55 protein-coding genes and 1 pseudogene (2 of these 56 only partly in view) are annotated in these 56069 nt (G+C 70.3%); 25 read left to right on the top strand and 31 right to left on the bottom strand.

Going from position 1 to position 56069, the window contains the following annotated elements:
* The 6 genes in view from QSK31_RS18375 to QSK31_RS18350 are tightly spaced (at most 9 nt apart) and all read left to right on the top strand, a layout consistent with a single transcriptional unit that may run on beyond the window.
* Nucleotides 1-817: the 3' portion of an O-antigen ligase family protein gene (locus QSK31_RS18375; RefSeq protein WP_285685339.1), read on the top strand. It extends 554 nt beyond the left edge of the window; only the last 817 of its 1371 coding nucleotides appear in the window; its start codon lies beyond the left edge, outside the window; the stop codon is at nt 815-817.
* On the top strand, nt 814-2022 hold the full coding sequence (locus tag QSK31_RS18370) for a hypothetical protein (RefSeq protein ID WP_285685338.1): 1209 nt from the start codon (nt 814-816) through the stop codon (nt 2020-2022). Before QSK31_RS18375 ends, QSK31_RS18370 begins: the two co-directional genes overlap by 4 nt.
* A 3-nt stretch (nt 2023-2025) precedes the next feature.
* Nucleotides 2026-2904, top strand: coding sequence for a sulfotransferase (locus QSK31_RS18365; RefSeq protein WP_285685410.1), 879 nt, complete (start codon nt 2026-2028; stop codon nt 2902-2904).
* Entirely contained in the window at nt 2901-4442 is a 1542-nt protein-coding gene (locus QSK31_RS18360) for a lipopolysaccharide biosynthesis protein (RefSeq protein WP_285685337.1), read from the top strand. The genes QSK31_RS18365 and QSK31_RS18360 overlap by 4 nt, the downstream gene beginning before the upstream one ends.
* A gap of 9 nt (nt 4443-4451) precedes the next feature.
* Nucleotides 4452-5183, top strand: coding sequence for a class I SAM-dependent methyltransferase (locus QSK31_RS18355; RefSeq protein ID WP_285685336.1), 732 nt, complete (start codon nt 4452-4454; stop codon nt 5181-5183).
* The gene (locus QSK31_RS18350; protein ID WP_285685335.1) at nt 5180-6223 is read left to right on the top strand and encodes a glycoside hydrolase family 26 protein; all 1044 of its coding nucleotides are present in this window, start codon (nt 5180-5182) and stop codon (nt 6221-6223) included. Before QSK31_RS18355 ends, QSK31_RS18350 begins: the two co-directional genes overlap by 4 nt.
* On the opposite strand, the gene QSK31_RS18345 is transcribed toward QSK31_RS18350, so the two are convergent.
* On the bottom strand, nt 6194-6976 hold the full coding sequence (locus QSK31_RS18345; protein ID WP_285685334.1) for a WecB/TagA/CpsF family glycosyltransferase: 783 nt from the start codon (nt 6974-6976) through the stop codon (nt 6194-6196). The two genes, QSK31_RS18350 and QSK31_RS18345, sit on opposite strands and share 30 nt — an antisense overlap.
* 62 nt (nt 6977-7038) lie before the next feature.
* Between QSK31_RS18345 and QSK31_RS18340 the strand changes: the two genes are divergently transcribed.
* From QSK31_RS18340 to galT, 4 genes are all read left to right on the top strand, one after another.
* Nucleotides 7039-7968 (top strand): sulfotransferase, encoded by a 930-nt coding sequence (locus QSK31_RS18340; RefSeq protein WP_285685333.1) that lies wholly within the window; start codon nt 7039-7041, stop codon nt 7966-7968.
* Nucleotides 7968-8882, top strand: coding sequence for a glycosyltransferase family 2 protein (locus tag QSK31_RS18335; RefSeq protein WP_285685331.1), 915 nt, complete (start codon nt 7968-7970; stop codon nt 8880-8882). The genes QSK31_RS18340 and QSK31_RS18335 overlap by 1 nt, the downstream gene beginning before the upstream one ends.
* 91 nt (nt 8883-8973) lie before the next feature.
* Nucleotides 8974-9750, top strand: coding sequence for a DeoR/GlpR family DNA-binding transcription regulator (locus tag QSK31_RS18330; protein ID WP_285685409.1), 777 nt, complete (start codon nt 8974-8976; stop codon nt 9748-9750).
* Nucleotides 9747-10835, top strand: coding sequence for a galactose-1-phosphate uridylyltransferase (galT, locus tag QSK31_RS18325; protein WP_285685330.1), 1089 nt, complete (start codon nt 9747-9749; stop codon nt 10833-10835). The genes QSK31_RS18330 and galT overlap by 4 nt, the downstream gene beginning before the upstream one ends.
* Before the next feature lie 95 nt (nt 10836-10930).
* On the opposite strand, the gene QSK31_RS18320 is transcribed toward galT, so the two are convergent.
* Genes QSK31_RS18320 through QSK31_RS18310 form a run of 3 tightly spaced genes read right to left on the bottom strand, consistent with a single transcriptional unit; the run spans nt 10931 to nt 12993 of the window.
* Complete coding sequence (locus tag QSK31_RS18320) at nt 10931-11470, bottom strand: DM13 domain-containing protein (RefSeq protein ID WP_285685329.1); 540 nt, start codon at nt 11468-11470, stop codon at nt 10931-10933.
* Nucleotides 11471-11527: 57 nt separating this feature from the next.
* Nucleotides 11528-12172 (bottom strand): class F sortase, encoded by a 645-nt coding sequence (locus tag QSK31_RS18315; RefSeq protein ID WP_285685328.1) that lies wholly within the window; start codon nt 12170-12172, stop codon nt 11528-11530.
* On the bottom strand, nt 12169-12993 hold the full coding sequence (locus tag QSK31_RS18310; RefSeq protein WP_285685327.1) for a DUF4397 domain-containing protein: 825 nt from the start codon (nt 12991-12993) through the stop codon (nt 12169-12171). The genes QSK31_RS18315 and QSK31_RS18310 overlap by 4 nt, the downstream gene beginning before the upstream one ends.
* A gap of 143 nt (nt 12994-13136) precedes the next feature.
* On the opposite strand from QSK31_RS18310, the gene QSK31_RS18305 reads away from it, so the two are divergent.
* Nucleotides 13137-13715, top strand: a complete 579-nt coding sequence (locus QSK31_RS18305) for an RNA polymerase sigma factor (RefSeq protein ID WP_285685326.1) — start codon at nt 13137-13139, stop codon at nt 13713-13715.
* Entirely contained in the window at nt 13669-14376 is a 708-nt protein-coding gene (locus QSK31_RS18300; protein ID WP_285685325.1) for an anti-sigma factor, read from the top strand. The genes QSK31_RS18305 and QSK31_RS18300 overlap by 47 nt, the downstream gene beginning before the upstream one ends.
* A gap of 196 nt (nt 14377-14572) precedes the next feature.
* Here the strand turns inward: QSK31_RS18300 and QSK31_RS18295 are convergent, their stop codons facing one another.
* Nucleotides 14573-15010 carry an ATP-binding protein gene (locus QSK31_RS18295; protein WP_285685324.1) on the bottom strand — a complete coding sequence of 146 codons (438 nt, stop codon included), beginning with the start codon at nt 15008-15010 and terminating at the stop codon, nt 14573-14575.
* Between the two features lie 108 nt (nt 15011-15118).
* On the opposite strand from QSK31_RS18295, the gene QSK31_RS18290 reads away from it, so the two are divergent.
* On the top strand, nt 15119-16105 hold the full coding sequence (locus QSK31_RS18290) for an SEC-C domain-containing protein (protein WP_285685323.1): 987 nt from the start codon (nt 15119-15121) through the stop codon (nt 16103-16105).
* Nucleotides 16106-16511: 406 nt separating this feature from the next.
* Here QSK31_RS18290 and QSK31_RS18285 read toward each other — a convergent pair whose 3' ends face one another.
* Nucleotides 16512-17021 carry a GrpB family protein gene (locus tag QSK31_RS18285; protein ID WP_285685322.1) on the bottom strand — a complete coding sequence of 170 codons (510 nt, stop codon included), beginning with the start codon at nt 17019-17021 and terminating at the stop codon, nt 16512-16514.
* Nucleotides 17022-17196: 175 nt separating this feature from the next.
* On the opposite strand from QSK31_RS18285, the gene QSK31_RS18280 reads away from it, so the two are divergent.
* Nucleotides 17197-17421, top strand: a complete 225-nt coding sequence (locus tag QSK31_RS18280) for a hypothetical protein (protein ID WP_285685321.1) — start codon at nt 17197-17199, stop codon at nt 17419-17421.
* A gap of 241 nt (nt 17422-17662) precedes the next feature.
* Here QSK31_RS18280 and QSK31_RS18275 read toward each other — a convergent pair whose 3' ends face one another.
* Complete coding sequence (locus tag QSK31_RS18275; RefSeq protein ID WP_285685320.1) at nt 17663-19183, bottom strand: alkaline phosphatase D family protein; 1521 nt, start codon at nt 19181-19183, stop codon at nt 17663-17665.
* 165 nt (nt 19184-19348) lie between these two features.
* Here QSK31_RS18275 and QSK31_RS18270 point away from each other — a divergent pair, with 165 nt between their 5' ends.
* Complete coding sequence (locus QSK31_RS18270; protein ID WP_285685318.1) at nt 19349-19729, top strand: VOC family protein; 381 nt, start codon at nt 19349-19351, stop codon at nt 19727-19729.
* 81 nt (nt 19730-19810) lie between these two features.
* On the opposite strand, the gene QSK31_RS18265 is transcribed toward QSK31_RS18270, so the two are convergent.
* The 8 genes from QSK31_RS18265 to purN form a co-directional block, all read right to left on the bottom strand.
* Complete coding sequence (locus QSK31_RS18265; RefSeq protein ID WP_285685317.1) at nt 19811-21985, bottom strand: RICIN domain-containing protein; 2175 nt, start codon at nt 21983-21985, stop codon at nt 19811-19813.
* A 137-nt stretch (nt 21986-22122) separates the two neighbouring features.
* Nucleotides 22123-22845 carry a carbon-nitrogen hydrolase family protein gene (locus tag QSK31_RS18260; RefSeq protein WP_285685316.1) on the bottom strand — a complete coding sequence of 241 codons (723 nt, stop codon included), beginning with the start codon at nt 22843-22845 and terminating at the stop codon, nt 22123-22125.
* A gap of 9 nt (nt 22846-22854) precedes the next feature.
* Nucleotides 22855-23565: a class I SAM-dependent methyltransferase gene (locus QSK31_RS18255; protein WP_285685315.1), complete on the bottom strand. Its 711-nt coding sequence runs from the start codon at nt 23563-23565 to the stop codon at nt 22855-22857.
* A gap of 364 nt (nt 23566-23929) precedes the next feature.
* Nucleotides 23930-25144 carry an NADP-dependent isocitrate dehydrogenase gene (locus QSK31_RS18250; protein WP_285685408.1) on the bottom strand — a complete coding sequence of 405 codons (1215 nt, stop codon included), beginning with the start codon at nt 25142-25144 and terminating at the stop codon, nt 23930-23932.
* Nucleotides 25145-25197: 53 nt separating this feature from the next.
* Nucleotides 25198-26148, bottom strand: a complete 951-nt coding sequence (mdh, locus tag QSK31_RS18245) for a malate dehydrogenase (RefSeq protein ID WP_285685314.1) — start codon at nt 26146-26148, stop codon at nt 25198-25200.
* A 47-nt stretch (nt 26149-26195) separates the two neighbouring features.
* On the bottom strand, nt 26196-26798 hold the full coding sequence (locus tag QSK31_RS18240; protein ID WP_285685313.1) for a pentapeptide repeat-containing protein: 603 nt from the start codon (nt 26796-26798) through the stop codon (nt 26196-26198).
* Between the two features lie 4 nt (nt 26799-26802).
* Nucleotides 26803-28434 (bottom strand): bifunctional phosphoribosylaminoimidazolecarboxamide formyltransferase/IMP cyclohydrolase, encoded by a 1632-nt coding sequence (purH, locus tag QSK31_RS18235; RefSeq protein WP_285685312.1) that lies wholly within the window; start codon nt 28432-28434, stop codon nt 26803-26805.
* A complete protein-coding gene (gene purN / locus QSK31_RS18230) occupies nt 28418-29047 on the bottom strand; it encodes a phosphoribosylglycinamide formyltransferase (protein ID WP_285685310.1) in 630 nt (209 codons plus the stop codon). Before purN ends, purH begins: the two co-directional genes overlap by 17 nt.
* A gap of 159 nt (nt 29048-29206) precedes the next feature.
* On the opposite strand from purN, the gene QSK31_RS18225 reads away from it, so the two are divergent.
* Nucleotides 29207-29473 carry a DUF4190 domain-containing protein gene (locus tag QSK31_RS18225; protein ID WP_285685309.1) on the top strand — a complete coding sequence of 89 codons (267 nt, stop codon included), beginning with the start codon at nt 29207-29209 and terminating at the stop codon, nt 29471-29473.
* A 60-nt stretch (nt 29474-29533) separates the two neighbouring features.
* Here QSK31_RS18225 and QSK31_RS18220 read toward each other — a convergent pair whose 3' ends face one another.
* From QSK31_RS18220 to icmB, 4 genes are all read right to left on the bottom strand, one after another.
* A complete protein-coding gene (locus QSK31_RS18220) occupies nt 29534-30907 on the bottom strand; it encodes a cell division protein PerM (protein WP_285685308.1) in 1374 nt (457 codons plus the stop codon).
* Nucleotides 30908-31016: 109 nt separating this feature from the next.
* A complete protein-coding gene (gene sucD / locus QSK31_RS18215; protein WP_285685307.1) occupies nt 31017-31898 on the bottom strand; it encodes a succinate--CoA ligase subunit alpha in 882 nt (293 codons plus the stop codon).
* A 4-nt stretch (nt 31899-31902) separates the two neighbouring features.
* Nucleotides 31903-33081, bottom strand: a complete 1179-nt coding sequence (sucC, locus tag QSK31_RS18210) for an ADP-forming succinate--CoA ligase subunit beta (RefSeq protein ID WP_285685306.1) — start codon at nt 33079-33081, stop codon at nt 31903-31905.
* 308 nt (nt 33082-33389) lie between these two features.
* A complete protein-coding gene (icmB, locus tag QSK31_RS18205) occupies nt 33390-33797 on the bottom strand; it encodes a coenzyme B12-dependent isobutyryl CoA mutase small subunit (protein ID WP_285685304.1) in 408 nt (135 codons plus the stop codon).
* Between the two features lie 412 nt (nt 33798-34209).
* Here icmB and QSK31_RS18200 point away from each other — a divergent pair, with 412 nt between their 5' ends.
* Both QSK31_RS18200 and QSK31_RS18195 read left to right on the top strand, forming a co-directional pair.
* The gene (locus QSK31_RS18200; RefSeq protein WP_285685303.1) at nt 34210-34935 is read left to right on the top strand and encodes a M23 family metallopeptidase; all 726 of its coding nucleotides are present in this window, start codon (nt 34210-34212) and stop codon (nt 34933-34935) included.
* A 398-nt stretch (nt 34936-35333) separates the two neighbouring features.
* Complete coding sequence (locus QSK31_RS18195) at nt 35334-36767, top strand: M23 family metallopeptidase (protein ID WP_285685302.1); 1434 nt, start codon at nt 35334-35336, stop codon at nt 36765-36767.
* Between the two features lie 489 nt (nt 36768-37256).
* Here the strand turns inward: QSK31_RS18195 and pcrA are convergent, their stop codons facing one another.
* Nucleotides 37257-39656, bottom strand: a complete 2400-nt coding sequence (pcrA, locus tag QSK31_RS18190) for a DNA helicase PcrA (protein WP_285685301.1) — start codon at nt 39654-39656, stop codon at nt 37257-37259.
* A 144-nt stretch (nt 39657-39800) separates the two neighbouring features.
* Here pcrA and QSK31_RS18185 point away from each other — a divergent pair, with 144 nt between their 5' ends.
* From QSK31_RS18185 to QSK31_RS18175, 3 genes are all read left to right on the top strand, one after another.
* A complete protein-coding gene (locus QSK31_RS18185; protein ID WP_285685300.1) occupies nt 39801-41600 on the top strand; it encodes a bifunctional metallophosphatase/5'-nucleotidase in 1800 nt (599 codons plus the stop codon).
* A gap of 223 nt (nt 41601-41823) precedes the next feature.
* Complete coding sequence (locus QSK31_RS18180; RefSeq protein ID WP_285685298.1) at nt 41824-42114, top strand: chorismate mutase; 291 nt, start codon at nt 41824-41826, stop codon at nt 42112-42114.
* Nucleotides 42115-42384: 270 nt separating this feature from the next.
* The gene (locus QSK31_RS18175; RefSeq protein WP_285685297.1) at nt 42385-42762 is read left to right on the top strand and encodes a hypothetical protein; all 378 of its coding nucleotides are present in this window, start codon (nt 42385-42387) and stop codon (nt 42760-42762) included.
* Here the strand turns inward: QSK31_RS18175 and QSK31_RS18170 are convergent.
* On the bottom strand, nt 42746-43363 hold the full coding sequence (locus QSK31_RS18170; protein ID WP_285685296.1) for a TetR family transcriptional regulator: 618 nt from the start codon (nt 43361-43363) through the stop codon (nt 42746-42748). The genes QSK31_RS18175 and QSK31_RS18170 overlap by 17 nt on opposite strands.
* A 69-nt stretch (nt 43364-43432) precedes the next feature.
* On the opposite strand from QSK31_RS18170, the gene QSK31_RS18165 reads away from it, so the two are divergent.
* The gene (locus QSK31_RS18165; RefSeq protein ID WP_285685295.1) at nt 43433-43888 is read left to right on the top strand and encodes a nitroreductase family deazaflavin-dependent oxidoreductase; all 456 of its coding nucleotides are present in this window, start codon (nt 43433-43435) and stop codon (nt 43886-43888) included.
* Between the two features lie 81 nt (nt 43889-43969).
* On the opposite strand, the gene QSK31_RS18160 is transcribed toward QSK31_RS18165, so the two are convergent.
* The 8 genes from QSK31_RS18160 to QSK31_RS18125 all read right to left on the bottom strand — a co-directional run bounded on the left by QSK31_RS18160 (nt 43970) and on the right by QSK31_RS18125 (nt 52066).
* Entirely contained in the window at nt 43970-44383 is a 414-nt protein-coding gene (locus tag QSK31_RS18160) for a hypothetical protein (protein WP_285685294.1), read from the bottom strand.
* 23 nt (nt 44384-44406) lie between these two features.
* Nucleotides 44407-45414 (bottom strand): ABC transporter ATP-binding protein, encoded by a 1008-nt coding sequence (locus QSK31_RS18155; RefSeq protein WP_285685293.1) that lies wholly within the window; start codon nt 45412-45414, stop codon nt 44407-44409.
* On the bottom strand, nt 45407-46441 hold the full coding sequence (locus QSK31_RS18150; RefSeq protein ID WP_285685292.1) for an ABC transporter ATP-binding protein: 1035 nt from the start codon (nt 46439-46441) through the stop codon (nt 45407-45409). Before QSK31_RS18150 ends, QSK31_RS18155 begins: the two co-directional genes overlap by 8 nt.
* A 77-nt stretch (nt 46442-46518) precedes the next feature.
* On the bottom strand, nt 46519-47427 hold the full coding sequence (locus tag QSK31_RS18145) for an ABC transporter permease (protein WP_285685290.1): 909 nt from the start codon (nt 47425-47427) through the stop codon (nt 46519-46521).
* Complete coding sequence (locus QSK31_RS18140) at nt 47420-48346, bottom strand: ABC transporter permease (RefSeq protein ID WP_285685289.1); 927 nt, start codon at nt 48344-48346, stop codon at nt 47420-47422. The genes QSK31_RS18145 and QSK31_RS18140 overlap by 8 nt, the downstream gene beginning before the upstream one ends.
* A 75-nt stretch (nt 48347-48421) precedes the next feature.
* Nucleotides 48422-50056 (bottom strand): peptide ABC transporter substrate-binding protein, encoded by a 1635-nt coding sequence (locus tag QSK31_RS18135; RefSeq protein ID WP_502872975.1) that lies wholly within the window; start codon nt 50054-50056, stop codon nt 48422-48424.
* 133 nt (nt 50057-50189) lie between these two features.
* Nucleotides 50190-50840, bottom strand: coding sequence for a response regulator (locus tag QSK31_RS18130; protein ID WP_285685288.1), 651 nt, complete (start codon nt 50838-50840; stop codon nt 50190-50192).
* Complete coding sequence (locus QSK31_RS18125) at nt 50837-52066, bottom strand: ATP-binding protein (protein ID WP_285685406.1); 1230 nt, start codon at nt 52064-52066, stop codon at nt 50837-50839. Before QSK31_RS18125 ends, QSK31_RS18130 begins: the two co-directional genes overlap by 4 nt.
* A gap of 187 nt (nt 52067-52253) precedes the next feature.
* On the opposite strand from QSK31_RS18125, the gene QSK31_RS18120 reads away from it, so the two are divergent.
* Genes QSK31_RS18120 through QSK31_RS18110 form a run of 3 tightly spaced genes read left to right on the top strand, consistent with a single transcriptional unit; the run spans nt 52254 to nt 55371 of the window.
* Nucleotides 52254-53693, top strand: a complete 1440-nt coding sequence (locus QSK31_RS18120) for a PspC domain-containing protein (protein ID WP_285685287.1) — start codon at nt 52254-52256, stop codon at nt 53691-53693.
* Nucleotides 53690-54067, top strand: coding sequence for a hypothetical protein (locus QSK31_RS18115; protein ID WP_285685286.1), 378 nt, complete (start codon nt 53690-53692; stop codon nt 54065-54067). Before QSK31_RS18120 ends, QSK31_RS18115 begins: the two co-directional genes overlap by 4 nt.
* A 59-nt stretch (nt 54068-54126) precedes the next feature.
* A complete protein-coding gene (locus QSK31_RS18110) occupies nt 54127-55371 on the top strand; it encodes a phosphatidylserine decarboxylase (RefSeq protein ID WP_285685285.1) in 1245 nt (414 codons plus the stop codon).
* Nucleotides 55372-55438: 67 nt separating this feature from the next.
* Here QSK31_RS18110 and QSK31_RS18105 read toward each other — a convergent pair.
* A pseudogene (locus QSK31_RS18105) lies at nt 55439-55741 on the bottom strand (transposase); the annotation flags it as partial.
* Nucleotides 55742-55827: 86 nt separating this feature from the next.
* Nucleotides 55828-56069 carry the 3' end of a CDP-alcohol phosphatidyltransferase family protein gene (locus QSK31_RS18100; RefSeq protein WP_285685405.1) on the bottom strand. Its footprint extends 643 nt past the window's final position, so the window shows 242 of its 885 coding nt (coding positions 644-885); the start codon falls outside the window, past its right edge; its stop codon occupies nt 55828-55830.

Below are 56069 nucleotides of genomic sequence, written 5' to 3'. Positions count from 1 at the left end.
GTACGCGGCGCAGATCATGGACCTGGTCGGTGGCGACAAGCCCCGCCCGGCCGCGCCGTGGGGCTACACCAACACCTGGGGCAACAACTTCTGCCTGCTGGCCGGCTGGCTGGTGGTCGCCGCCTGGGCGTCCAAGCGGCTGGGCCCCAAGGTGTTCGCCGTCGGCTGCCTGGGCATCGCGATCGCCCCCGCGGTGGTGTCGCTGAACCGCGGCCTGTGGATCGGCCTCGGCGTGCTGATCCTCTACGTCGCCTTCCGCTACGTGCTGCTCGGCAAGCTCTGGATCATCGGCGCGGTCGCGGTCGCCGGGGCCGCCCTGCTGGTGGCACTGCTGGCCAGCCCGCTGGGCGACACGGTGAACGCGCGGCTGGACAACGGCAAGTCCAACGGCGTGCGGTCGTTCCTGATGGAGCGGGCGATCGACGGCTTCCTCGACTCGCCGGTGATCGGGTACGGCTCCACCCGCAACACGATCGGCGGCCGCAACTCGATCACCGTCGGCGAGAGCGCGAGCTGCGAACGCTGCGGCAACTTCACGGTCGGCGGCAACGGCCAGCTGTGGCAGCTGATGTTCGCGCACGGCGCCGCCGGGACGATCGGCTACCTCGGTTTCTTCCTGTACGGCCTGTGGCGGTTCCGCCGCGACCGCAGCCCGATCGGCATCGCCGCGAGCGCCTCGATCGTCACCTCGTTCTCCGCGATGCTCTGGTACAACTCGCTGGCCACCCCCCTGGCCTTCATGGTTCTGGCCTTCGCGCTGCTCTGGCGCAACGACGCAGGGCTCGTTGGGAAACGAGCCCTGAAGGGGGATGCATGAGTCCAGTCAAGACCGCTCCGGCAGCGCTGACAGCCGGTGACGCCGCACTCCGCGCGCAGTACCTGACCGAGGTCATCGACCTCCTTTATCCCACCAACGGCGAGGGTGATCAGGTCGCGGAGTACTACGTGGTGCCCGACGCGCGCCGGCCGCGCCTGCTGGTGCCGGCCGGGTCGCGCAAGGTCGCCGCGGCCGCCGTCCGGCGGTACGCCGAACCGCAGTCGCGCGCCGCCCGGCTCAAGCGGGACGCGGTGGTCGCCGCGCTGCGGACCGGGGCGTCCGGGGTCCTGCTCCGCGACCGCATCAAGGTGACCGGGCCGGAGAGCGTCGACGGGCACCTGCGCGAGGCGCTCGGCCGTGAGCTGGCCGTGAGCATCCACATCGGACCCGCGCGGGCGAACCGTAAACCGGTGCTGCAGCTGATCAGCCCGGAGGGCGAGACGTTCGGCTTCGGCAAGCTGGGCACCGGTCCGCTCACCCAGCGCCTGGTCCGGGCCGAGACCAACGCGCTGATCGCGTTGCAGCGCTCGGGGCTGACCAAGCTGACCGTGCCGACCGTGCTGCACGCCGGGCAGTGGCGCGGCCTGCAGGTGCTGGTGCAGTCGGCGCTGCCGGTGTGGTTGCCGCGTGCCCCGCTGACCCCGCGCCGGTTGGCCGCGGCGATGGTCGACATCGCCGGGTGCTGCGGATACACCGCGGGGCAGCTGGTCGGCAGCCCGTACTGGACCGAGCTGCGCGCCCGCCTGGCGTCGGTGCAGGACCGGCCGGAGGGGGTCGCGCTGGGTGCGGCGGCCGAGCTTCTGGTGCGGCAGTCCGGGGCGACGACCTTCCGGTACGGGGCGTGGCACGGCGACTGGGCCCCGTGGAACATGGCCAACCTGACCGATGCGCTGCTGGTCTGGGACTGGGAGCGGTTCGCGCAGGGCGTGCCGGTCGGCTTCGACGCCGTGCACCACGCGTTGCAGCGGCGGATCCAGTCCACCGGCGACGCGAAGGACGCCGTGGAGGCGACCGTACGCCAGGCCGCCGAACTGCTCGCACCGTTCGCCGTGGCGCCGGAGGCCCGTGAGCTGACCGCGCTGCTCTACCTGGTCGACCTGGCCGCCCGTTATCTGACCGATCGCCAGGCCGAGGCCGGCGCCCGCCTGGGCGTGCTCGGTACCTGGCTGCTGCCGGTGCTGATCCGCCGGGTCGAGGAGCTGTAGATGATCGACGTACGCAAGATGCCCCTGCCGGTCAAGCGGGTGGTGCACCTGGGATCCCGGTCGTACGGCCGGCTCACCTCGCCGGCCCGGATGAAGCCGTCGTTCCTGATCTGCGGCGGCCAGCGGTGCGGCACCACGTCGCTGTACCGGGCGCTGGCCGCGCACCCGGCGATCCTCAAGGCGGTGCTGCACAAGGGCGTGCACTACTTCGACACGTCCTACCGCCGGGGCATGTCCTGGTACCGCGCGCACTTCCCGCTGCAGCGCACCGCCGACAAGATCCAGCAGCGGTACGGGGTGCCGGCGCAGACCTTCGAGTCCAGCCCGTACTACATGTACCACCCGCAGGCGGTTGCCCGGATCGCCCAGGATCTGCCGGACACCAAGCTGATCGTGCTGGTCCGTGACCCGGTGGAGCGCGCGTACTCGCAGCATCACCACGAGGTGGCGCGCGGCTTCGAGCGGGAACGCGACTTCGGCAACGCGCTCGCCCTGGAACCGGCCCGGCTGCACCGCCAGGAGGAGCGGCTGGCCCAGGACCCGGGCTACTACAGCTTCGCCCACCAGCACCACGCCTACCGCGGCCGCGGCGAGTACGCCCGCTACCTCGGCGTGATGGCCCAGCACGTCGGCCGGGAGCGGATCCACGTGGTGGAGAGCGAACGCTTCTTCAGCCATCCCGAGGAGGTGTACGACGAGGTGCTGACCTACCTCGGCCTCCCGACGCACCTGGACCGGCCGGAGTTCGAGCGGCACAACGCCCGCCCCCGGCAGTCCGACATGGACCCGGGGATCCGCGCCGAACTGACCTCGCACTACTCCTCGCACGACGAGGCGCTGGCGATGTGGCTGGACCGCCTACCAGTCTGGCGTTCCCGGTGACCGCCACGGCGATCGCCGAGAAGGGCAGACACGGCGCGGCCCGCGGCGGGCTGGCCAACATGGCCGGGATGGCGCTGGCCGGCGCGACCGGCGTGCTGGTCACCTGGATCGTCGCCCGGTCGCTGGGCGCCGAACAGGCCGGCGCGTTCTTCGCCGCCACCGCCGCGTTCGTGCTCGGCGGTGGCCTGGCCAAGCTGGGTACGCAGACCGGCCTGGTCTACTGGCTCAGCCGGTTGCGGGCCACCGGGCGCACCCAGCTGCTCGGCTCTTGCCTGCGTACCGGGCTGACCCCGGTGATCCTGCTGTCCGGCCTGATCGGCGCCGCCCTGTGGCTGGCCGCCCCGGCGGTGGCCCGGCTCACCGCGGACGAGTCGCCGCACGTGTTCGCCGAGCACGTGCTGGGGCTGCGGGTGCTGGCCGTCTTCCTGCCGCTGTCCGCGCTCGCCGACGTGCTGCTCACCGCCACCCGCGGCTACCGTCTGATGCGGCCGACCGTGATGCTCGACCGGGTCCTCCGCAGCACGCTGCAGTTGCTGCTGGTGGCCGGGGCGGGCGTCGCGGCCCTGTGGACAACGGTCGAGCTGCCGATGTTCGCGCTGGCCTGGGCGGTGCCCTATCTGCCGGTGGCGATCCTGGCCGCGTTCGCGCTGCGCAACACGTACCGGGCCGGGCGGCCGGACGAGTCGCGCACCCGCCGGGTCGAGCGCCGGGAGCTGCGTCGCGGGTTCTGGCGGTTCACCGCGCCGCGCGCCCTGGCCAGCGTCGCCCAGCTCGCCGTGCAGCGGGTGGACGTGTTGCTGGTCGCCGCGCTCGGCGGGCTCGCCGCGGCCGCGGTGTACGCGGTGGCCGGCCGTTTCGTGATCCTGATCCAGTTCGCCAACCAGGGTGTCTCGCAGTCGGTGCAGCCACGCCTGGCGGAGGCGCTGGCGACCGGCGACCGGGACACCGCCAACGACCTCTACCGCACCGCGACCGGCTGGCTGGTCCTGGTGACCTGGCCGATCAACCTGCTGGTCATCCTGTTCGCCCCGATCTACCTGGGCCTGTTCGGCGAGCAGTACCGCGCGGGCGCGCCGGTGGTCGTGGTGCTGGCCTGCGCGATGCTGGTGGCGACCGGATGCGGCATGGTCGACATGGTGCTCTCGATGGCCGGGCGCACCTCGTGGAATCTCGCCAACGTGCTGGTCGCGCTGGGCCTGACGATCGGGCTGGACCTGCTGCTGATCCCCCGCCTGGGCGCGATGGGGGCGGCGCTCGGCCTGGCCGGCGCGATGCTGGCGAACAACCTGCTGCCGCTGCTCCAGGTGGCCCGGCACGCGCGGCTGCATCCGTTCGGCGCCGGCACGCTGACCGCCGCGGCGCTGTCCGTGGCGTGCTTCGGGGTGCTGCCCCGGCTGGTCACCACGGTGCTCGGCTACGGACCGGCCGCTCTCTCGCTGGCACTGGCGATCGCCGTGCCGGCCTTCTGCTTCGGCGCCTGGCTGTTCCGTGAGCGGCTGGCGCTGACCGCCTTCCGATTCCGCCGCACGCCCCCCTGAGGAGGAACCGTGTCCACCGACTACACCAAGGTGTTCCAGGACGCCGAGGCTGTCGAGAAGTACGAGAGTGTGACCTACGCGCCGGACACCTACGCGTCCCGCATCAACGAGCGGCAGCGGGCGTACCTGCGTGGCCTGGTGACCCGGGAGTTCGACGGCCGGCCGCCGGTGCAGCACGACTTCGCCTGCGGCACCGGCCGGGCCATCCGTACGCTGCACGGCCTGGTCCGGGCCGCGCACGGCTACGACACCTCGGCCGAGATGATGGCCAAGGCCGCCGAGGTGGGCTCGCGGGCCGAGTTCCACCAGGTTGCGGCGGACGGCCCGGTGCCCGAGCCGGTGCCCGCCGCGCTGCCCGCGATCGTCACCATGTTCCGGCTGCTGCTCAACGTGGACGCCGGCGTGCGGGACCGGGCGCTGGCCTTCGCGGCGAAGGTCCTGCCCACGCCACGGTCCGGCATGCTGGTGGTGGAGAACCACGGCAACGCCCGGTCGGTCCGGCACCTGCGGGCGCGGCGGCACAGCGGGAAGCAGTGGTTCGCCGAGTTGTCCCACCAGCAGGTCGGCGAGTTGCTGGGCCGGCACGGGTTCGAGATCGTCGAGCGGCGCGGCTTCTCGATGCTCACCCCGTCGCTGCACGAGCATCCGCTGGCGCGGGCGGCGGACGCGGCGGCGCGGAGGTTCCCCGGCTCCGACGCGTTCGCGGTGAACGTCCTCTACGCGGCACGGCGCGTCGGATGAGGCGGCTCGCGCTCGTCCTGGTCCTGGTCCTGCTGGTCGCCGGGTGCACCACCCCGGACCAGAAACAACCCGCCCCGGCGCCCTCGGCCGACCTCGGCAAGCCTCCGCCCGGTGTCGCGGTCAATCCCGGACCGTTCGAGGCCGGCCCGTTCGAGGCCCCGGAGAAGGGCGCCTACCTGGGCGCCTGGATCAAGCCCGAGTCGCTCACCCACGCCGGCCGGATCGAGGCCGTGAACGGGCTGGAGGACGACCTCGGCCGGCGGCTGAACATCCTGAACACGTACCGCCGCTTCGAGCAGATGGTCGGCACCGAGAGCGACCAGGAGTTCCTGAACACCGGCGCGGATCTGATGATCAGCTGGGCGACCGGCGACAACCGGTCCATCGTGGACGGCGAGCACGACCGGACCATCCGGGAGCAGGCCCGCGCGATCCGCAAGGTGGACAAGCCGGTGCTGCTGCGGATGCGCTGGGAGATGGATCGGCCCAACCTGCAGGCCACCATGTGGTCCGGCGCCGACTACATCGCCGCCTGGAAGTACGTCCGGAGGATCTTCGCCGAGGAACGCACGACGAACGTGTCCTGGGTGTGGTGCCCGACCGCCGAGGGTTTCGTCCGGGGCAACGCACCCGAGTTCTACCCCGGCGACGACCAGGTCGACTGGACCTGCGTGGACGTCTACGCCGGCAGCAAGTTCCAGCCGATCGGGCAGCTGATGGGCCCGTTCCTCACCTGGGCGGCGCAGCGGCCCAAGCCGATCATCGTCGGCGAGTTCGGGGTGGCCAAGGCGTGGGGCTCGTCGAGCCGGGCCGCGTGGCTGAAGGACGCGGCCCGGACGTTCAAGGCGAACCCGCAGATCAAGGGGGTCGCCTACTTCGAGTCCGACCCCGAGGGCAACGGGCCGAATCAGCAGTTCCAGCTGACCGGGGACAAGGCCGCCTTCCAGTCGTTCAAGAAGATGACCAAGGACCCGTACTTCGACCAGATTCCCCCGCACGGCGGGCCCGGTTCAGCGGCGCGTGGCCGCCGCGGTGAGTAGCCGCAGGGCGTAGGGCGCGTCGTGCTTGAGGTAGCGACCGGCCAGGCGCCCCGGCTCGGTGGTCAGCCGGTGCGCCCACTCCAGGCCGGTCCGCTGCATCCAGCGCGGCGCGCGGTCCACGTCCCCGGCGACGAAGTTCACCGCCGCGCCGCAGCCGATGAACCAGGTGTCCGGCAGGCCCTCGCGCAGCTTGGTGATGACCTTCTCCTGCTTCGGGAAGCCGAGGCCGACGAAGACCAGGTCCGGCTGTGCGGCGGTCACGGCGGCCCGGAACTCGGCGTAGACCTTGCGATCCCGTTCGAAGCCGTACTCCGGGCACAGCGTCCCGGCGATCCGCAGTCCCGGGCAGTCCTCGGCGAGCCGCCGCGCCGCCCTGGTCGCGCCGTCCGCCGCCTCTGCCGTGGCCGGGTTGCCGCCGATCACGAAGATCGACCGCCCGTCCCGGCCGAGGCCCGCGGACAGTGACCAGATCAGGCTGCTGCCCGCGACCCGTTCGGGCAGCGGCGTGCCGCTCAGCCGGCTGGCCCAGACCAGCGGCATCCCGTCCGCGACGATCAGGTCCGCGTCGTCCAGGTAGCCGCGTACCCGCTTGTTCACCTGCGCCTGCCGCAGGATGTCGACGTTCGGGGTCATGATCCGTCCGCCTCGGCCGGATGCGATGGCCTCGCGCACCACGGCGACCACCTCGCACTCGGTGATCCGGTCGAATCCCGTTCCGTCCAGCTGAACCCGGTCGAATGCCTCAACGCTCACTCCACGCCTCCTTCAACGTCCTTCGCTCGTTATAGGAGCGAAACGAGCGAAGGCGGGACAAAGTGGCACGAGTGCTCTACCTCGGCGGTCTGGGCCGCAGCGGGACCACGCTCGTCGAACGACTGCTCGGCGAGCTCCCGTCGGTCTGCGCGCTCGGCGAGATCGTGCACCTGTGGCAGCGCGACATCCTCGACAACGAGCGCTGCGGGTGCGGCGCCAGGTTCGCCGCCTGCACGTTCTGGAAGCGGGTCGGCGAACGCGCCTTCAACGGCTGGGGCAACGTCGACGTGGCGCGCGTGCACGCCCTTCAGGACCTGGTGGAGCGCACCCGGCACATCCCCCGGCTCGCCGCCGGGCAGATGCCGATGGACGAGGTGCGCGAGTACGCCGGCTACTACGCCAAGGTCTACGCCGCGGCTGCCGAGGTGTCCGGCTCGAGCGTGGTGGTCGACTCGTCCAAGCACAGCGCCCTGGCCCACGTGCTGCGCTTCGCCGATGACCTGGACCTGCGTGTCGTGCACGTGGTGCGGGACGCGCGCGGGGTGGCGTACTCGTGGACCAAGACCGTCGCCCGGCCGGAGACCGACGGCGCCGAGGAGATGACCCGCTACTCCCCCGGCCGCTCGGCGCTGCTCTGGAACGCGCACAACGCCGCGTTCGGCCTGCTCGCCCGGCGCGGCGTCGCGGTCGAACGGGTCCGCTACGAGGAGCTCCTCACCGACCCACGGGCCGCCCTGCAAAGGCTGGCCGGCTTCGCCGGGCTGAGCCTCGTACCCGAGGATCTGGATTTTCTCGGGCCCGGCCAGGCCGATCTCGGTGTCGGGCACAGCGCCGCCGGAAACCCGATGCGTTTCACCGTCGGCCGGGTGCAGTTGCGCCGGGACGACGCGTGGCGGTCCGCGCTGCCACCCGCCCAGCGCCGGATGGTCAGCACCGTGTGCGGCCCGATACTCCGGGCGTACGGATACCCCCTCTCCCAGAAGGAGGCGTGATGAACTGGCCGTCCGTCGGCGTCGTGATCCCCACCCGGAACCGCCCCGAGCTGGTGCGCAAGACCATCGCCGGGGTCCGGGACCAGCGTTACCCCGGCGAGGTCAAGGTGGTCGTCGTGTACGACCAGACCGAGCCGGACTACCTGCTCGCCTGCACCGAGGGCACCCAGGTGCTGGTGCTCACCAACTGGCGCACCCCCGGCCTGGCCGGCGCCCGCAACACCGGCATCCTCTCGCTGGACACCGAGCTGGTGGCGTTCTGCGACGACGACGACCTCTGGCGCCCCGACAAGCTCCGCCGGCAGGTTGCAGCCCTGCTCGCCGAGCCGGACGCCGAGTTCGCGACCTGCGCGATCGAGGTCGAGTACGAGGACAAGGTCACGCCCCGCCTGGCCGGGCGCAGCCGGGTCACGATCGACGAGCTGGCCCGCTCCCGGATGGCGATGCTGCACTCGTCGTCGTTCCTGATGCGCCGCGAGGCCCTGGCCGAGGACGCGGTCGGCATGGTCGCCGAGGACGCCCCGGGCAGCCAGAACGAGGACTGGGACCTGCTGCTGAGGGCGGCCCGGCGGCGGCCCATCGTGCACCTGGACGAGCCCCTGGTCCGGGTGCTGTGGGGCCGCACCAGCCACTACGCGTACGAGTACGCCACCAAGATCTCCTCGCTGCGCTGGATGATGCAACGCCACCCGGAGATCAGCGGCTGCCGCCCGGGCGCCGCCCGCGTCTACGGCCAGCTGGCCTGCTGGTCCGCGGCGTCCGGCAACCGCAGCGCCGCCTGGCAGTTCAGCAAGGAGGCGGTCCGCGCCAACTGGAAAGAGCCGCGCACCGCGATCGCGCTGGCCGCCATGACCGGGGCGGTCAAGGTGGAGAACGTGCTGTCGGCTCTGCACAAGCGCGGACGAGGTATCTGACGTCACCCTTTTCCACACAGCCGACAGCCAGGTAGTGTTCAGGTGTGTGCGAAATAGTTCGGTTCCCGTATCGTAACGCGGCGTGTCGCTGATGCTCGCGCAGCAGCGACAGGCTGCCATCCTCGATCGGGTGCGCGCCGCGGGCGGCGTGCGCGTCAGTGAGCTCGCCGCCGAGTACGGCGTCTCCGACATGACCATCCGCCGCGACCTCGAGTCGCTCGCCGACCGCGGGCTGCTGGCGAAGGTACACGGCGGAGCGACCACGGTCAGTCCGGGCTCGGCGCACGAGCCCGGCTTCGCCGCCAAGTCGGTCCGGCAGCAGGGGGAGAAAGCGGCGATGGCCGTCCGGGCCGCCGCGCTGGTGTCCCCCGGCGACGCGATCGCCCTCTCGGCCGGCACCACCACCGCCGGCCTGGCCCAGCGCCTGGTCGACGTCCCGTCACTGACGGTGGTGACCAATTCGATCCCGGTCGCCGACATCTTCTACCGGGCCGGCCGCCCCGACCAGACGGTCGTGCTGACCGGCGGCACCCGCACACCCTCCGACGCGCTGGTCGGCCCGGTGGCCGTCGCCGCGATCGGCACCCTGCACCTGGACATGCTCTTCCTCGGCGTGCACGGCATGAGCGAGCGCGCCGGCTACACCACGCCCAACCTGATGGAGGCCGACGTCAACCGAGCCCTCGTGGAGGCGGCCGAGCGCCTGGTCGTCCTCGCCGATCACACCAAGTGGGGCACGGTCGGCATCTCGTCGATCGTTCCCCTGGAGCGCGCCGACATCGTGATCACCGACGAGGGCCTGGACGACTCCGCCCGCGCCGTGCTGCTCGAGCAGGTGGCCGAGCTCGTCGTGGTGAGCGCCTCGTGACGATCGCGCAGCGCACCCCGATCCGGCTGTCCGACGGCCGCGAGCTCGTCTACTTCGACGAGACCGCCGGCCACGACCGCAACGCCTGGCCGGACAAGCGCGACCTGCCGACCCCGCCGGCCGCGTCCCAGCTACGGCACGACCCGCTGGTCGACGAGTGGGTGGCGGTCGCCGCACACCGGAACACCCGCACGTTCCTGCCGCCCAGCGACAAGTGCCCGCTGTGCCCGTCCACCCCCGAGTTCGCCACCGAGATCCCGGCGCCCGACTACGACGTGGTGACGTTCGAGAACCAGTTCCCGTCGTTCAGCGAGCGCGTGCACCCCGACGAGATCTCACAGGTCACCGACCTCGTCCCGGTCCGTCCCGGCATCGGCCGCTGCGAGGTGGTCTGCTTCACCAGCGACCACAACAGCAGCTTCGGCGCCCTGACCCCGGCCCGGGTCCGCACGGTCGTCGACGTCCTGGCCGACCGCACCACCGAGCTGTCCGCCATGGACGGCGTGCGGCAGGTCTTCCCGTTCGAAAACCGTGGCATCGAGATCGGCGTGACCCTGAGTCACCCACACGGACAGATCTACGCGTACCCGATGGTCACGCCCCGCACCCGGCTGATGCTGACCGCCGCGGCCAAGCACCACCGGGCCACCGGCAACTCGCTCTACGCCGACGTCCTGGCCGCCGAGCAACGGTCCGGTGCCCGGGTGGTCGCCGCCAACGAGCACTGGACGGCCTACGTCCCGGCGGCGGCCCGCTGGCCCTTCGAGGTGCACGTCGCCCCGCACCGGCACCTGCCCGACATCCCCGCCCTGTCGGACGCCGAACGCGACGCCTTCGCCCCGCTCTACCTGGATGTCCTGCGCCGTTTCGACGCGCTCTTCGGCAAGCCGATGCCGTACATCTCGGGCTGGCACCAGGCGGTCACCGGCGAGGGCCGCGACCTCGGCTACCTGCACCTGCAGCTGTTCAGCATCCGCCGGGCCGCCGACAAGCTCAAATACCTGGCCGGCTCGGAGTCCGCGATGGGCGCCTTCATCAACGACATCGTCCCCGAGAAGGCCGCCCAACTGCTGAAAGACCTTTAGGGGTACGGGCGCGGCACAGCACCGTTCCCACTCCGCGACCCCGTCGGGCGAAAGGCCGTGAACGCGCCTTTCGCGCGACGGGTGGGTCGGCCCGCTCAGGCGAGCGCGGCAGCGCCGAAGGACACCGAGAACCGCTTGCACCAGATGCTCACGCTGCGGAAATCCGCCGGGTCCACGGAGGCGTCGAGGGCGTAGACCTGGTCGCCGCGATTCCCCTTGAGACGGCCCAGTTCGACGTGCTCGCCGTCGTCGAACACCCGCCAGCCGTCGCGCCCGGCGAGGACCGGCCGGTCGGTGAGCCAGACCCGCAGATCCGGTCCGTCACTCGTGTCCAGCCCGATCAGCTCGACCTGATGGCTGCCGTCGGGGTTGCGGACCAGCCGGGCGCTGCCGGTGGTGTCGTGCTCGTGGGTCACGAACGATCCCTGCGCGAGGACAGTGGCCCGCCGGGGCGCCTCCGCCGCCTTCACAGGAGCCGCTTTTGCAGGCGCCGCCGACTCTGCCGGAGCCGCCGACTCGACCGCCGACAGCGACTCACGCACCGTCGTATCGGTGGCCAGGCGCCACGGCTGGAACCAGAACAGCGCGGCCGCAAGCCCCACGGAAATGACGACGACCAAGGCGACACGTCTCATGGGTCAAGTCAACCGGCAGTCCACCGCGAACGACAGCACGCCCGCGCTTACGAACCCTTACGAAACCGGCGCCGCCGTCACCACCACGTTGTCCCGGTAGTGACGCGTCTTCGGATCGAACGGCCCCCCGCACGTGATCAACGTCAGCCGCGGATCGCCGTCCCGCGCGAAGAACTTCCGCAGCGGGATCGCCGTCTTGCGGTACCGCTCGCGCGCCACCACCTCAAAGACGCGGGTCTTCCCGCCGGGACCGGTCAGCATGACCTCGTCGCCCGCCTCGAGCTCGCCCAGCCGGAAGAACGCGCCCTTGCCCTCGGCCGCGCTGTCCACGTGGCCGGCGACGACGATCGAGCCGGCCGCCGCCGAGAAGCCCGGCCCGAACCGGTACCAGCCGACCTGATCGACACTCGGCGGCACCGCGAAATCGCCGGTCTTCGCGTCGATCCCGACCGCGTCCACGGTCGCGTTCAGCTTCAGCGCCGGAACCGCCAGCCGGGTGGGTGAGTCGTCGGCTGCCGTTGCCGTCGGGAGCTTGCCGTCCTGGATGGGCACTGACGGCTCCGCTGGCGCCGCGGAGACCGGCGAGGTGCCCGCCGGGGACTCGAAGTCCCCGGCAGGCCGAGCCTGGCAAGCTGCCACCCCGAACGATGCGGTGAGTACCGCGCCGACGGCCAGCAGAACCAGGCCACCTCGTCGGCTCATCGGCGGCCGGTCGCCAGCCGTGCGAAGCCCAGCATGGCCAGCAGAATGCCGGCGATGCCGACGCCGTACCAGGGCAGCGAGAGCCCACGGTCGGCGAGACCACCGGTGCCACTGGGCACGCCGCCCGGCGCCGAGTGCAGCCCGGTGATGGTCTGCGACACGATGTCGAGCGTCTTGTCCTCGGCCGAGCCCACCGCGTACACGATCGTCGCGGTGCCCTCCTTCAGATCCAGGTCCGCCGGGCCGAGCACCCGGGTGTCGGAACCGGCCAGCACGACGTCGGCGGAGACTGTACCCGCGTCGAGGTCTGCCTTGGCCTCCTTGGGGTTGGTCAGGTCCTCGAAGACCGGCTTGCCACCGGCACGCACGTCGACCGCCGGCGCCGCCGCGGTGTGCCGCACGACCAGCCGGGTCTTGCCCGCACCGAGCTTGGCGGTGTCGTTGACGAACGGGGTCAGCACCGGCTTGCCGTCCGCGCTCAGGTGGGCGACCAGGCTGATGTTCGCGCCGCCGGGCACCTCGGCGTTGTCGACGGTCAGCAGCGCGTCGGCGATGGGATCGCCCGGCTTGGTGAGCGCGATGTCGTACTCGCCCGCCGGCAGGCTGAGCGGTCCGGCGACCTTCCCGGGCTGAAAGTCCGGCAGGGTCTTCTTGCCGTTGACGTAGACGTCCACCGGCTGCCCGGGGATGCCGTGCACGACGGACACACGCGCGTTGGCCTTGGCGGACGCCGGACCGGTCAGGAACGCGCCCGCCGCGCCGAACGCGATCAGGGCCGCCGCGCCGACAGTTGCCGCTCGGCGAAGTTGGGAAACACGCATCGGAACTCCCTCTGTTGGGTACGCCCTGGTCTTCGTCGTGACCGTCGGCGGCGGATGCGGTCGAGAGTGTGAGAAATTCACTGCATCCATCGCCGACCCGCCGAGCGAATGACGGGGAGAACCGCTGCTCGGGAGGGAGGTCGATGATTTCCGACGACGAACTCGCCGAGCGCCTGCGCGCCGGTGACGAGAAGGCGCTGCGGACGGCGTACGAGAGACACGGCGCCGCCGTGCTCTACCTGGCGCAGCGCCTGCTGAGCAACCGGGCCGACGCCGAGGACGTCACGCAGCTGACGTTCGTGGCCGCATGGGCCGGGCGGGACACGTTCGACCCGCAGCGCGGCACGATGCTGGCCTGGCTGCTCGGGATCGCCCGGCGGAAAGCGATCGACCGGATCCGGTCGGCGGTCCGCGACGACCGGGTCACCGCGACCGTCCGCGCCCAGGTGGCCCCGCCGGAGGAGCCGGAGCGCCCGGAGCGGATAGTCGACCGGCTGGTGGTCGCCGACGAGCTGGGCCGGCTGCCCGCCGAGCAGCGGCGCACGCTGGAACTGGCGTTCTTCGACGATCTGACGCATCCACAGATAGCGGCCGTCACCGGGCTCCCGCTCGGCACGGTCAAGAGCCACATTCGCCGAGGGCTGGCGAACCTGCGACGTCGTTGGGAGGTGGACGGTGCAGCATTTGGATCCCGATCGGCTGGTGCTTCTCGCGCTCTCTGAGGAGACCGAGGGGCCCGGCGAGTCCGGTCACCTGAACGAGTGCGCGGTCTGCCGGCACGAGCTCGACGCGTTGCGTACCGTCGCCGACCTGGGCGCGGAGAGCGAGGACCTGCGCGACCTCCCGGCGCCGCCGGAGCACATCTGGCGACGCGTCGAGGACGGCATCTCCGGCGAAACCCCGGCCGCCGCACCCCTCGAGCGGTCGGTGCGGACCCGCCGGACGCGGTCGCGCTGGCTGACGCCGGTGCTCGCCGCGACGGCCGCCGCGATTCTCGCGGTCGCCGGCACGGTCACGGTCGACCGGTTCGTGCGACGCGCCCCGGCCGAGACGGTGACAGCGCGGGCCACCCTGGCGCCCCTGCCGAGGGTGCCGGGCGCCGCGGCCGGCAGCGTCCAGGTGCTGTCCGACGGAGCGATGCGCATCGACGTGCGGAACCTGCCGCTGACCACCGGCTTCCACGAGGTGTGGCTGATCGACCCGGACGACCCCACGAAGATGGTCGCGCTCGGGAACCTGCCCGACCGGCCGGTAACGGTGCTGCCGGTGCCGCCCGGCATCGACATGAACCGGTACCGCCTCGTCGACGTCAGCGACGAGCCGCACGACGGCGACGCCGCGCACTCCGGGCGCAGCCTGCTCCGCGGAACGCTGACCTACTAGGCCGGGGTTCGAAACCGGGCCAGGCCGCATCCGTCGCGGGCTTCGCGCGCGCGAAGTACGGGTGGTGGCGACGAAGCCACCACCCGTACCAGGAAAGGAAGCACGACGCGCCTTCCAGAGGCTCGTCGCCGACCCGCAGAACACCAGGCGGTTGCCGAGCGAGCAGGCGGCGCTCACCGTCGCCGTCTCCGAGGTCTCAGCTCTCGGCGTCGATGGGGAAGACCGCCCAGATGTGCTTGGTGTCGTGGGTGGCGTACCAGCCGACCTCGAGCGCGAAAGCCTGAGCCAGGTGCAGACCGCGGCCGCCCGCGTTGATCGGCCGGGTCTCGGCCAGCTCCGGGAAAGCCGTCAGATCGTGGTCGGCGACGTCCAGGACGAACTGGTCCCCGGTGCGCAGCAGCCGGATCCGAGTCGGTGGGTGACCGTGCTTGATCGCGTTGGTCGCTAGCTCCGTGACGACCAGAACCATCCGCTCCGGGATGCCGTCCAGCTCACTGTTCATGACCGACGCGTGCGTGTTCAGCGCCTCCACCAGGCCCGCGCGCAGGCCCTTGAGCTGGGCGGGGGTCTCCAGGGTCCAGGCGTTCAGCTCCTCCGCGTCCGGCGGGGGCGGCGAGGTGCTCAGTCCGTTCACCGCAGCACTATGCCCGCAGTCCTCCGTTCTCACTCCCCTACCGCCGCGCCGCCACAAGTGAGACCCAGATCAACAGCTATCGCGTACGAGTCGCAGTAGCGTGGCAACGTGCCGTTGAAGGATGAATTGACCAGCGCAGACCTCACTGAGATCCGGCAGTCCGCACTCGGGGCCGCCGATCCGCTCGGCCTCGCGGCCGAGCTCGCCGACGCCGCGGAGGCCGGGCGGCTCGCCGACAAGGACGACGCCGGGTACGCCCTGGCGCTCGCCGCCGAAATCGCCGAGAGCCGCTCGAAACTCGACGCGGCCCTGAAATACGTGGAACGGGCGCTCGACGCGTACGCGACGCGGGACGACAGCCAGGTCGCCGCCGCCCGGGCGTTGCGCGCACGGATCCTGTTCCGGTCCGGCCGCGGCGACGAGGCGATGGCCGACCTCGAACCCCTGCGCGCGCTGCTCACGCAATACCCGGACGCCGCGGCGTACCTCACCGCCGCCCTGGCCGCCGGCGGGCGCAACCGGGTCGCCGAGGAGTGGCTGTCCGAGGCAGTACAGACCGCGCTCGCCGAGCGCAGCGGCACCGCCGAGCCGGCCACCGCCGACGACGCGGGCGTGCTCTTCTTCCTGCTCCAGCAACGGCACCGTATCCGGCACGTCCTCGGCATGCCGCACGACACCCACGACAACCTGGCCGAGCGGCTCGAGTCCCGGCTGGCCCGCCCCGCCGCCGCACCCGCCGAGGAGCTGCTGTTCTGGCCGCGGGCCGAGTTCGACAGCCTGCTGACGAAATGGCCCGCGCTGTCCGAGCCGTACGGCGACACCTGGGACGAGCACCGCGCCCGCCTGGAGCACGAGCTCACCCGGCTGGCCGCCGCCGGGCGCACCGGCCTGACCCTGCCCACCGGCTCGGTCGCCGGGCTGACCGGGTACGTCGGGGCGGACGGCGACCCGGCCGACCCGGAGACGCGGGCCGGCTACGCACGCCAGGTCGCCCTGGTCCCCGCCAAGGTCACCTGGCCGCCGGAGCGGAACGGGGCGTGCTGGTGCGGGTCCGGCAACAAGTACAAGAAGTGCTGCTTGCCCCGGGGGAGATGACCTTGAGCTGAGGGCTGGGTTGCGGGGCTGCCGCTGGGGCTGCTGAGCTGAGGTGGGCTGGGCTGGTTGCATGCGGCTGCTGAGCTGGCTGGTCGTCGCTTCGCTCCTCCGGGCATTTCGCCCCGGGGAGCTGACGACTTGGCCACGAAAAAGCACCTCGGCTTCGCCTGGCACTTTTTCGTGGCCAAGTCGTCAGCGGGCGAAATGCGGGTGGTTGCGCTAGACAAACACCCCGGGCGGGTCGTTGCTCTGGACGAGCACACGGGCGGGGGCTGCGCTAGACAACCACACCGGACGGGTTGTTGCTCTGGACTACACGGGCGGGGGCTGCCCTACACGACCGCACCGGACGGGTTGTTGCTCTGGACCACATGGGTGGGTGGGTGGGATGGGGCCTGCGCTGCTGTCAGGTCATGTTTTGCTGGTCGCTTTGGGCGGGTCTTGTTTTGCCTGCCAGCTTGTCGAAGAAGGCTGACTTGCGAAGCTCGTACTCCCTCGGGTCGTTGCGGTGGCGGAGTTTGAGCTCGTTGTAGGCGTCGACCAGGGCGGGGTCGGCAGCAAGGCGGCGCCAAGTCCTTGTGAAACGCACGTCGTGCTCGGAGCCGATCGGCGTTGCCGCCACTCCGGTCGGCAGGGCCGCCTTGACGGCGAACGTTGCCAAAGTCGGCTGCCAGATCTCCGGCAGCACCACGTCGTAGATCTCGGTCAGCGCGGCCACGGCGTCTGGGAACGCGCTCTCCGGCACGCGCAGGTGGAGATCCACGTCGCCCTTCGTCAGGGCGCCCGCCACCGAGCTGCCGCCGACGAGCACCAGCTCGTGCTCCGCCGTGAGGACCCCGGCCAGCCGGCGCCTCTCCCGCGCCAGGATGGTGGTCGCGGCGTCGAGCAGATCGGCGGCGCGGCGAAGCTCGGTCATCGGCCGATGCTAGGTCGTGTCGCCGGCCCGGGATACCCGTGCCCGGGGCAGAGGTTCAGCTCGGTCCGGGACACCCGGACCGGGGACAGAGGGTTTAGCTCGGCCGGGAACGGCTAAGTCGGTGTCTTGTCGCCGGGCGAACTCGGCGGCGTCCCGATCGAAAGGTGCGCAACCCATGCCGATCTCCGTGAACCTTGATGCCGTGCTGGACAAGGCGTACGAGTCGAGCTCCCCGAAGGAGCTCGCTGACGCCCCGGTCTCCGCACTCTCCGGGGTCAGCGAGGCGGACGGTGAGGCGCTGCTCAAGGCGTTCAACATCAAGACCATCAGCGACCTCGCCGACAACAAGTACATCAAGGCCGCCCAGGCGATCGCCGAGCTCAGCCGGATCGCCAAGTAGAACCCCAGGCGGGAGCGATCGCCGCCGGTGACTCGGCCACGAAAAACGACGGCCGCGGGGTTTGCAGCCGTCGTTTTTCGTGGCCGAGTCACCGGTTACAAGGCGATCGCCCGCGGAGCGAAGCGGAGCAACTAGCACAGTGACCACTCCCGCACGTGGAGCGAAGCGACCCTCGGCGTGAGCAGCGGTCCGCACCACCCACCCACCTACGACATCGGTTTTACGTTCTTGAAGTGGATTTTCAAGATGCCGCCGTGACGGATGCGATGCCGGGGCGGCCGTTCTCGACGACGAACTCGGCGGCCGTGCGCACCGGTGCGACCTCCGCCCACACCGTGTCCACCAGGCGGAGGCTGCTCAGCGTGCGTGATCTGTCCACATCGCACACCACGTAGCCGCGCTGGTTGTCGATGTAGCGCCAGTGCGGGCTCTCCGCCATGATCGGGTCGTAGGTGCGGTGGAACGCGGCCACGTCGGGATCCCCGCCGGACGTGATGGACGTGCCGGTGATCTCGGCGCCGACCACCGGGGTGGACGGGTCGTCGAAGTCGGTACGCAGGTCACAGGCCCAGGTGCAGTGGCGGTCGCCGGTCAGCACGATCGGGTTGGCCACCTGGCCGGAGCCGAAGTGGTCGAGCAACCGGCGGCGCTGCACCCGGTAGCCGTCCCAGTTGTCCAGGTCGAACGTCTGCGCCGGGCCGGCCGTGCGGTCGTTCTGCGCCCACATCACCTGGTTGGCGAGCAGGTTCCAGCGGCTGCCGGAGTTGCGCAGACCGTTGACCAGCCACCGTTCCTGCTCGGGCCCGGTCATGGTGAGCGCCGGGTCGAGCGCGGCCTCGCGGGTGGCCGGCTGGTCGCTGCGGTACTGCCGGGTGTCCAGCACGTGCATGGTGGCCAGGTCGCCGAAGCGGAACCGCCGGTACACCTGCATGTCCAGCCCGCGCGGCAGGGAGGAGCGGCGCATCGGCATGTGCTCGTAGTACGCCTGGAACGCGGCGACGCGCCGGGCCCGGAACGCCGCGGGCGTCTGCAGGTCGGGGTCCTGCGGGATCTCGTCCGCCCAGTTGTTGTCGACCTCGTGGTCGTCGAAGGTCACGATCCACGGGAACGCGGCGTGCGCGGCCCGCAGGTGCGGGTCCGTCTTGTACTGGGCGTGGCGGTTGCGGTACTGCGCCAGGTCGAGAGGCTCGCCGGTGCCCTCGTGGGTGCGGCGGGCGTTCGGGTTGGGCGCGCTCTCGTAGATGTAGTCGCCGAGGAACGCGACGAACGCCAGGTCCTCCTCGGCCAGGTGGGCGTACGCGCTGTAGAAGCCGGCCTGGTAGTCCTGGCAGGACGCGAACGCGAAGCGCAGGTTCTGCGGGCGGCCGGTCTCGGCCGGGGCGGTGCGGGTGCGGCCCACCGGCGAGATCTGGGCGCCGGCCTTGAAGCGGTAGTAGTAGAGGTGGCCGGGCCGCAATCCGCGGACGTCCACGTGCACCGAGTGCGCGAGATCGGCGGTGGCCTGCTTGGCGCCGGACGCGACCACCCGCCGGAACCGCTCGTCGGTGGCCACCTCCCAGTGCACCGGCACGGCCACATCGGGCATGCCGGTTTCCGGCGCCAGGCGGGTCCAGATGACGACGGCGCCCGGCAGCGGATCACCGGATGCGACGCCGAGCCGGAACAGACCGTCGGGCAGCCGCGGCGCGTCGAGGCGGATGAGCATCGGCCCGGCCGCGATCGCGGTGGCCCCGGAGACGAACGTGCGTCGACTCATAGTCATGCCTCGATGCGACGCCCGCCCGGTTACCGCCGCCTGACACCACGAAGACCCAGGATCAAAATCATGCGGTCGTAGCGGGGTGGGTGGTACAGACCGTCGCTCACGCCGAGGGTCGCTTCGCTCCACGTGCGTAAATGGTCGCGCTCCCTTGGGTACCGTGGTCACATGACCAGTCGCATAGCCACGATCGCCATCGACGCGGTGGATGTGGAACTCGTCGCCGGCTTCTGGATGTCGGTGCTGGGGTGGCGGGTCGTCGAGCAGGACGCCGAGGTGACGAGCATCGGCCCGCCCGGCGCCACCTGGCCGACGATCGACGTGTGCAAGGTCCCCGAGCGCAAGACGACCGCGAAGAACCGCCTGCACCTCGACCTCCGCGCCGACGGCAGCACCGCCGCCGAGGAGGTCGAGCGCCTGATCGCGGCGGGCGCCCGCCCGGTCGACGTCGGCCAGCCGGCCGACGCCTCCTGGGTGGTGCTCGCCGACCCGGAGGGCAACGAGTTCTGCATCCTGGCCCGCTCGGTCCAGGACGTGACAGCACCCTGACCCTGACGCGCACGGCTGGGTGTGCAGTGGCAGCCGAGGGCGGTATCCGCGGCGCGAACACCGCCCTGAGCTACCGCTTCGTCAGGGTCCGGAGACCAGGGGCTCCTCGGTGTGGCCCGCGCGGGCCGCGGCGCCGAGGTTGTTGATCACGTGGGAGATCGTGCCGGTGCCGCCGAGCGACACGGTGATCATGTTGCGGAATCGGATGCCGGGCTTGACCGGTGTCTCGAACGCCCGGGCGTTGACGACGGACGAGTTCGTGCTGAAGAAGCAGTAGCTGCCCAGGCCCCACGCCTCGTGGGTGGTGACCGAGTCGGCGACCTTGTACGCCGCCCAGCCCTGCGTGCTGCCGTTCATGTAGGCGGCCTGGTTCGGCGGGTCGTACGGCATCTCGTTCTGGTAGAAGTACGTCCGGCCGCGGTCACCGTTCCAGATCGTCTGATACTGCTGGTAATGCTCGACGAAGAGGCCGTAGAAGGTCACGTCGTTGCCGTTGACGATCAGGCCGTTGCGGCCGGTGTTGACGTTCCAGCCGACCGTGTTGGGGTTGCCGTGGTCGGCCCGCCAGATCCAAGCGTGGTCGCCGATCACGTTGTTGCTGTTGATCTGCATGCTGATCGACGCCTTGCCGGCCACCGAGCCGCCGACCCGGACGAAGACGTCGGAGAGCACGGTCGGGTTCGCGGCGTGGTTGGCGGTGGAGCCCGTCGGGCCGACCTGCAGCAGGATGTTCGAGTTGGTGGTGCCCGCGTCGAACAGCACACCTGCCAGCCGGACCCCGTCCACGTCGGCGATGTGCATGGCGTCCACGCCGTTGTCCGGCATGAAGGTGGCCAGGCCCAGACCGAGGATGACGGTGTTGGCCCGGGTCACGTTGAGCGTCTGGTTGAGGTGGTAGACGCCGGGGGTGACCAGCAGGTTCTTGCCCGCCGCCAGGGCCGCGTTGATGGTCGTGGCGGTGTCGCCGGCCTTGACGACGTAGAACGTGCTGATCGGCAGCGACGACCCGGCCGGGTTGCCGCCGGCCCAGCTCGTGCCGACCGCGTTGGTACGCAGGGCGGGCACGAAGACCTGGTACAGCCCGGTGCTGTCGACGTAGAGGTACGGCTTCTCGGCGACGACCGGCGACTGGGCGACGTTGGTGTACTTCGGGTTCGGGAACGTGTTGCCCGGGGCGCCCTGGTCACCGACGAAGACCGCGTTCCAGTTGCTGTTGACGTAGCCCGCCATCTGCGAGTTGCGGAAGATGAACTGCTGCTGCGAGCCGTTGTCGATCTGACCGTCCACCTTGGTGTCGGCCATGAATCCGCCGGACGACCAGCCGCCGTCGGAGAGCGCGAGCCGGCCGCGCAGGTGCATGCGACGGTACGGAGCCGCCTGCGACACCGCCCAGCGGTCCTGCCCGTCGGGCGGGGTGACCGACAGGCCCTCGGCGGCACGCCAGAAGTTCTGCGTCGCGTTCTGCGAGCCGTCGTGCCACCAGTCGGCCTCCACGTGCACGTGGCCGTTGATGTTCACCTGGTCGGGGGTGAGACCGAGGCCGGCGACCTGGGTGAAGAAGCCGACGTTGGCGTCCACGTTGTAGCTGCCCGGCTTGAACAGCAACGCGTACCGCGCGTTGCCGAACTGGTTCTCCACCTGCTGGTTGAACACCTGGTTGAGCCGGTTCTGGATGGTCGCCTGGGACATCGACGGGTCGAACACGGAGACGTTCGGGCCGAGGTCGGGGTTGTTCGGGTTGTCCGGCGGGGTGTCGGGCGGCGGGGTGGTCCCGCCGCCGGAGGACGTCCACTTCTGGTTTGCCGCACCGGAGCAGTCCCAGATCTGCAACTTGGCTCCGTTGGCGAGGTTGTTGTCCTTGATGTCGAGGCACTTGTTCGCCGCGACGTTGATCAGGTCCTTGCCGGCGGTCAGCGTCCACTTCTGGGTGGCGACCGTGTCGAAGCAGTCCCACAGGTGCACGACGGCGCCGTTGGCGGTGGAGTTGTTCGCCAGGTCCAGGCACTTGCCGCGGGCCTGGAGCGTGCCGTTGTCGGCGAACGTCCACACCTGGTTCTGGTTGCCGCTGGTGCAGTCCCACATCTGGGGCTGGTTGCCGTTGGCGGTGGATCCGTCGGTGACGTCGAGGCATTTGCTGTTGACGGAGCTGACGAGCGTGCCGGAGGACGCGGCGGACGCGCTGGTGATGCCGAGGAGGCCGACGGCGCCGACGACGACGCTCATCACCGCCCCGGCGAGGATTTTCCGGGAAGCCATGATGTGATCTCCGGAGGGGGATGGGGATGAGGGGAACCGGAAGGTAGGTTTACAGTTACGCGGTCCGGGTCGCCCGGTCAAGACCTCCCCACGGTTCCGGAACAAGAGAGCGTTCTCCGAGACGAAACCGGTTCCGGCTATCGACGGACAGTGATGTCGAAGATCACCATGCCGGCTTCCCCGGCCGGCACCTGGGCAACCACTTCACCCGCCGGATTCATCACGCAGGTGGGGCCCAGGCCGACCCTGAGGTCGCCGCGTTCGCCCGTGACGTCGGCCGAGACGAGCCACATGCCGGTCTCCCGGGCACGCCGCGCCCGGATCTCGTTGTGGCGGTGCTGCCACCGATGGGCGTTCGCCCGCCGCATCATGTTCTGCGCCGCCACCAGCAACACCTGCCCGCCGTTGGCGGCGACCCCGGCCGCCGCCTCCGGAAACTGGGCGTCGTAACAGATGTTCACCCCGAAACGCGTGCCCGCACACTCGAAGACCGGGTAATCATCACCGGCGTCGAACACCCGCTCCCCCTCGACCAGGAACGTCTTGCGGTACCGCCCCACCACGCGCCCACCGGCGACGACGACCGCGGTGTTGTAGTACGCCGCACCGGCCCGCTCGATCATCCCGAGCACCAGCATCGGCCGGACCGGGGCCAGCCGCTCCAGCACCGCCGCGAACTCCGGCGACCCGAGGTCGAACGCCTGCTCCCGAACATGCTGCTCGGTGACCAGATAGCCCTGCAGGAAGCACTCCGGAAAGAGCAGCAGATCGACCGGGGCCCGCGCGTGGTCCAGGACGACGCGCAGGGCCGCGTCCACGTCCCCGAGGATCTCCGGTGTCTGACACGCGCCGACCCGCATACCGGCACGCTATTGCACGGCGCGGCGGGCCACCACGAACAGCCGGTCCGGCGTACGGCGACCGACTCCCCCGCCGACCTCGACGTCACGCAGCCCGTGCCGCCGCAACGTGGAGGTCAGTTCGTCCGTCGACCACGGCCGCATCGTGAAGTCGTAGGTGGACACCTGCCCGCCCAGGTCGTAGCGCTCCTCGACCCGCAGCAGCCCGTCGTCCCAGGTGGTACGCGCGGAGAACCGGAGCCGGCCTCCGACGAGGTGCCGCCACGTACCGTCGGCTCTCACCCGGGACGCCTCCGCCTCCCGCACGTCCAGGAACAGCAACCCGTCCGGGCGCAGGCAACCGGCCAGCGCCGCGATCACCGCGTCCCGGTCCTCGTCGGTGACCAGGTCGTTGAGGACACCCCGGCAGGTCACCGCGTCGTACTCCGGCGCCGGATCCAGCGTGCGAAGGTCGACGTGCCGCACGGTCGCTTCCGGGCACCGCTGCCGGGCCTGGGACAACAGCTCCGCGGACGCGTCCGCCAGGTCGACCCGGTGACCGTCGGCGATGAGCGCGGCGGCGTGCCGGCCCGTGCCACAGCCGGCGTCCAGCATCACGGCCGTCTGCAGTCCCGCCCGGACGAGCCGCTCGTGCACGGCATCGGTCCACGGCTCGACCGGATCGGTGATCAGCAGGTCGTAGGCGTCGGCATGCAGCGCATAGAACGGCCGGGACACCATGGAACGGGAGTTTAGGGGGCGGGGGGCCCGGGACAAGGCCCCCCGCAGGGAAGGGACGGCAGGCGCAGAAGCGCCTACTGGTCGTGCGGGACAGCGAGAGGAACCGATCGGCGCCCGGGACAAGGCAGCCGGACCGGCGGGCGACCCCTCAGCGTCACGACCGTCATCCGTTCTGCAGTAAGAAACGAAGCGCATACCCCGGGGTTACGACTTGCAAACATGCGTTTGGCCGACAGCAACCGACCCAGTCTCGCGAAAGGCACGTTCACGGCCTTTCGCGCGACTGGGTCGCGGTGTGCCACGCCGCCGGGGTGTTGCGGTCGGGTCAAGCCCGTCGCGCGTACGCCCAAACGGTTTGAAGGTCTTAAGCCAGCTTGCGGGCGAGGTTCTCGTCGAGCGCGTTCATGAACTCGTCCGTCGTCAGCCACGGGGCGTCGCGGGAGATGAGCAGGGCCAGGTCCTTGGTCATCTGGCCGCCCTCGACGGTCTCCACGCAGACGCGCTCGAGGGTCTCGGCGAACTCGGTCACGGCCGGGTTCTCGTCGAGGACGCCGCGGTGCTTGAGGCCGCCGGTCCACGCGAAGATCGACGCGATCGGGTTGGTCGAGGTCTTCTCGCCCTTCTGCCACTGCCGGTAGTGCCGGGTGACGGTGCCGTGCGCGGCCTCCGCCTCGACCGTCCGACCGTCCGGCGTCATCAGCACCGACGTCATCAGGCCGAGCGAGCCGAAGCCCTGCGCGACCGTGTCGGACTGCACGTCGCCGTCGTAGTTCTTGCACGCCCAGACGTAGCCGCCCTCCCACTTCATCGCGGCGGCGACCATGTCGTCGATGAGCCGGTGCTCGTAGGTGAGGCCGGCGGCGGTGAAGTCGGCCGCGAACTCGGTCTCGAAGATCTCCGCGAACAGGTCCTTGAAGCGGCCGTCGTAGGCCTTGAGGATCGTGTTCTTCGTCGACAGGTAGACCGGGTAGTTGCGGGCCAGGCCGTAGCGGAACGACGCACGGGCGAAGTCACGGATCGACTCGTCGAAGTTGTACATGCCCATGCCGATGCCGCCGGCCGGGAAGTCGGCGACGTGGAACTCCATCGGCTCCGAGCCGTCCTCCGGCGTGAACGTCATGGTGAACTTGCCGGCCTTGGGCGCGACGAAGTCGGTGGCCTTGTACTGGTCGCCGTGGGCGTGCCGGCCGATGATGATCGGCTTGGTCCACCCGGGTACGAGGCGCGGGACGTTCGACATGATGATCGGCTCGCGGAAGACCACGCCGCCGAGGATGTTGCGGATGGTGCCGTTGGGCGAGCGCCACATCTTCTTCAGCCCGAACTCGGCGACGCGCGCCTCATCGGGGGTGATGGTCGCGCACTTGACGCCGACGCCGTGCCGCTTGATGGCGTTGGCGGCGTCGATGGTGACCTGGTCGTCCGTCTCGTCCCGGTACTGGATCGACAGGTCGTAGTACTCGAGCGGGACGTCGAGATACGGCAGGATCAGCTGCTCCCGGATCTGCTTCCAGATGATCCGGGTCATCTCGTCGCCGTCGAGCTCCACCACTGGGTTGTTGACCTTGATCTTCGCCATCGACAGGCGCTCCCTTCCCGCAGCCACACACTAACAGTACGAGCGTACTGCATTCAGAGGTTGGCGACGTCCGCCTGCTTGGCGCGGACGGCCTCGGCGGCCTCCTTGAGACCGGCCAGCTCCGAGTCGGTGAGGTCGGTCTCGACGACCTTCTTCAGGCCGGACGCGCCGATCTCGGCCAGCACACCCAGGTAGACGCCGTCGATGCCGTACTCGCCGTCGACCCAGGCGCAGACCGGCAGGACCGCGCCGCTGTCCTCGGCGACAGCCTTGGCCATCCGGGCCGCGGCGGCGGACGGCGCGTAGTATGCCGAACCGGTCTTGAGCAGCGCGACCACCTCGGCGCCGCCGTTCCGGGTCTTGGTGACGAGCTCCTCGATCTTCTCGGCCGGCAGCAGCTCGGACAGCGGCTTGCCGTTCACCGTGCACTTGGAGGGCACCGGGACCATCGTGTCGCCGTGCGAGCCGAGGGTGAGGGCGTCGACGCTCTTCACCGGCACGGCCAGGGTCTCGGCGATGAAGTTGGTGAACCGGGCGGTGTCCAGGACACCGGCCTGGCCGAAGACCCGGTTGCGCGGGAACTGCGTGGCGATCTGAGCCAGCGCGGTCATCTCGTCGACCGGGTTCGAGACGACGATGACGACGGCGTTGGGCGCGTACTTGGCGACGTTCTCCGCCACCGTGCGGACGATCTTGGCGTTGACCTCGAGCAGGTCCATCCGGCTCATGCCGGGCTTGCGAGGCAGGCCGGCCGTGATCACGACGACGTCGGAGCCCTCGATGGCCTCGTAGCCCTCGCCGTTGGCGCCGGTGGTGACGCCGACCACCTTCGTCTCGAAGCCCTCGACCGGGCGGGACTGGTTGAGGTCCAGCGCGATGCCGGCGGGCTTGCCGTCGATGATGTCGGTGAGCACCACGGTCTCGAAGATGTCGTACTCGGCCAGACGCTGTGCGGTCGTGGACCCGTAGAAGCCGGCGCCTACGACAGTGACCTTCTTGCCCATGCTTTCACTCCCAGTCATCTTTTCCGCCGAACGTATCAGCCGTGAAATCAGCTGGAGACCACGGCTCCGTAAGCAGAGGCGAACAACACCGCCTGAGCCAGGTCGATCTTCGCCCCGGTGAGGTCCACGCCCTTCAGCGCGACCCCGTCGAGACTCGCGCCGCGCAGGTCGGCGCCTTTCAGCACAGCATCCTTGAGTTGCACGTTCGCCAGATCGGCGCCCTGCAGGTCGGCCCGGGTCAGGTCGGCACCGGTCAGGTCGGCGTCCCGCAGCCGCAGGCCGGCCAGTTTGACCGCGGTCAGGTTCTGCCCGCGCAGGCCGACGAAACCCCAGTCACCGCCGTCGACGGTGAGCGGGCGCAGCGAGCAGTCCAGGAACTGGGTGCCGGTCAGCTTGCAGTCGGTGAACGTGGTGTCGAAGAACGAGCACCGGGTGATCGTCGACCGCAGGATCGCGCATCGGGTGAGCACCGACGCGTTGAACCGCACGTTCCCGAACTGGCAGTGCGTGAACGTGCAGCCCGTCATCGCCGACTCGGACCAGTCGACGTCGTGGAACGCGCAGTCCTCGTAGTGCACCCGGCTCTCCTCGGCGAGAGCCCAGTCCTTCCCGCGGAAGGTCTCGTTGTGCACCACTCGTTCCGCTGTCATCCGATCATCCGTGGAAGAAGTGCCTCGTGCCGGTGTGGTAGAGCGTGATGCCGGCCTTCTCCGCCGCCTCGATGGAGAGGTTGTCGCGCATCGAGCCGCCCGGCTGGACGACCGCCTTCACGCCGGCCTCGATCAGCACCTCGAGCCCGTCGGGGAACGGGAAGTAGGCGTCGCTGGCGGCCACGCTGCCCCGCGCCCGGCCGGCGCCGGCCCGGTTCACCGCGAGATGCGCGGCGTCGACCCGGTTGACCTGGCCCATGCCGACGCCGACGGTGCCGCCGTCGTGGGCGAGCAGGATCGCGTTGCTCTTCACGCTGCGGATCGCCCGCCACGCGAAGGCCAGGTCCTGCAGGGTTGCGTGGTCGGCGGCCGCGCCGGTGGCCAGCGTCCAGTTCGCCGGGTCGTCGCCGGACGCGTCGATCCGGTCGGCCATCTGCACCAGCACGCCGCCGCCGATCTGCTTGATCTCGGCGGGCGCCGGGCCCCACGCCGGGGCGACCAGCACGCGCAGGTTCTTCTTCTCGCGCAGCAGCTCGAGCGCACCGGCCTCGAAGGACGGTGCCACGATCACCTCGGTGAAGACGTCGGCGATCTGCTCGGCCAGCGCGACGGTCACCTCACGGTTGACCGCGATCACACCGCCGAACGCGGACACCGGGTCGCACGCGTGCGCCTTGCGATGCGCCTCGGCCACGTCCGTGCCGATCGCGATGCCGCACGGATTGGCGTGCTTGATGATCGCCACGCACGGCGCGGTGAAGTCGTTGGCGCTGCGCCAGGCCGCGTCCGCGTCGACGTAGTTGTTGTACGACATCTCCTTGCCGTGCAGTTGCTCGGCCTGCGCCAGCCCGGCCGGCGCAGCCGGGTCGGTGTAGAGCGCCGCCTGCTGGTGCGGGTTCTCGCCGTAGCGCAGCGTGGCCTGCCGTTTCAGGGCGAGCCCGGCGAACTCCGGCCACTCGTCCGGCGCGAGCACGGTGGCACACCAGTTGGCGACGGCCACGTCGTACTCCGCGATCTCCGCGAAGGCGCGAGCAGCGAGGTGCTTGCGCTGCGTCAGCGTGAAACCGCCCTCGTCGAGGGCCTGCACGATCAGCGGGTACGCCGCGGGCGAGGTCACCACGGCCACACTCGGGTGGTTCTTGGCCGCCGCGCGCACCATCGCCGGGCCGCCGATGTCGATCTGCTCGACGCACTCGTCCTCGTTCGCCCCGGACGCGACGGTCTGAGTGAACGGGTAGAGGTTGCTGACCAGCAGGTCGAACGGCGCGATGTCGAGCTCGGCGAGCTGCTGCTCGTGAGCCGGCAGGCGCAGGTCGGCGAGCAGGCCGGCGTGCACCTTGGGGTGCAGCGTCTTGACCCGCCCGTCCAGGGTCTCGGGGAATCCGGTGAGCTCCTCGACCTTGGTGACGGGAACGCCCGCGGCCTCGATCTTCCCGGCGGTGGAGCCGGTGGAGACGATCTGCACCCCGGCGGCGTGCAGGGCCTGAGCGAGCTCGACGAGTCCAGCCTTGTCGTAGACGCTCAGCAGGGCCCGCTTGATCGGGCGGCGGCCCTCGCGCTGAGCTTCCTGCGCTCCGCGCTCCGGCGATCGTTCTCCGTCGTGGTCGAGGCTCGTAGCCTCAGCGCTGCCGCTCATGAATGCGTACCTTTCGTTCAGCGATGGTCCAGCCCTCGCGCACCAGGCGGCCGACGTGCTCGACCAGTTGGGCGCGTTCGGCGACCTTGATGCGTTCGCTCAGCGTCTCCTCCGTGTCGTCATCGAGCACGGGGACGCTGACCTGGGCGATGATCGGCCCGGTGTCGACACCGGCGTCGACGAAGAAGAGGGTGGCGCCGGTGATCTTCACGCCGTACGCGAGCGCGTCCCGCGGGCCGTGGATGCCCGGGAACGACGGCAGCAAAGCGTTGTGCGTGTTGATGTACCGGTCGCCGAACGCGGCGAGGAACGCCGGGCCGACGAGCTTGAGGAAGCCGGCCGAGATGACCAGATCGGGCTTGTGCTCGGCGACGAGCGCGGTCAGGGCGGCGTCCCAGTCGTCCCGCGTCGCGAACTCTTTCAGCTTCGCCACGAAGGTCGGCACACCGGCGGCGGCGGCACGGTCGAGCCCGGCGATGCCGTCCCGATCGGCGCCGACGGCGACCACCTTCGCCCCGTAGGCGGGATCGGCGGAGGCATCGAGCAGTTCCTGAAGGTTGCTGCCGGAGCCGGAGACGAGGACGACCAGGCGGGCGGGCGCGGGGTCGGTCACCCGAGCACCCTATCTCCCAGGCCGTTTGCCCCTTCGGGCGACTCCGCGACGACACGTCGAGCCGGGTCAGAAGGGGGACACCACAAACTGCCGATCATCGGTTACGCTGCCCGTCTCTTTCATCATGCTCACAGCAAACTGCAAGCACGGAGGAATAACGTGACGCCACCCCCTTACTACGGAGAGCAGCCCCCGGCTGCGGGTAACGACAAGGTGACGCTGTGGGGCATCCTCGGCATCGTCTTCGCGTTCCTGTGCTGGCCGCTGGGCATCGTCTTCGCCGTCCTGTGCCTGAACGAGGCCAAGAAGGTCGGCAAGCCGCCGACACTGGCCTACGTGACCTTCGGCATCCTGGCGCTCGGGCTGGTCATCAACATCATCCTGATCGCCACGGGCGCGCTCTCCGGCCTCACCGGCTCCAGCTGACAAGCGAGAGTCTCGGGAGCGCCTCGGCCATCGGCCGGGGCGCTCCTCCTTTTACGGCGCTTACTTCTTGCGGAAGGTTCGTGCGGCGGCCGCGCCCAGCGAGGCCGACAGCGCGATCACCCCGGCCGCCACCGCGCCGACCGCCACCGGGTCCGGGCCGATCGCGGACAGCCGGCCGCCGCCGAGCGAACCGTCGGAGAACCAGGCCAGCAGGCCCAGCAGCAGGCCACCGGCCGGGCCGGCGAGAACCGCCGAGCCGAGCAGCAGGCCCCAGCCCGGCTCGGGGTTCTCCGGGTCGCGGCGCAGCCGGTTGGTCTGCATCGCCCCGGCGCAGAGCCCGGCCAGCGCCGGGATCGCGAGCAGCAGCACGCCGACGCCGCCCATCGGACCGGCCGGGAGCCCGGCCAGCAGCGGCAGCGTGGGCAGCGTCCCGACGGTCACCTCGGTCAGGCTCACCTCGACGCCGGTGCCGAGGGTGAATCCCGGGCCCAGCAGGTACGCCGCCGTCCAGATCACGCCGTTCGCGCCGTACGCCAGGCTGACGAGCGTGATGCCGGTCTGCCCGGCCACCCCGGTCCGGTACACGGCGATCATGTCCGCCGCCTCGCCACCGCCGATCGCCACCGACAGCCCGGTGAACGCGGCGCCCGCCGCCAGCAGGAGCAGCGCCGCCACCACCCCGGTCCGCATCCCGTGCCGTACCGGCGCGGGCAGCCAACGGGCGAGCACCACCACGGCGTCGGTGCCGCGCAGTGAGCCGATCAGTGCCGCCGCCGTCCCGATCAGGAAGAGCTGCCCGGCCGCCCGCATCGGGCTGACCTCCAGCCCCGGCCCGCTGAGCGCCATCGCCGCGAGCGCGCCGAGAAGCGTGTACCAGAGCCCGACCGTGACAGCGACCAGGAACGCCGCCCGGACCGAGCCGCTGCGGCGCGCGCCGATGGCCCGGGTGACGTGCAGGCCGGCCCGGTTCAGCCGCCAGGCGGCGAGCAGGGTGACCAGCAGCGGGGCGAGCGACACCGGACCGATCGCGGTGCCCAGGGGTACGCCGTGCCCGAGCAGCCACGCCGCCAGCCCGCCGGCCGCGGCGCCGCCCAGCCCGCCCGCACCCTCGAAGGTGCGGGCCAGGCCGACGATCGCGACCATCGGCAGGTACGAGACCAGGGCCGCCCAGAACGTGGCGAAACCGGCCGCGACCAGCAGCGGCGCGCGACCCTTGCGGGCCGGCGGGCGGCGCTGGCCGGGCAGCTTGACGGTCTCGTGGTTGGCCCGGTCGATCGGCACGGTCCGCCGGGCGCCGGTGTCGACCTGCCGGGTCTCGTGGTTCGCCAGATCAACCTTGACGGTCTCGCGGGTCGCGCCATGGGCGTCCTCATGGGCGGCCTCGTTCGGCGCCTCGAGTTTCGAGTCGTCGTATTGATCAGGAGAGTCGGGCATCGTCGCTTACTTTTTCACGCGAACGCCCGGGAAGCGATGCAGAAACAGCGGCGCGCCGCTCCCGAGATGATCCCGGGGCACGGCGCGCCGCTGTGGTCGTACGTGAAAATCAGCTCATGACCTCGCGCATGAGCCGCGCGGTCTCGCTCGGCGTCTTGCCGACCTTGACCCCCGCGGCCTCCAGCGCCACCTTCTTGGCGTCCGCGGTGCCCGCGGAGCCGGAGATGATCGCACCGGCGTGGCCCATGGTCTTGCCGGGCGGCGCGGTGAAGCCGGCGATGTAACCGACCACCGGCTTGGTGACGTGCTCCTTGATGAACTCGGCCGCCCGCTCCTCGGCGTCGCCGCCGATCTCACCGATCATCACGATCGCGTCGGTGTCCGGGTCGTCCTGGAACGCCCGGAGCGCGTCGATGTGGGTGGTGCCGATGACCGGGTCGCCGCCGATGCCCACGCTGGTCGAGAAGCCGATGTCGCGCAGCTCGTACATCAGCTGGTAGGTCAGCGTGCCGGACTTGGACACCAGACCGATCCGGCCGGCCGGCGTGATGTCGGCCGGGATGATGCCGGCGTTGGAGGCGCCCGGCGACGCGATGCCCGGGCAGTTCGGCCCGATGACCCGGGTCTTGTTGCCCTTCGACACGTTGTACGCCCACGCGGCGGCCGAGTCCTGCACCGGCACGCCCTCGGTGATCACCACGGCCAGCGGGATCTCGGCGTCGATCGCCTCGACGACGGCGGCCTTGGTGAACGCCGGCGGCACGAAGATGACTGACACGTCGGCGCCGGTCTCCTTGATCGCCTCGCCGACGGACGCGAACACCGGCAGCGAGGTGCCGTCGAAGTCCACGGTGGTGCCCGCCTTGCGCGGGTTGACGCCGCCCACGACGTTGGTGCCGGCGGCCAGCATGCGGCGGGTGTGCTTGGAACCCTCCGAGCCGGTCATGCCCTGGACGATGACCTTGGATTCCTTGGTGAGCCAGATAGCCATGACGTCACTTCCCCGCAGCCGCGAGCTCGGCGGCGCGCTCGGCCGCTCCGTCCATCGTGTCCACCCGCTCGACGAGCGGGTTGTTGGCGCCGTCCAGGATCGCGCGACCGGCCTCGGCGTTGTTGCCGTCCAGGCGGACGACGAGCGGCTTGGTGACCTGCTCGCCGCGCTCGCCGAGCAGGGCGAGGGCCTGGATGATGCCGTTGGCGACCTCGTCGCAGGCGGTGATGCCGCCGAAGACGTTGACGAACACCGACTTCACCGACGGGTCGGAGAGCACGACCTCGAGGCCGTTGGCCATCACCTGGGCGCTGGCGCCGCCGCCGATGTCGAGGAAGTTGGCCGGCTTCACGCCGCCGTGCGACTCACCCGCGTACGCGACCACGTCGAGCGTCGACATGACCAGGCCGGCGCCGTTGCCGATGATGCCGACCTCGCCGTCCAGCTTCACGTAGTTCAGGTTCTTCGCCTTGGCGGCCTGCTCCAGCGGGTCGACCGCGGACTGGTCCACCAGGGCCGCGTGGTCGGCGTGCCGGAACTCGGCGTTCTCGTCCAGCGTCACCTTGGCGTCCAGGCAGAGCACCCGGCCGTCGCCCACCTTGGCCAGCGGGTTGACCTCGACCAGCAGCGCGTCCTCGGCCACGAAGGCCGCCCACAGCTTCACCGCGATGTCGACGACGTGCTCGGCCACCTCGGCCGGGAACTTGGCCTGGGTGACGATCTCGCGCGCCTTGGCCTCGTCCACGCCCAGGTTCGCGTCGATCGCGACCTTGGCGACCCGGTCGGGCTGCTCCTCGGCGACCTGCTCGATCTCCATGCCGCCGGCCACGCTGGCGATGCACAGGAAGGTGCGGTTGGCGCGGTCCAGCAGGTAGGAGAAGTAGTACTCCTCCTTGATGTCCGCGGTCTCGGCCAGCATCACCTTGTGCACGGTGTGGCCCTTGATGTCCATCCCGAGGATGTCGGTGGCGCGTGCCTCCGCCTCGTCCGCGCCGTCGGCCAGTTTCACCCCGCCGGCCTTGCCGCGGCCGCCGACCTTCACCTGCGCCTTGACGACCACCTTGCCGCCGAGACGCTCCGCGATCGCGCGCGCCTCCTGCGGGGTCTCGGCGACGCCGCCGCCCAGCACGGGCAGGCCGTGCCGTTCGAACAGGTCGCGCCCCTGATACTCGAACAGGTCCACGTGTCTCCTTTCCGCCCCGCTTCCGGGCCACCTCATGTGGAGATTAGCCACTCGCCCGGTGGCCGCACCGGCGCGGGTGCGCGCTGTGCAAGACGGCACACCACGGACACGTCAGGAAACTTCGGTGGACTCGCGTAACCCCCGGTGGAGGGCGTCGTTGAGAGTGATGTCGGAGCGCTGAGCGAGCCGGCGAGGAACGGCCGATGCCCTGTCGGTCGAGGGGTGGCGGCGGGGCATCGTGCATGAGAGGCCGGACGTGTGAGGGGTGCGTCCGGCCTCTCCCCTTGTCTAAGGGGTCTTGACCAGCATCAATGGCCCACCGGCGTCGTCACATTGGCGCGAACCCATTCAATGATGGATGCGGTGGTCGCGCCCGGCGTGAATATCTGAGCGACGCCGAGCGTCCGCAATTCCGCGATGTCGTCCTCCGGAATGATGCCGCCGCCGAAGACGACAATGTCAGCTGCGTCACGTTCCGCCAATAGCTCCATCACTCTGCGGAACAGCGTCATGTGCGCGCCGGAGAGTACGGAAAGGCCGATGGCGTCGGCGTCCTCCTGGATCGCGGTCTCCACGATCTGCTCCGGGGTCTGATGCAGGCCGGTATAGACGACTTCCATGCCGGCGTCCCGCAGAGCGCGGGCCACCACCTTCGCACCGCGGTCGTGGCCGTCCAGGCCGGGTTTGGCCACCACGACCCTGATCCGAGCCTGCATGTGCGACCCCTCCTCATCGAGACGGCCCCGGAGGGCCTCGCCTGAACGAACGGTAACCCCCCTCACGGGGTGAGGGTAAGCATGTTGCGACATCAGGGATGGTGTCGGTGCGTGTTTGATACGTCACTCCCCGCGCGTGCCAATCTGACTTGCCATTACCTCGGCAGAACGTAACGGGTCGCTGGCGGTGTGTCGCTAGGAAGGCTATTAATTCGGACATTCGCTACGAAGGCCTGTTCCGGAACTGTCAGGGAATTGGCGGTGCGACTTGTGACACGGACGCCGCTTCGTTACCGTGGCCCACGGCTGTCAACGGGTTAATCCCCGGAAGACGCCCGGTCAACCCGGATTCTGCCCCCTAGGGGCAAGCCCGATGACCGGCCTATAAAGAAGTGTCGACGGAGGGTCGTACGTGCGTCAGCGCTTGTCTTCCGAGCCCGATCGCTATCGCGGTCGTCGACGCGTACCCACACCCCCGCGCAGCCGGTACGCGGTGGTCGGGACGGCAGCCTTCGTCGGTGCCGGCGTGGTCGCCCTCGGCGCGGCCAACCTGACGGACTACAAGGACGTTCACCAGTCCGTCCTGCACGACCTCGACTCGGCCCAGATCTCGCAGGACATCCAGGCACGCAACGGCGACAAGGCAGACCGGTCCGAGCGCGCGGGCACCGAGTCCACCGACACCACCGCCGCCAAGACGCTGAGCGATGCGGACGTCGAGGCCCAGGCCTGGGTCCTCCCGCTACAGGACTACACGTTCACCGCACCGTTCGGCATGCGGCTGGGCAAGCTGCACTCCGGCATCGACCTGGCCGCCCCCGAGGGCTCGCCCTACCAGGCGGTGCACGCCGGCACGGTCACCTCGGCCGGCTATCAGGGCGGCTACGGTTTCGCGATCACCATCAAGCACACCGACGGGACCGAGGCGGTCTACGCCCACTCTCACCGGCTGCTGGTCAAGACCGGCGACGTCGTCAAGGCCGGGCAGGTCATCGGCACGGTCGGAAACACCGGTTACTCGTACGGGACGCACCTGCACCTGGAGATCCACGTCGCCGGCAAGCCGGTCGACCCGATCCCGCTGATGCGCGAGAACGGGGCCGACGTGAAGCTGAAGATCGAGTCTCCGTACTCCTGATCGCATCGCTCCCCCTCAGCCCCACCGAACCACTCCCCCCAGCCCCGCCGCATCGCTAGCCGCCCGCAGGCCGCACCATTCACCTCAGCCCGGGCCGCATCGCTAACCGGCCGCGGGCCGCACCACTTGCCTCAGCCCGGGCCGCATCGCTGACCATCCGTGGGCCGCGCCACTGCCCTTCGCCTGGCCGCGCTGTCCGCTCGCCGCCCGCACTGAGGTAGACGCCTGGTTCCTCCGGTCGTTCATCTCGGCATCTGTGCTTTGCCCGATTCGACCCCCGCGACTGTCACTCCCGTCCCTTTGACACCTGGAGTCACCCGCAGGGTTGCAGCTCGGTTGGATGTCCCGCATCACCTCCGATTCACCTTCACGGCTCCCGCCCCTTGCCGACTGCTCAGGTGTCGAACCGTGAAGCTTTGGAGGGCCGCCCCGTCGTGCAGCACCGTGCCGTCACCGCCACCGCCGTGGACCACCACTCCGATGACGCCGGCATGCGGGCCTATCTGGACCTGCTGGCCTCCTCCGCGCCACTGACCACCGCCGCTGCGCCCACCGCCGCGCCCGGCACAGCTGCGCCGGCAGCAGTCGCACCCAGCGCCGCCGCATCCGCTGCCATCGCACCCAGCGTCGCGCCCTGCACAGCTGCGCCGGCAGCAGTCGTACCCAGCGCCGCCGCGCCCGTTGCAGTGGCGGCGTTTGCGAACGTGGTGCCGGGCACCGTCGCCGAGCTCGCCTATCAGGCGCTGCTGGCCTCGGACGCGCCGCTGATCCCGGCCGACCCGACCCGCGCCTACCACGATCTGCTCGCCTCGGACAAGCCGCTCACCCCCGCCGACCTGCTCCCACTCGTCGGCGGAGACGCCGCTTCCCGCGCCTACCTCGACCTGCTCGCCTCCACCGCGCCCCTCACCTCCACCGCGCCCCTCACCCCCGCCGACCTGCTCCCGCGGGCGGTGAAGAGCGTGGCGAAGAGCCCGTCGCACCTGACCGAGCGCGGCCGGCACGCCGTCGCGGCCGCCACCCGCAGCCGGCAGGCTGTCATAACCGCCACCCGCAGCCGGCAGGCCGTCATGGCCGCCACCCTGGCCGTAGGCATCGGCGTGGTCGGCCTCGGCGCCGGTGTGGCCGCGAACGCCTCACCCAGCCACGCCGACGCCGGCATCGCGGCCGCCCCGGTCCAGCAGAAGACCACGGTCCCGGATTTGGCCGACCCGACCGCGGACCTGCCCGGCACCGCCGCGCAGACCCTGGTCGACGAGGACCTGGCCATGCGCGACCCGGTCACGCCCACCGAGGACTACGCCGCCGACTCGCCGCAGCGTTCTTCCGCCCCCGCCTTGCGTAAGCCCAAGCCGCTGCCGAAGCCGGTGGTCACCGCGGCCTCCGCCGCCTGGGTGAACCCGCTGCCCGAGGCGTCCGTGACCTCTTGTTTCGGCCAGCGCTGGGGCCGCCTGCACGCGGGCGTAGACCTGGCCGCCCCGAACGGCACCCGCATCCGCGCGGCCGGCACCGGCACGGTCGTCGCCGCCGGCGAGGAGGGCGGCTACGGCAACGCGGTGCTGATCGACCACGGCAACGGCTTCCTCACCCACTACGGCCACATGTCCGCCATCACGGTCAAGCTGGGCCAGAAGGTAAGGGCCGGCGACGAGATCGGCCACGAGGGCTCCACCGGCCACTCAACGGGCCCCCACCTGCACTTCGAGGTGCACGAGACCCACTACAAGAACCCCATCGAGCCCACAGCCTGGATGCGCGCCCACGGCGTAAACATCCCCGGCTGCACCACCGACAAGCCCCCCGCCGACACCCACGAGACCCACGAGCACTGACCCACCCGCCCAACGCAGCCCAGCCGCGCCACCACCGGGCAGACAAGCTCCACGCCGAGCCCAACAGCACCCACCACAACGTCCAGCACCCACCACGACGTCCAGCCGCACCCACCACGACGTCCAGCCGCACCCACCACGACGTCCAGCCGCACCCACCACGGGGTCCAGCCGCACCCACCACGGGGTCCAGCCGCACCCACCACGGGGTCCAGCCGCACCCACCACGGGGTCCAACAGCGCCCACCCCGCATTTCGCCCGCTGGCGACTTGGCCGCGAAAAAGTGCCAGGCGAAGCCGAGGTGCTTTTTCGCGGCCAAGTCGCCAGCTCCCCGGGGCGAAATGCCCGGAGGAGCGAAGCGACGACCAGCCAGCTCAGCAGCCGTATGCAACCACCTCAGCCACCCCAGCCAGCCGACCAACGAGCCCAGCCACCCAGCCACTCAGCCAGCCGACCAGCCAGCCCAACCACCCCAGCCAGCCAGCCCGCTAAAGCTTCTCAATAGGCGCATGCCGCAAGATCAACCACATCACCTGATCCCCGAAGTCCACCTGCGCCCGAGCCCCAGGCCCATGCCCCTCAACCACGACAACCCGCCCCAGCCCATACCGCTGATGATTGACCCGATCCCCCGCAGCCACCTTGGCCGTCTGCGGCAGCTCACTGGCAGTGGCCAGCTTGCTCGCGTCGATCCCGAGCCGTTCGGCGAGGCGCTGCGCTTTCGGCGTACCCCCGGAGAAACCCCCGCCGCGTGACCGGTCTCCCCCGCCGCGACCACCCACGCCGCCGCCGGTGCCCGACCATGACGTGTACGACGACCCGGTGCGCTCCCACCGGACCAGCTCGGGCGGCAGCTCGTCGGTGAACCGGGACGGCGGGTTGTACTGCGGCTGCCCCCACGCCGATCGGGTGACGGCCCGGGACAGGTAGAGCCGCTGCCGCGCCCGGGTGATGCCCACGTAGGCGAGGCGCCGCTCCTCTTCGAGCTCGGTGTTGTCGCTCATCGCCCGCATGTGCGGGAAGACGCCGTCCTCCAGCCCGGTCAGGAACACCACCGGGAACTCGAGGCCTTTGGCTGTGTGCAGCGTCATCAGCGTGACCACGCCCTGGTGGTCGGGGTCGTCGTCGGGCAGCTGGTCGGCGTCGGCCACCAGCGCCACCTGCTCGAGGAAGCCGGCCAGGGTCGCCCGCTGCGGCTCGTCCTCCTCGGCCGGCGCCTCGACCCGCTCGGTGTACTCCCGGGCCACGCTGACCAGTTCCTGCAGGTTCTCCACGCGGCCCTGGTCCTGCGGGTCGATGCTTTCCTCCAGCTCGGAGAGCATCCCGGAGCGCTGCAGCACCGCCTCGAGAACCTCCTCGGGCGGCGAGGATTGCGCGATCTCCCGCAGGTCGTCGAGCAGCTGCACGAAGTCGAGGATGGCGTTCACCGAGCGGTTGGCGATGCCGGGCGCCTCGCGGGCCCGGCGCAGCGCCTGCCCGAACGAGATGCGTTCCCGCGACGACAGCGCCTCGACGCAGGCCTCGGCCCGGTCGCCGATGCCGCGCTTGGGGGTGTTGAGCACCCGGCGGATGCTGACCGTGTCGTCGTCGTTGGCGACCGCGCGCAGGTAGCCCAGCGCGTCGCGGACCTCTTTGCGCTCGTAGAAGCGCACGCCACCGACCACTTTGTACGGCAACCCGACCCGGATGAACACCTCCTCGAACACCCGGGACTGATTGTTGGTGCGGTAGAAGACGGCCACGTCGCCGGCGCGCACGTCCTCCCGGTCGTGCAGCCGGTCGATCTCGCGGGCCACCCAGTCGGCCTCGGCGTGCTCGGTGTCGGCGACATAACCGACGATCTGCTCGCCGGCGCCCTGGTCGCTCCACAGCCGCTTGGGCTTGCGTGACGTGTTGCGGTCGATCACCGCGTTGGCCGCGGTCAGGATCGTCTGCGTCGAGCGGTAATTCTGCTCCAGCAGGATCGTGCGGGCGTCCGGGTAGTCGCGCTCGAACTCCAGGATGTTGCGGATCGTGGCGCCGCGGAACGCGTAGATCGACTGGTCCGCGTCGCCGACCACGCACAGCTCGCCGGGCGGCAGATCGGCCGTGCCCGGGCCGACCAGCTCCTTGACCAGCACATATTGCGCGTGGTTGGTGTCCTGGTACTCGTCGACGAGCACGTGCCGGAACCGGCGGCGGTAGGCCTCGGCCACGTGCGGGTGCGACTGCAGCAGGTGGACCGTGGTCATGATGATGTCGTCGAAGTCGAGCGCGTGCGCCTCTTTGAGGCGGCGCTGGTAGAGCACGTAGGCCTCGGCGACCGCCCGCTCGTTGGGCCCGGTGGCCCGGCCCGCGAACTCCTCGGGCTCGACCAGCTCGTTCTTCAGGTTCGACACCTGGGCCGCCAGGCCGCGGGCCGGGTACTTCTTCGGGTCCAGGTCGAGCTCGCGGGAGACCAGCTGCATGAGCCGGCGCGAGTCGTCGGCGTCGTAGATGGAGAACGAGCTTTTCAGCCCCGCGTGGTCGTGCTCGGCCCGCAGGATTCGCACGCACGCCGAGTGGAAGGTGGACACCCACATCAGCCGCGCCCGGTTGCCGACCAGCGCGGCCACCCGCTCCTTCATCTCACCGGCGGCCTTGTTGGTGAACGTGATCGCGATGATCTCGCCGGGATGAACGTTGCGCTCACCGAGCAGGTAGGCGATGCGGTTGGTCAGCACCCTGGTCTTGCCCGAGCCCGCCCCGGCCACGATGAGCAGCGGTGACCCCGCATGGGTGACCGCGTCGCGTTGCGGGCCGTTGAGGCCGGCCAGCAGCGACTCTGTATCCGGCCGGCGGGGCGGCTTCTTCTCCTTGACGGGAGGCGCGCCGAAGGGCAACTGGGGGTGTTCCGGGAGCGTTCTCATGACGGCGTGAAGTCTATGCCGGGCGTACGACATCTTCCCCGGCCCTGTGGACAACCCTTTTTTCATCCACAAGTGGTAGCGGTGACCTGGATCAATACACGAGAGTGTTGTCGTTACCGAACGAAGACTCGGGGAGAACCACATATGAGACACCACGTCCTGAGCCGGCTGCTGGTGCCGGCGCTGGCGCTGGCCGTGATCGCCGTCGTGCCCCACGCGACCCCGGCGGCCGCGACCGGTCTGGAGCCGGTGAGCGTCAACTACGGGCTGCCGCACGGCAGCACGGTGAAGGGTCAGTTCCTCAGCTACAACGACTTCCACGGCGCCATCGACCCGCCCGCCGGCAGCGGCGCCACGGTCAACGGCACCCCCGCCGGTGGCGTGGAATACCTCGCCACCTACCTCAAGCGGCTGCGCGCCGAGGGCCGGACCGACGGTCGCCAGACGCTGACCGTCGGCGCCGGTGACCTGATCGGCGCCACACCGCTGGTCAGCGCCGCGTTCCACGACGAGCCGACGATCGAGTTGATGAACGAGGTCGGCCTGCAGGTCAGCTCGGTGGGCAACCACGAGTTCGACGAGGGCGTCGACGAGCTGCTCCGCATGCAGCGCGGCGGCTGCCACCCGGTCGACGGGTGCCAGGACGGCGACGGCTTCCGCGGGGCGAAGTTCACCTACCTGGCGGCGAACACCATCAGCAAGCGCACCAAGCTGCCGATCCTGCCGCCGATCGACATCAAGCTCGTCAACGGCGTACCCGTGGGGTTTGTCGGAATGACCCTCGAGGGAACCCCCGGCATCGTGAACCCGGCCGGGATCCAGAGCGTCACGTTCGCCGACGAGGTCGAGACGGCGAACAAGTGGGGCAACGTGCTCAAGCTGCTCGGCGTGAAGGCGCAGGTGCTGCTGGTGCACGAGGGCGGCAGCCAGGGCAACTCGGCCGACCCGAGCGCCTGCAACACCTTCACCGGTCCGATCGTGCCCATCGTGGCCGGGCTCAACCCCGAGTTCGGGCTGGTCGTGTCCGGTCACACGCACCGGTTCTACAGCTGCAAGCTGCCGACCCGCGGCGGTCAGGCCGTGGTCACCAGCGCCGGCACCAACGGCCAGCTGATCACCGACATCGACTACACGCTGGACAAGCGCACCCGCAAGTTCGCCGAGATCACCGCCAAGAACGTGATCGTGGAGAACGGCGTGCGCAACGCCGACGGCACCTGGCAGGTCGACGGCGCGGGCGCGTTCGTGAAGAACCCGGCCACGGTCGACGCCAACGCCAAGCGGGTGGCGGACAAGTACCGCGTCGCGGTCGCCCCGATCGCCAACCGGGTCGTCGGGCAGATCACCGGCGACATCGTCCGGGACGCGCGGCCCAGCGGCGAGAGCCCGCTCGGCGACGTCATCGCGGACGCCCAGCTGGCGTACACCAGGACCAGCGCCTCGGCGCAGATCGCCCTGATGAACCCGGGCGGCGTCCGCGCCTCCCTGGCCTACGCGCCGAGTGGCACGGAGGCCGCGGGCGCGGTCACCTACGGCGAGGCGTTCACGGTCCAGCCGTTCAACAACCTGGTGGTCACCCAGACCTTCACCGGGGCACAGATCAAGAACGTGCTGGAGCAGCAGTTCGTCGGCTTCGCCGGGCAGACCACGCAGCGCATCCTGCAGCCGTCCGCCAGCCTCACGTACACCTACAGCACCAGCGCGCCGGCCGGCTCCAAGATCAGCAACCTGGCGGTGAACGGGGTGCCGATCGACCCGGCCGCCACCTACCGCGTCACCACCAACGACTTCCTGGCCAACGGTGGCGACGGCTTCACCAACCTGGCGGGTGGCACCGCCCGGACCACCGCACCGGGCTTCGACGTCGACGCGCTCACCGCGTACCTCGGCGCCGGCACCCCGGTCGGCCCGGGCCCGGCCAATCGCATCACCGTGACCGGCTGACTTTCGGTATCCCACGGTTCGGGCGGTTTCCTTGCGAGACCGCCCGGGCCAGGGGCATACTCGGCCTCGTGATCCAGCGGACGCGATTTTTCTACTACGGCACCGGGAGTCCGGCGACCGTGGAGAGCGTCTGAGCGACAGACTTCCACCAAGCCCCGGGCTCCACAGCCCGGGGCTTGAGTCTGCCCGGGCCGGCCGAGCCGACGCACCCGAGGAGCACGAGTTGAACGCCGAGACCATCGACCAGCCGACCGGCACCGACGAGCCCCTGGCCGCCGACGAGATCCGCGCCGCACGCGAACGCATCGACGAGATCGATCAGGCCATCATCGACCTCTGGCTGGAGCGCGCCCGCCTCTCCCAGATGGTCGGCAAGACCCGCATGGCCAGCGGCGGCACCCGCCTGGTCCTGAGCCGCGAGCGCGAGATCGTCGAGCGCTTCCGCACCGCCCTCGGCGCCGACGGCACCCAGGTGGCCCTCATGATCCTCCGGGCAGGCCGAGGCCCTCTGTAAGAGCTTCAAGATCGATGTCGTAGCGGGGTGGGTGGTGCGGACCGCCGCTCCCGCCGAGGTCGGTCCGGGAGGCCGCACGCTCCGCTTCCGCGGCCTCCCTCCCTGCGACGTGCGTGCGTGGTCACTCCCGCCGCTACCGCGGCCTTGCGCCGCGCGGGTCGACGTTCGAGCTCCGCAGGCACCACCTGGTGGGCTGACGAGATGCGCTCTCACCCGCCCGAACAACCGCAATCGATCGTCTTCACCAGTGTCCGATGTAGGTTGCTCGACGTGGAGAAGCTGTCGGAGCAGACGCTCGCGGCCATCGGGCGGATGACGGTCGCCGCGACCGAGTTGGAGCGCGTGCTCGCCCGGGTGGGCGCCGAACAGGCGGGCGGGGACGCGGAGGCGGTGTTCGCCCAGCCCGGCGAGCCGTTGCGGGCGGCCCGTGACGCGGTGCGGTTCGCCGCGCCGGAGCGACGTGACACCTACGGGCGCTTCGTCGAGGCGGCCGCCGCCCAGCTCGCGATCAGTCAGGCCGCGCTGCGCGCCATGTGGCGGGGCGGCCGCACCGACGCGACGCTCTTCGACGAGACGACGACGCTCCTGCTGGGCTGCCGCGACGCTCTGCAGAAACTGGTGAGCGCGGACCTCAGCGAGGCTCGCTGATTTCGGCGGCCGGGTAGTCGAGGCCGGCGGCCAACAGGTCGAACGCCTGCTCGACCAGGTCGGCGTCGGGCTCATCGCGGCCGGCGGACCGCCATGCGTCGACCGCGGTCGGCACCGCGCACAGGGCGACCGCCGCCATCAGGCGGGGCCGGGGGTCGGTGGCCTGGTCGACTCCCATCCGGGCGCCGACCAGCCGCGCGACCTCGTCGAGCCGGGCCGAGCCGCGTTCGAATCGCGCGGCGGTCAGGGCCGGGCTGCCGGAGACCAGGTCCCGCATGCGGCCGTGCGGGGCCGACGCCGCAGCCGCCCGGACGACCTCGACGACCGCCTGCCGCATCGCGGTCAGCACCGGCAAGCCGGCCGGCTGCGCCTCGAACGCTGTGAGCATCGCCGTGATCTGCTCGTCGGCCAGGGACAGCGCGATGTCCTGCTTCGAGGTGAAGTACCGGAAGAAGGTGCGCGGCGAGACCTCGACGGCCTCGGCGATCTGGTCGACGGTGGTGGCGTCGTAGCCGTTGGCGCAGAACAGCGCGACGGCGGCCTCGATCAGGGCCTCGCGCGTCCGCTGCTTCTTCCGCTGACGCAGACCGACGGTGTCCATAGCGCCAGGATAGAGAACCAAGATTGTGTCAGTGGACGACACTTGTCATTGACTGACAGAATGACGTCCATGCCCAAGGCTCCCGCATCCTCGTCCCGCTTCTGGAAGCTCCATCGTCAGCTGGCGCGCTTCAACACCTTCCTGTTCCGTCGAACCCGCGGCAGGGTCGGCGGCACGTACTTCGGGGGTGCGCCGGTGCTGCTGCTCCACCACGTCGGCCGCCGGTCCGGCGAGGCCCGGACCAACCCGCTGATCTATCTCGACGACGGGCCCGACCTGGTCATCGTCGCGTCGAAGGGCGGCACGGACACCCACCCGGCGTGGTTCCACAACCTGATGGCGATGGCCTCCACCGAGGTCGAGCTCCCGGGCGGCGAACATCGCCGGGTCACTCCCCGGGTGGCCGAGGGGGCGGAGCGGGCCGCACTCTGGGAGCGGCTCGTGGCGATCTATCGGCCGTACGCCTCCTATGCGACCTACACCGACCGTCAGATCCCGGTCGTGGTGCTCGGACCGGCGGGCTGATCACCGCCGTCGCGGCGGCTCTGGGTCTCGCGGCGGACGCAGCTCGGTGGCGCCGGACTCGCCCAGCGCGTCGTGCAACCTCTAGCGGATGCGGCGCATCAAGGCGTCGTACGCCGCATGCGCCATGTCGGGCCGGTCGGGGTCGGCGTGCCACCGTCCGATGATGGTGTTGCCGTCCGCGCTGACCGTGCCGCGGTAGGTCATGCCCTGCCCGGCATGGGTGAGCTGGTCCCCGTCGATGGCCCAGGTGTACTCCAGCGGCTCGCCACTGCCGTCGTACACGTGGGAGCGGAACCCGTCGCGCGCCGGCCAGATCAGCTCGGCGCTCTCGATCAGGTGCTCGCCCACCTGGATGCCGCCGATGAGTTGGAGCATGCGACCGCCCAGCAGCGTGGTGGTCGTGGTATGGCCGATGATGTCGTCGTTCTCGGAGCCGTCCGTCCGTCCGGTGAGCCTCCACTGTCCGACCAGGACATCAAGCGCCTCGATCCGCATCAGCCGAGGCTAACGGCTCGATCTCAGGAAGCGTGCAGCACATCGCGCGGGCGGGCGAAGTGGCAGGCGCTCGGGTGGGCCGACGACTCGCGGATCTGCAGGAGCGGCTCTTCCTCGGCGCAGATGTCCTCGGCCTTCCAGCAGCGGGTGCGGAAGCGGCACCCGGACGGCGGGTTGGCCGGGGACGGCACGTCGCCCTCCAGCACGATCTGGTCGCGGCGCCCGCGCAGGCGAGGGTCCGGCACCGGCACCGCGGACAACAGCGCCTGCGTGTACGGGTGCGTAGGCTGCTCGTAGATCTGCTCGTCGTTGCCCGTCTCCACCACCTTGCCGAGGTACATGACGGCCACCCGGTCGGCAATGTGCCGCACCACGGACAGGTCGTGCGCGATGAAGATGTAGGACAGCCCGAACTCGTCCTGCAACGACTCCAGCAGGTTGATCACCTGGGCCTGGATGGACACGTCGAGCGCGCTGACCGGCTCGTCGCAGACGATGATCTCGGGCTTGAGCGCCAGCGCCCGCGCGATGCCGATGCGCTGCCGCTGGCCGCCGGAGAACTGGTGCGGGTACCGGTTGATGTGGCCGGGGTCCAGGCCGACCGTGTCCAGCAGGTCCTGCACGGCCTTCTCGCGGCCCTTGCGCGGGGTCACCTCGGGGTGGATCTCGAACGGCTCGCCGATGATGTCACCGACCGTCATCCGCGGGTTGAGGCTGGTGTACGGGTCCTGCAGCACCATCTGGATGTGCCGCCGCGCCCGCCGCAACGCGCCACCGCGCAGCCGCACCATGTCCTCGTTGCGCACCTGCACCGAACCGGCGGTCGGCTTCTCCAACCCGACCAGCAGTTTGGCCAGGGTGGACTTGCCGCAGCCGGACTCGCCGACCACGCCCAGCGTCTCGCCGCGGCGCAGTTGCAGATCCACGCCGTCGACCGCGCGGACCGCGCCGACCCTGGTCTTGAAGACGATGCCCTGTGTGATCGGGAAGTGCTTGACCAGGCCCTTCGTCTCGAGGACGACGTCACTCATCGCCGATCACCTCCCTCCAGAAGTGGCACCGGGCGGTGCGGCCGAGCGCTACGTCGTAGGCCGGCGGCGGCGGGTCCTGCCGGCACTGATCCCTGGCGTACGCGCAGCGCGGGTGGAAGGCGCATCCGGCCGGGATGGCGTTCAGCGCCGGCGGCAGGCCCTTGATGACGCTGAGCTGCTGCCCCTTCATGTCCAGCCGCGGGATCGAGGAGAGCAGGGCTTTGGTGTACGGGTGAGCGGGGCGCGCGTAGATGTCGTAGACGGGCGCCTCCTCCACGACCTTGCCGGCGTACATCACCGAGATCCGGTCGGCGACGTCCGCCACCACGCCCATGTCGTGCGTGATCAGGATGAGGCCCATGTCGCGTTCCCGCTGAAGCTCGGCGAGCAGCCCCATGATCTGCGCCTGCACGGTCACGTCGAGCGCCGTGGTCGGCTCGTCGGCGATCAGGATCTCGGGGTCCAGTGCCAGCGCCATCGCGATCATGACGCGTTGCCGCATGCCGCCGGAGAACTGGTGCGGGTAGTCGCCGATGCGCTCCCTGGCGGCCGGGATGCGCACCTGGTCGAGCAGCTCGATGGACCGCTTCTTGGCATCCTGCCGGCTCATCCCGCGGTGCTTGCGGAACAGTTCGGCGAGCTGGAAGCCGACCGAGAAGACCGGGTTCAGGGCGGACAGCGCGTCCTGGAAGATCATCGCGATCCGGTTGGCGCGGACCTTGCGGCGCTCCGCCTCCTTGAGCTGGAGCAGGTCGACGCCGCGGTACTTCACCTCGCCCCGGGTGACGTATCCGGGCGGGGAGTCCAGGATGCCCATGATGGCCTGGGCGGTCACCGACTTGCCGCAGCCGGACTCGCCGAGGATGGCCAGGGTCTCGCCGGGCTCGAGCCGGAAGTTCGCGCCGTTCACCGCGTGCGAGACGCCGTCCCGGGTGCGGAACTCCACGTGCAGGTCGTTGACCTCGAGCAGTTGCGCCCCTGGGTCGAGCCCGGGCAGCACGTCGATCTGAGCTTGGATATCGGTCATTCCTTACCTCCGCTCCGCGGCTCGGCGATCATCGTCCGATGTGGTCCGGACCGTAGCCTCACCACTCCCGCTCACCGTCATCGCAGCTTCGGGTCGAAGGCGTCGCGAACCGCGTCGCCCAGCATGATGAAGGCCAGCACGGTCAGGGCCAGGAACACCGAGGGCCAGACCAGAGGTTCGGCCGCGGTACGGACGTTGGGGCCCGCCTCGTTGATCATGATGCCCCAGCTGATCGCGTCGCCCTTCAACCCCACTCCGAGGAAGGTCAGCGTGGCCTCGGTGGCGATGTTGGTGCCCAGCAGGATGGTCAGCACCACGATGAACGCGGCCGTCGAGTTGGGCAGGATGTGCTTCATCATCAGCCGCGCCGGTCCGGAACCGAGCATCCGGGCGGCGGCCACGTAGTCCTGGTTCTTCGACGCGATCACCGACGAGCGCATGACCCGGGCCGCGGTGGTCCAGCCGAGGAAGCCGAGGGTGACGATGACCGCCCAGAAGCCGTTGTTGCTCGGGTCGGAGGACAGCCGCCGGGCCAGCACGATCGCAGCGAGCAGGAACGGCAGTCCGAGCACGACGTCGATGCCCCGGGAGAGCACCGCGTCCACCCAGCCGCCGAAGTAGCCGGCGGTCAGCCCCATGATCAGCCCGATCGTGCCGGCGAGCAGCGTGGACAGCAGGCCCACCAGGATCGAGTTGCGGGCGCCGTAGACCGCCTTGGCGTACACGTCGCAGCCCTGGAAGTCGTAGCCGAAGAACGCGTTGCCGCTGGGTCCGTCGTGCTGACGGCTCAGCGCGCAGTCGCGCGGGTCGCCGGCGCCGAAGACGGCCGGCACGATCGCCATCACCACGAAGACCGTGACGAGCACGGCAGCCACCCAGAAGATCTTGTTGCGGCGCAGGTCGCGCCAGGCGTCGCCGGCCAGGCTGCGTGGCTTGTCCCGGCCGACGGCCGACTCGGCCGTGGTCACGGCCTGGGGGTCACTCATAACGGATCCTCGGGTCCAATGCGGCGTACAGCAGGTCGACCAGCAGGTTGACCATCAGGAACACGATCACCAGCACGCTGACGAAGCCGACCACGAGTGGCCCGTCCTCGGTCTTGATCGCGCGGAACAGATTGAACCCGACGCCCGGGATGTTGAACACGCCCTCGGTCACGATCGCGCCCGACATCAGGTTGCCGAGGTCGACGCCGATCAGGGTGACCACCGGGATCAGCGAGTTGCGGAGCACGTGCACACCCACCACGCGTTGCCGGGTGAGCCCCTTGGCCCGCGCGGTACGAACGTAGTCGGAGCGAAGGTTCTCGGCCACCGCCGACCGGGTCACCCGCAGCTCGGTGGCGACCACCAGGCTGCCCAACACGAGCGCGGGCAGCAACAGCTCGTAGAAGCCGGCGTCGCGCGTCGCGGTGGGCGGGAACCAGCCGAGCTGGATGCCGAAGACCAGCCGGGCCAGCGGGGCGAGCACCACGATCGGCATGGACAGCACGACCAGGGTGAGCACCAGCGTGACGTTGTCGAAGGTGCCGCCGCGGCGGATCCCGGAGATCACGCCGGCGACGATCGCGACGATCGCCACGATGACGATCGCGATCAGCGCCAGCCGGATGGTCACCGGCCAGGCGTCGGCCATCATCTCGGAGATCTTGCGGTTCGTGAGCGAGATGCCGAAGTCGCCGGTCAGCAGGCCCTTCATGTAGTGCCAGTACTGGCCCAGGAACGGCTCGTCCAGGTGGTAGCGCTCGGTCAGCGCCAGCCGCTGGGAGTCGGTGATGGGACGCTCACCGGCCAGTGCCTGGATCGGGTCGGTCTGGTTGGCGAACATCAGCGCGTACACGATGAACGTGGCGCCGAAGAAGGTCAGCACCATCTGGAGCAGGCGCCGGATGAGATATCGGAACATGTTTTCTTCCGCGGAGAGACACGGCAGTGGCGCCACGCCTTGTCGGGCATGGCGCCACCGCTCAGCCGGCGAGCGTCAGGATGCGACGCGCTCGATCTTGTAGATGTTGACCTTCTTGAACAGGTCGACCTCGACGTTGGTCACCCGCTCGGAGAAGCCGTACGTGTTCTGCCCGAAGCGCAGCGGCAGCACCGGCATGTCCTTGACCAGGATGTCCTCCGCCTCCTGCCACTTCTTGATCGCGGCCTCCGGCGTCGCCGCCTCGGAGCCCTCCTTGAGCAGGCTGTCGAACGCCGTGTTGCTGTAGCCGTAGTAGTTCGAACCACCCGTGGTGCTGTACAGCGGACCGAGGTAGTTCTCCATCAGCGGGTAGTCCATGATCCAGCCGAGCCGGATCAGGCCCACCGGCTGCTCGGCGTCCACCTTGGTCAGCAGGTCCGCGAACTTCGGCTCGCCCTGACCGGTGCAGTTGACGGCCAGCGAGGCCTTGATCTGGTTGCACATCGCGTCCACCCAGGCCTTGTGCCCGCCGTCCGCGTTGTACGTGATCTTGATTTCCTTGGGACCTTGGGCCTTGGTGTAGAGCGCCTTGGCCTCGGCCGGCTTGTACTCGCACCACTTGCCGCAGGTGTTCTCGCGGTAGCCGGCGACGACCGGCGACACGAACGAGGTGGCCGGCGTCTGCGACTGCAGGAAGATCTGGTCGGTCATCTCCTTGCGGTTGATCGCCATGGAGAGGGCCCGCCGCACGTCCGGGTTCGAGAACTCCTTCTGGAACGTCGGGAAGCCGACGAACGCGAAGTCGGAGCTCGGGCTCTTCTTGAGACGGTCGCCGAGGTCACCGGCGGCCGAGCCGAGGCTCTCGATCGGGATCAGCGTCTGCACGTCCAGGTTGCCGGCCACCAGGTCGGCGTACTGCGCCTGCTGGTCCTGGTAGATCTTCCAGGTGATGCCCTCGACCTTGGGCGCTGGGCCCTTGAAGCCGGCCGCCTTGGTCACGACGATCTGCTGGTCGTGCTCCCACTTGCCGACGACCTTGAACGGGCCGTTGCCGATCGGGGTCTGCTCGAACGCCTCGTTGAGCACGCCCGGCGAGGAGAACGCCGCGTTGGGCAGCGGGTAGAACACGGTGTATGCGAGCACCGACTTCCAGCCCGCGAACGGCGCGGACAGGGTGACGGTGAAGGTGGTGTCGTCGACCTTCTTCAGACCGGTCATCGTCTTGGCCTTGGGCTCGGGCGCCTTCTGCGGGCCGTCCTCGCCGTCCGGGTCTTTCGACTGCAGGTCGGCGTAGCCGGCGATGCGCTCGAAGAAGTAGGAGCCGTCGTTGCCGTTCGGGCCGTAGGCGCCGTTGTTCCAGGCGTTGATGTAGCTGTCCGACGTGACCGGCTCGTCGTTGCTGAACGTGAAGCCCGGCTTGAGCTTGATCGTCCAGACCTTGTTGTCATCCGAGGTGATCGACTCGGCGGCTGCCTCAACCGGCTGCTTCTGCTCGTTGAAGTTGACCAACGGGTAGAAGAGCGACGACAGCACCTGCGACCCATTGGACTCGGTGGAGTTGGCCGGGATCAGGTGCTTAGGCTCGGCGATGCCCAGGACAACGGTGTTCTCCGAGCCTTCGGCCTCATCCGATCCACCGCCGCAGCCGGCGACCAGCATGACGATGGCTGCCGCTCCGGCAGCCATCTTCCACGGGCGTTTCCCAAGCATGGGAGTGCCTCCTTCGGGGGCGCTCACGAGGGGTAGTAAGCGAGTTGGGGCCACTTTTCCACAGGAAAACGCTTGCTCCCTCGCCTGTTACCAACCCGATACTCGGCGCGATCCCCTCAGTGGACAGACGTCGTCACACGAGGCGTCGGTCGGCCGCCCACCTGGAAAGTTCGTAACGGTTGCTCATCTGGAGCTTGCGCAACACGTTCGAAACGTGGGTCTCGACGGTCTTGATCGAGATGTACAGCTCCTTGGCAATCTCCTTGTACGCGTATCCCCTGGCCAGCAGTCGCAGGACCTCGCGCTCCCGGTTGGTGAGCTGGTCCAGTTCCGGGTCGGCGACCGGCACGTCCGGCCGGGCGGCGAACGCGTCCAGCACGAACCCGGCCAGCCGCGGGCTGAACACGGCGTCGCCGTCGGCCACCCGCTTGATCGCGGCGGCCAGTTCGTCGGGCGAGATCGTCTTCGTGACGTAGCCGCGGGCGCCGGCCCGGATCAGGCCGATCACATCCTCGGCGGCATCCGAGACGGAGAGTGCCAGGAACTTCACCTGAGGGTGAGTACGCCGCATCGACTCGAGCACCGCGCGGCCACCGCCGTCCGGCATGTGCACGTCGAGCAGCACCACGTCCGGCGTGGTCGCGGCGATCCGGGCGATCGCCTCACTCACCGAACTGGCCTCACCCACCACGTCCACGTGTACGCCCAGCTCGGCGCGGACCCCCGCGCGGAACATGGCGTGGTCATCCACAAGAAAAACGGTGAGCCGTCGCTCGTCTGTCATCGGACTGCTTCCTTTCCTGCGGTGACGCTCTCCCGCGACGCGGGGAGGATGAGACGCACCTCGGTGCCCTCGCCTGGCGTGCTGCGGATCGCCGCGGTGCCACCGTGCCGCGACATCCGCCCGATGATCGAGCCGCGCACCCCGTGCCGCGACTCCTCCACCTGATCGATGTCGAACCCGGCGCCGCGGTCGCGGACGAACACGCTCAGCTCGTCCGACTCCACCTCGGCGTACAGGGAGACAGTCTCCACCCCGGCGTGCCGGGCGGCATTCACCAGGGCCTCGCGTGCCGCGGCGACCAGCGCGGCCACCCGCTCGTCGCAGTCGGTGTCGCCGACCACCACGGTCTCCACCGAGATCGCGTAGGTGTCCTCGACCTCGGCCGCGGCCTCCTCCAGCGCGGCGGAGAACCGCTCGGTCGGCGACGCGGTCGGCTTGTACAGCCAGTTGCGCAGGCTGCGCTCCTGGCCGCGGGCCAGCCGCTGGACCTCTTTGATGTCCGCCGAGTTGCGCTGGATCAGGGCCAGCGTGTGCAGCACCTGGTCGTGGATCATCGCGGCCAGCTCGGCGCGTTCCTGCTCCCGGATCCGGCCCTCGCGCTCCGACCGCAGCTGGCTGAACGTGCGCCAGATCAGCGGGGCCACCACCACGCCGACGCCGGCCAGGCCGACCAGCGCGAAGATCACGCCGTTCACGACCGCGGTCAGGCTGCCGGCCGGGGCGTACACCGCGACCACGCCGATGATGCCGGTGGCGACCAGCACGCCGCCGCCGATGAAGCGGAAGATGAAGGAGCGGCGGTCGCTCTCCGCGATCACCGCGGCGAGCCAGGGCGCCTGCGGCATGTCCGCCGGGAGCTGGCCGCGCCGGGTCGGGTCGGACTGGTGCCAGATGACGCCGGCGCCGAGCGCGATGATCGCGATCAGCCAGCCGGCCGTGCCCGCCACCCCGTTGTCCCCGAAGACCAGGCCCTGGAGCAGCACGACGCCGACGCCGATCGCGGCGAACGGGATCAGCGAGCCCAGATTGCGCCGCGCCGCCGGGGTGCCGTCGGGCGCCTCCTGCGGCACGACCGCCCAGAAACCGGCGTAAAGCATCAGACCAAGACCGTTGAAACCCAGGAGTACGACCAGAGCGATCCGCACCGCGATCACGGGTATGCCGAGGTGACGCGCCAGGCCCGAGGCGACCCCCGCGATGATGCGGTGGTCGCGCTGCCGGTGCAGGCGGCGCGTCGGCGTGGCTGCTGCGGTCGTGGTGATCTCGTCCTCCCGGTGTCGCCTTCGATCGTCACACGGAAGAGGCGGCCTGACCACGGGGAACCCCCCGAGGTCTGCGGCCCGGACATCTCAGGGTCTCGTCAGGGTCGGCGCCGGAGGCGCGCCGGTGGGTACGAGCCGCAGTATCGATGGCATGACCGACGATGCTGCCTCAGCCCGCGATGCCGACCAGTCAAGCGGTGCGGCATCCTCCACCAATTCGCTCCCGCCGCCGTTCCCGCCGCCGACCCCGCCGCCCTACGAGCCGCCGCCCGCCCATGACGAGCCGCCGTTCGGGGACCGGCCCAGCTTCGACCGGGACCGGCTGATCCGCCCGCTCCGGCCGCGCTACATCGCCGGCGTCTCCGGCGCGCTGGCCCGGGCCACCAACACCGACCCGGTCCTGTGGCGCGTGCTGCTCACCGTGCTCGGCCTCTTCGGCGGCGTCGGCGTGCTGATCTACCTGATCGGCTGGCTGGCCATCCCGGCCGAGACCGACACCGCCTCGCCGATCGAGTCGCTGCTCGGCCGCGGCCGGTCGAGCATGAAGCCGCTGTCGATCGTGCTGCTCGGCGGCGCCACGGTGCTGACCTTCTCGTTCGTGGTGAACGACGGCTTCCGGGCGGCGCTGCTCGCGGTGGCCGTACTCGTGGGTGCGGCCCTGCTCATCAAGAAGAACCAGAACGGCTCGGCCAAGCCGGCCTCGTGGCCCTGGACGCCCCCGACACCGCCCACGCCGCCGACACCGCCGACCCCACCGACTCCCCCGACTCCCTCGCCGGCTTCGTTCGAGGCGCCGGTTTCCTCGGAGGCGCCGACCGCGCCGTTCCCCGCTTCCGAGGCGCCCCGCCCGCCGCAGTTCACGCCGCCGGTGTCCGGCTACCGCCCGCCGTTCGCACCCCACGGCCCGTACGCCGGCACGTCCGCCCAGGCCGCGCCTCCCCCGCCCGCTCCGCACCAGAAGCCCCCGCGGAGCGGCCAGACGAGGCCTCCGAAGGAGAAGTCGAAGCTCGGCAGCATGACGTTCTTCGCCCTGATCCTGGTGATGGGATTCCTGACCCTGCTCAACCTGACCGGGATCTCGGTGTCGGTGTCCGCGTTCTTCGCGGCCGCGCTCGCCACCATCGCGCTCGGCCTGATCGTCGGCGCCTGGATCGGCCGGGCCCGCGGGCTGATCGCGCTGGCCCTGATCGCCACGCTGGGCCTGGGCGTCTCGACCGGCCTGGAGCGCTGGGGCGGCCAGATCGGCAGCAACGTCTACCGCCCGGGCAGCCTGTCCGCGGTCGCCGACCGGTACGACTTCAACGTCGGCAACGCCACGCTCGACCTGCGCCGGGTGGACTTCACCGACGCCGAGCAGAGCACCACGATCGAGATGAAGTTCGGCTCGGTCAAGGTCCTGGTCCCGCCGAACGTCGACGTGACCGCGGACGTCAGCCTGAACGAGGGCCGCGCGGTCGTCTTCGGCACCGAGTACGACGCCCGCCAGGCCGCCGCCCAGCCCTTCACCGACCAGGGCGCCGACGGCGCCGGTGGCGGCGCCCTGAAGCTCACCGTCGTGATGAACACCGGAAATGTGGAGGTGGCCCGATGAAGCCGCATCGCACCGACAACGTGTCGCTCAGCTTCGGCACCGTCTTCCTGCTGATCGCGGCCTGGTGGGCGGCCTCGCAGGTGGTCAACCTCGCCCCGGTACGCCTGGGCTGGCTGATCGCCGGCGCGCTGATCCTGTTCGGGATGATCGGGCTGCTCGGGGCGATCCGCTCCGGCCGCCGCCCGGAGCCCCAGCCGGTGCCGGCCACGGTCGGCGCTCCCCTCCCGGAGCACGGCCAGGAGCAGCACGGCGACCTGCCGCCGGAGATGCACGCCGAGATCGTCCGCGAGCTCCTGGACGACCCGGCCGAGCGGTTCACCCGGGAGAATCCGGCACCCGCCGCGCAGCCGAGGCCCGAGCCGCACAAGGACTGATCAGGTAGGGGCAATATGCTCGGCGGTGTTGTCCGACGACGTGAGAGGCCCGAACCGTCATGACGCCGTTCCCCGCCGTTTCCACGGCGCCGGTGGCCGGGATCGGCCAGCGCGCCGCCCGGGCACTGACCGCCGAGCTTGCCCGCCGCACCGTCGCCGGATCGGCCCTGGTGGTCGGCGCCGACCACTCGTCGGCCGTGGTGGCCGCCGCGGTCGAGTCGCTGCTCCCCGGCGACACCCTGACCCTGGTCGCCGGCGAGCGCAGCACCGCCGACCTGCTCCGCGACCACATCGGCGGCCTGGGCAGCTGGGTCGCCGACCGGGTCCGCATCCTGGACAGCCTGGCCGAGGCCGACCCGGCCGACGTGGTGATCGTCGGCGAGCCGATGACCGGCACCGCCGAGGAGGCCCGCGCCCAGCTCGACGGCCTGGCCAAGTACCTGTCCGACGGCGCCGTGGTCACGGTGGCGACCCCGGCGGTGCCCGGCCAGACCGGCGGTGCGGCCGCCGAGCTCTTCCGGCAGAGCGCGCTCTTCGGGGTCGGTTCCGACCTGGTGGTCCGCAACAACCCGCCGGTACGCGTGCACAAGCTGCGCTTCAACCCCGCGGGCACGGCCTCCGCCGCCACCCTGGCGCCCGCCTACCGCCCGTCCAGCGTCCCGGTGACCCGGACGATGCACATCGACTCCAACGGCGTGGTGGCCGCCGGGATCGCCCTCGGCCTGGCCGCGGCCGCCCGGGCAGCCCGCCCGCAGTCCCGGCTGTGGCTGATTCCGGCCCTGGCCGCGGCGCCGGTGGCGGCGTTCTTCCGCGACCCGGAACGCGAGGTGCCGACCGACCCGCGCGCGGTGGTGGCGGCCAGCGACGGCCGGGTGCTCTCGGTCGAGCACGTCACCGAGGACCGGTTCGGTGGCGGCGAGTTCCTCCGCATCGCGGTCTTCCTGTCAGTGCTGGACGTGCACGTCAACCGGGTGCCGGTGGCCGGCCGGGTGACCGACTACTTCGTCGAGGAGGGCGGCTACGCGACCGCGATGTCCGCCGCGGCGGAGCACAACGTGGCCGCGTACACAGTCCTGGACACCGACCGCGGCACCGTGGTGGTCGCCCAGCGGACCGGTCTGATCGCCCGGCGCATCGTGCAGCGCGCGCCGATCGGCACGCTGGTCGCCAAGGGCGAGCGGATGGGCCTGATCCGCTTCGGTTCCCGCACCGACGTCTACCTGCCCGCCGGCGCCGCGACCCCGCTGGTCACCGTCAACGACAAGGTCGTCGGCGGCAGCTCGATCATCGCCCGCTGGAAGTGACCTGATCGCCGGGCGGTCGCCCGCACCCACGCCCGCGCACCTCGGTGGGGGTGTCCCTATGGTTTCGTCAAGCTGCGAGGCGGAGTTCGTCCGCCGGTTTCGCTTGATACGGGGTGTTGGTCCGGAACATTGCGTGCTGGACGTCGACGCGGCGGCGGGCGAGGCAGATGAGGGCGGCGTTGTGTTTCTTGCCCTCGGCGCGTTTCCGGTCGTGGTAGACCCTCGATGGCGGATGGGATAGCGAGGCGAACGCGGCGAGGAAGAACGCCCGCTTGAGTTGCTTGTTGCCGCCCTTGGGTGGGTGCTGCCGGAGCGGCGGGTGACCGGAGCCGCCGCCGGCGTAGGCCTTCAGGGCGCGGGCGTCGGCGAACCGGGCGCGATCGTCGCCAACCGGCCCAGACGCGAACCGGCCCAGACCGCATTGCGGTCCGGGCCGGTTCGAGCAACAGCCGCGTGTCAGACGGCGGTGTGGCGCGTCCTCAGCCAGACCAGCGGTCCGCTGACCAGGTAGGCGGCGACCAGGCCGACGAACGTCAGCCTCGGATCGACCAGCGCGCCGACGATGGGCACCAGCCACATCCATGGCGGGAGCTTGATGATCCGGGCCAGCTTCGCGTAGGGGAACGACGACACCATCGCGAAGGCCAGCAGCGCCACTCCGCCGAGCAGGGCCAGGCCGGGGATCGGCAGGTCGATCA

It is taken from the genome of Actinoplanes sp. NBRC 103695 (assembly GCF_030269485.1).
Classification (GTDB): domain Bacteria; phylum Actinomycetota; class Actinomycetes; order Mycobacteriales; family Micromonosporaceae; genus Actinoplanes.
The sequence above is the reverse complement of the archived record's forward strand: the minus strand, read 5'-3'. Positions and strand labels throughout refer to the sequence as shown.

What these genes read in the sequence shown, in the direction of transcription:
- QSK31_RS18350 (WP_285685335.1), top strand. Translation starts at nt 5,180, where the DNA reads ATGAGGCGGCTCGCGCTCGTCCTGGTCCTGGTCCTGCTGGTCGCCGGG.
- QSK31_RS18115 (WP_285685286.1), top strand. Translation starts at nt 53,690, where the DNA reads ATGAAGCCGCATCGCACCGACAACGTGTCGCTCAGCTTCGGCACCGTC.
- QSK31_RS18155 (WP_285685293.1), bottom strand. Translation starts at nt 45,414, where the DNA reads ATGAGTGACGTCGTCCTCGAGACGAAGGGCCTGGTCAAGCACTTCCCG.
- QSK31_RS18370 (WP_285685338.1), top strand. Translation starts at nt 814, where the DNA reads ATGAGTCCAGTCAAGACCGCTCCGGCAGCGCTGACAGCCGGTGACGCC.
- QSK31_RS18165 (WP_285685295.1), top strand. Translation starts at nt 43,433, where the DNA reads ATGCCCAAGGCTCCCGCATCCTCGTCCCGCTTCTGGAAGCTCCATCGT.
- QSK31_RS18270 (WP_285685318.1), top strand. Translation starts at nt 19,349, where the DNA reads ATGACCAGTCGCATAGCCACGATCGCCATCGACGCGGTGGATGTGGAA.
- QSK31_RS18170 (WP_285685296.1), bottom strand. Translation starts at nt 43,363, where the DNA reads ATGGACACCGTCGGTCTGCGTCAGCGGAAGAAGCAGCGGACGCGCGAG.
- QSK31_RS18110 (WP_285685285.1), top strand. Translation starts at nt 54,127, where the DNA reads ATGACGCCGTTCCCCGCCGTTTCCACGGCGCCGGTGGCCGGGATCGGC.
- QSK31_RS18315 (WP_285685328.1), bottom strand. Translation starts at nt 12,172, where the DNA reads ATGAGCCGACGAGGTGGCCTGGTTCTGCTGGCCGTCGGCGCGGTACTC.
- pcrA (WP_285685301.1), bottom strand. Translation starts at nt 39,656, where the DNA reads ATGAGAACGCTCCCGGAACACCCCCAGTTGCCCTTCGGCGCGCCTCCC.
- QSK31_RS18140 (WP_285685289.1), bottom strand. Translation starts at nt 48,346, where the DNA reads ATGTTCCGATATCTCATCCGGCGCCTGCTCCAGATGGTGCTGACCTTC.
- QSK31_RS18135 (WP_502872975.1), bottom strand. Translation starts at nt 50,056, where the DNA reads ATGCTTGGGAAACGCCCGTGGAAGATGGCTGCCGGAGCGGCAGCCATC.
- QSK31_RS18220 (WP_285685308.1), bottom strand. Translation starts at nt 30,907, where the DNA reads ATGCCCGACTCTCCTGATCAATACGACGACTCGAAACTCGAGGCGCCG.
- QSK31_RS18240 (WP_285685313.1), bottom strand. Translation starts at nt 26,798, where the DNA reads ATGACAGCGGAACGAGTGGTGCACAACGAGACCTTCCGCGGGAAGGAC.
- QSK31_RS18130 (WP_285685288.1), bottom strand. Translation starts at nt 50,840, where the DNA reads ATGACAGACGAGCGACGGCTCACCGTTTTTCTTGTGGATGACCACGCC.
- QSK31_RS18275 (WP_285685320.1), bottom strand. Translation starts at nt 19,183, where the DNA reads ATGACTATGAGTCGACGCACGTTCGTCTCCGGGGCCACCGCGATCGCG.
- QSK31_RS18280 (WP_285685321.1), top strand. Translation starts at nt 17,197, where the DNA reads ATGCCGATCTCCGTGAACCTTGATGCCGTGCTGGACAAGGCGTACGAG.
- QSK31_RS18305 (WP_285685326.1), top strand. Translation starts at nt 13,137, where the DNA reads ATGATTTCCGACGACGAACTCGCCGAGCGCCTGCGCGCCGGTGACGAG.
- mdh (WP_285685314.1), bottom strand. Translation starts at nt 26,148, where the DNA reads ATGGGCAAGAAGGTCACTGTCGTAGGCGCCGGCTTCTACGGGTCCACG.
- QSK31_RS18120 (WP_285685287.1), top strand. Translation starts at nt 52,254, where the DNA reads ATGACCGACGATGCTGCCTCAGCCCGCGATGCCGACCAGTCAAGCGGT.
- QSK31_RS18335 (WP_285685331.1), top strand. Translation starts at nt 7,968, where the DNA reads ATGAACTGGCCGTCCGTCGGCGTCGTGATCCCCACCCGGAACCGCCCC.
- QSK31_RS18255 (WP_285685315.1), bottom strand. Translation starts at nt 23,565, where the DNA reads ATGGTGTCCCGGCCGTTCTATGCGCTGCATGCCGACGCCTACGACCTG.
- QSK31_RS18320 (WP_285685329.1), bottom strand. Translation starts at nt 11,470, where the DNA reads ATGAGACGTGTCGCCTTGGTCGTCGTCATTTCCGTGGGGCTTGCGGCC.
- QSK31_RS18185 (WP_285685300.1), top strand. Translation starts at nt 39,801, where the DNA reads ATGAGACACCACGTCCTGAGCCGGCTGCTGGTGCCGGCGCTGGCGCTG.
- QSK31_RS18310 (WP_285685327.1), bottom strand. Translation starts at nt 12,993, where the DNA reads ATGCGTGTTTCCCAACTTCGCCGAGCGGCAACTGTCGGCGCGGCGGCC.
- QSK31_RS18260 (WP_285685316.1), bottom strand. Translation starts at nt 22,845, where the DNA reads ATGCGGGTCGGCGCGTGTCAGACACCGGAGATCCTCGGGGACGTGGAC.
- QSK31_RS18265 (WP_285685317.1), bottom strand. Translation starts at nt 21,985, where the DNA reads ATGGCTTCCCGGAAAATCCTCGCCGGGGCGGTGATGAGCGTCGTCGTC.
- QSK31_RS18150 (WP_285685292.1), bottom strand. Translation starts at nt 46,441, where the DNA reads ATGACCGATATCCAAGCTCAGATCGACGTGCTGCCCGGGCTCGACCCA.
- sucD (WP_285685307.1), bottom strand. Translation starts at nt 31,898, where the DNA reads ATGGCTATCTGGCTCACCAAGGAATCCAAGGTCATCGTCCAGGGCATG.
- purH (WP_285685312.1), bottom strand. Translation starts at nt 28,434, where the DNA reads ATGAGCGGCAGCGCTGAGGCTACGAGCCTCGACCACGACGGAGAACGA.
- QSK31_RS18250 (WP_285685408.1), bottom strand. Translation starts at nt 25,144, where the DNA reads ATGGCGAAGATCAAGGTCAACAACCCAGTGGTGGAGCTCGACGGCGAC.
- QSK31_RS18145 (WP_285685290.1), bottom strand. Translation starts at nt 47,427, where the DNA reads ATGAGTGACCCCCAGGCCGTGACCACGGCCGAGTCGGCCGTCGGCCGG.
- icmB (WP_285685304.1), bottom strand. Translation starts at nt 33,797, where the DNA reads ATGCAGGCTCGGATCAGGGTCGTGGTGGCCAAACCCGGCCTGGACGGC.
- QSK31_RS18330 (WP_285685409.1), top strand. Translation starts at nt 8,974, where the DNA reads ATGCTCGCGCAGCAGCGACAGGCTGCCATCCTCGATCGGGTGCGCGCC.
- QSK31_RS18160 (WP_285685294.1), bottom strand. Translation starts at nt 44,383, where the DNA reads ATGCGGATCGAGGCGCTTGATGTCCTGGTCGGACAGTGGAGGCTCACC.
- QSK31_RS18285 (WP_285685322.1), bottom strand. Translation starts at nt 17,021, where the DNA reads ATGACCGAGCTTCGCCGCGCCGCCGATCTGCTCGACGCCGCGACCACC.